At 70.0% G+C, this 54,111-nt stretch carries 59 protein-coding genes and 1 riboswitch (2 of these 60 running past the window's edge); of the genes, 29 read left to right on the plus strand and 30 right to left on the minus strand.

Annotated elements, in window-relative coordinates; genetic code table 11:
• The 3 genes from ACTMTI_RS42100 to ACTMTI_RS42110 form a co-directional block, all read left to right on the plus strand.
• A protein-coding gene (locus ACTMTI_RS42100) for a sucrase ferredoxin (protein WP_441126400.1) crosses the window boundary here: on the plus strand, positions 1–143 show its 3' portion. The gene continues 727 nt to the left of window position 1, outside the view; the window shows 143 of its 870 coding nt (coding positions 728–870); the start codon falls outside the window, past its left edge; its stop codon occupies positions 141–143.
• Between the two features lie 100 nt (positions 144–243).
• Entirely contained in the window at positions 244–555 is a 312-nt protein-coding gene (locus tag ACTMTI_RS42105; protein ID WP_379518652.1) for a WhiB family transcriptional regulator, read from the plus strand.
• 209 nt (positions 556–764) lie between these two features.
• Entirely contained in the window at positions 765–1,970 is a 1,206-nt protein-coding gene (locus tag ACTMTI_RS42110) for an esterase-like activity of phytase family protein (protein WP_441126401.1), read from the plus strand.
• Here the strand turns inward: ACTMTI_RS42110 and ACTMTI_RS42115 are convergent.
• The gene (locus ACTMTI_RS42115; protein WP_441126402.1) at positions 1,961–2,290 is read right to left on the minus strand and encodes a hypothetical protein; all 330 of its coding nucleotides are present in this window, start codon (positions 2,288–2,290) and stop codon (positions 1,961–1,963) included. The two genes, ACTMTI_RS42110 and ACTMTI_RS42115, sit on opposite strands and share 10 nt — an antisense overlap.
• 33 nt (positions 2,291–2,323) lie before the next feature.
• Between ACTMTI_RS42115 and ACTMTI_RS42120 the strand changes: the two genes are divergently transcribed.
• Positions 2,324–2,965 carry a hypothetical protein gene (locus ACTMTI_RS42120; RefSeq protein WP_441126403.1) on the plus strand — a complete coding sequence of 214 codons (642 nt, stop codon included), beginning with the start codon at positions 2,324–2,326 and terminating at the stop codon, positions 2,963–2,965.
• Between the two features lie 94 nt (positions 2,966–3,059).
• On the opposite strand, the gene ACTMTI_RS42125 is transcribed toward ACTMTI_RS42120, so the two are convergent.
• Together ACTMTI_RS42125 and ACTMTI_RS42130 are read right to left on the minus strand one after the other, a co-directional pair.
• Positions 3,060–3,293: a DUF397 domain-containing protein gene (locus tag ACTMTI_RS42125; RefSeq protein ID WP_188187307.1), complete on the minus strand. Its 234-nt coding sequence runs from the start codon at positions 3,291–3,293 to the stop codon at positions 3,060–3,062.
• Positions 3,294–3,428: 135 nt separating this feature from the next.
• Positions 3,429–4,310, minus strand: a complete 882-nt coding sequence (locus ACTMTI_RS42130) for a helix-turn-helix domain-containing protein (protein ID WP_441126404.1) — start codon at positions 4,308–4,310, stop codon at positions 3,429–3,431.
• A 129-nt stretch (positions 4,311–4,439) separates the two neighbouring features.
• On the opposite strand from ACTMTI_RS42130, the gene ACTMTI_RS42135 reads away from it, so the two are divergent.
• Positions 4,440–4,913, plus strand: a complete 474-nt coding sequence (locus ACTMTI_RS42135; protein WP_441126405.1) for an ATP-binding protein — start codon at positions 4,440–4,442, stop codon at positions 4,911–4,913.
• A gap of 49 nt (positions 4,914–4,962) precedes the next feature.
• On the opposite strand, the gene ACTMTI_RS42140 is transcribed toward ACTMTI_RS42135, so the two are convergent.
• Positions 4,963–5,589, minus strand: a complete 627-nt coding sequence (locus ACTMTI_RS42140) for a phosphoribosyltransferase (RefSeq protein ID WP_441126406.1) — start codon at positions 5,587–5,589, stop codon at positions 4,963–4,965.
• Positions 5,590–5,714: 125 nt separating this feature from the next.
• Positions 5,715–6,812: a ribosome small subunit-dependent GTPase A gene (gene rsgA, locus ACTMTI_RS42145; protein ID WP_441126407.1), complete on the minus strand. Its 1,098-nt coding sequence runs from the start codon at positions 6,810–6,812 to the stop codon at positions 5,715–5,717.
• A 232-nt stretch (positions 6,813–7,044) separates the two neighbouring features.
• Between rsgA and ACTMTI_RS42150 the strand changes: the two genes are divergently transcribed.
• The 3 genes from ACTMTI_RS42150 to ACTMTI_RS42160 all read left to right on the plus strand — a co-directional run bounded on the left by ACTMTI_RS42150 (position 7,045) and on the right by ACTMTI_RS42160 (position 9,812).
• Positions 7,045–7,641: a sigma-70 family RNA polymerase sigma factor gene (locus ACTMTI_RS42150; protein WP_441126408.1), complete on the plus strand. Its 597-nt coding sequence runs from the start codon at positions 7,045–7,047 to the stop codon at positions 7,639–7,641.
• A complete protein-coding gene (locus ACTMTI_RS42155; RefSeq protein ID WP_441126409.1) occupies positions 7,638–8,348 on the plus strand; it encodes an anti-sigma factor family protein in 711 nt (236 codons plus the stop codon). The genes ACTMTI_RS42150 and ACTMTI_RS42155 overlap by 4 nt, the downstream gene beginning before the upstream one ends.
• A gap of 159 nt (positions 8,349–8,507) precedes the next feature.
• A complete protein-coding gene (locus ACTMTI_RS42160; protein ID WP_441126410.1) occupies positions 8,508–9,812 on the plus strand; it encodes a CHRD domain-containing protein in 1,305 nt (434 codons plus the stop codon).
• A gap of 327 nt (positions 9,813–10,139) precedes the next feature.
• Here ACTMTI_RS42160 and glyA read toward each other — a convergent pair whose 3' ends face one another.
• From glyA to ACTMTI_RS42180, 4 genes are all read right to left on the minus strand, one after another.
• Positions 10,140–11,414 carry a serine hydroxymethyltransferase gene (glyA, locus tag ACTMTI_RS42165; RefSeq protein ID WP_441126476.1) on the minus strand — a complete coding sequence of 425 codons (1,275 nt, stop codon included), beginning with the start codon at positions 11,412–11,414 and terminating at the stop codon, positions 10,140–10,142.
• A gap of 1 nt (position 11,415) precedes the next feature.
• Positions 11,416–11,498, minus strand: a riboswitch (ZMP/ZTP riboswitch).
• Positions 11,499–11,542: 44 nt separating this feature from the next.
• Complete coding sequence (locus ACTMTI_RS42170) at positions 11,543–12,481, minus strand: YihY/virulence factor BrkB family protein (RefSeq protein ID WP_441126411.1); 939 nt, start codon at positions 12,479–12,481, stop codon at positions 11,543–11,545.
• 58 nt (positions 12,482–12,539) lie between these two features.
• Entirely contained in the window at positions 12,540–12,914 is a 375-nt protein-coding gene (locus tag ACTMTI_RS42175; protein ID WP_441126412.1) for a YccF domain-containing protein, read from the minus strand.
• A 42-nt stretch (positions 12,915–12,956) separates the two neighbouring features.
• Positions 12,957–13,730, minus strand: coding sequence for a TIGR03084 family metal-binding protein (locus tag ACTMTI_RS42180; protein WP_441126413.1), 774 nt, complete (start codon positions 13,728–13,730; stop codon positions 12,957–12,959).
• A gap of 242 nt (positions 13,731–13,972) precedes the next feature.
• Between ACTMTI_RS42180 and ACTMTI_RS42185 the strand changes: the two genes are divergently transcribed.
• From ACTMTI_RS42185 to ACTMTI_RS42200, 4 genes are all read left to right on the plus strand, one after another.
• Positions 13,973–14,056 carry a putative leader peptide gene (locus ACTMTI_RS42185; protein ID WP_311132608.1) on the plus strand — a complete coding sequence of 28 codons (84 nt, stop codon included), beginning with the start codon at positions 13,973–13,975 and terminating at the stop codon, positions 14,054–14,056.
• Positions 14,057–14,163: 107 nt separating this feature from the next.
• Positions 14,164–15,852 (plus strand): nitrite/sulfite reductase, encoded by a 1,689-nt coding sequence (locus ACTMTI_RS42190; RefSeq protein WP_441126414.1) that lies wholly within the window; start codon positions 14,164–14,166, stop codon positions 15,850–15,852.
• Positions 15,853–15,988: 136 nt separating this feature from the next.
• Positions 15,989–16,717: a phosphoadenylyl-sulfate reductase gene (locus ACTMTI_RS42195; RefSeq protein WP_441126415.1), complete on the plus strand. Its 729-nt coding sequence runs from the start codon at positions 15,989–15,991 to the stop codon at positions 16,715–16,717.
• A 59-nt stretch (positions 16,718–16,776) separates the two neighbouring features.
• Positions 16,777–17,475 (plus strand): sirohydrochlorin chelatase, encoded by a 699-nt coding sequence (locus ACTMTI_RS42200; RefSeq protein WP_441126477.1) that lies wholly within the window; start codon positions 16,777–16,779, stop codon positions 17,473–17,475.
• Positions 17,476–17,495: 20 nt separating this feature from the next.
• Here the strand turns inward: ACTMTI_RS42200 and ACTMTI_RS42205 are convergent, their stop codons facing one another.
• Positions 17,496–18,221 carry a DUF1707 SHOCT-like domain-containing protein gene (locus ACTMTI_RS42205; protein ID WP_441126416.1) on the minus strand — a complete coding sequence of 242 codons (726 nt, stop codon included), beginning with the start codon at positions 18,219–18,221 and terminating at the stop codon, positions 17,496–17,498.
• A gap of 196 nt (positions 18,222–18,417) precedes the next feature.
• Here ACTMTI_RS42205 and ACTMTI_RS42210 point away from each other — a divergent pair, with 196 nt between their 5' ends.
• Positions 18,418–19,755, plus strand: coding sequence for an ankyrin repeat domain-containing protein (locus ACTMTI_RS42210; protein WP_441126417.1), 1,338 nt, complete (start codon positions 18,418–18,420; stop codon positions 19,753–19,755).
• 41 nt (positions 19,756–19,796) lie between these two features.
• Here ACTMTI_RS42210 and ACTMTI_RS42215 read toward each other — a convergent pair whose 3' ends face one another.
• The 4 genes from ACTMTI_RS42215 to ACTMTI_RS42230 all read right to left on the minus strand — a co-directional run bounded on the left by ACTMTI_RS42215 (position 19,797) and on the right by ACTMTI_RS42230 (position 22,570).
• Complete coding sequence (locus ACTMTI_RS42215) at positions 19,797–20,372, minus strand: HD domain-containing protein (protein WP_441126418.1); 576 nt, start codon at positions 20,370–20,372, stop codon at positions 19,797–19,799.
• Between the two features lie 188 nt (positions 20,373–20,560).
• Positions 20,561–20,893 (minus strand): hypothetical protein, encoded by a 333-nt coding sequence (locus ACTMTI_RS42220; protein WP_441126419.1) that lies wholly within the window; start codon positions 20,891–20,893, stop codon positions 20,561–20,563.
• Between the two features lie 226 nt (positions 20,894–21,119).
• Positions 21,120–22,010, minus strand: a complete 891-nt coding sequence (locus ACTMTI_RS42225) for a maleylpyruvate isomerase family mycothiol-dependent enzyme (RefSeq protein WP_441126420.1) — start codon at positions 22,008–22,010, stop codon at positions 21,120–21,122.
• Positions 22,010–22,570, minus strand: coding sequence for a sigma-70 family RNA polymerase sigma factor (locus ACTMTI_RS42230; RefSeq protein WP_441126421.1), 561 nt, complete (start codon positions 22,568–22,570; stop codon positions 22,010–22,012). Before ACTMTI_RS42230 ends, ACTMTI_RS42225 begins: the two co-directional genes overlap by 1 nt.
• Before the next feature lie 170 nt (positions 22,571–22,740).
• On the opposite strand from ACTMTI_RS42230, the gene ACTMTI_RS42235 reads away from it, so the two are divergent.
• On the plus strand, positions 22,741–23,166 hold the full coding sequence (locus ACTMTI_RS42235) for an OsmC family protein (RefSeq protein ID WP_441126422.1): 426 nt from the start codon (positions 22,741–22,743) through the stop codon (positions 23,164–23,166).
• Positions 23,167–23,358: 192 nt separating this feature from the next.
• The gene (gene glgX / locus ACTMTI_RS42240) at positions 23,359–25,488 is read left to right on the plus strand and encodes a glycogen debranching protein GlgX (RefSeq protein ID WP_441126423.1); all 2,130 of its coding nucleotides are present in this window, start codon (positions 23,359–23,361) and stop codon (positions 25,486–25,488) included.
• Positions 25,489–25,492: 4 nt separating this feature from the next.
• Here the strand turns inward: glgX and ACTMTI_RS42245 are convergent, their stop codons facing one another.
• Together ACTMTI_RS42245 and ACTMTI_RS42250 are read right to left on the minus strand one after the other, a co-directional pair.
• Complete coding sequence (locus ACTMTI_RS42245) at positions 25,493–25,888, minus strand: hypothetical protein (RefSeq protein WP_441126424.1); 396 nt, start codon at positions 25,886–25,888, stop codon at positions 25,493–25,495.
• 321 nt (positions 25,889–26,209) lie between these two features.
• Positions 26,210–27,331: a suppressor of fused domain protein gene (locus tag ACTMTI_RS42250; RefSeq protein WP_441126425.1), complete on the minus strand. Its 1,122-nt coding sequence runs from the start codon at positions 27,329–27,331 to the stop codon at positions 26,210–26,212.
• Positions 27,332–27,468: 137 nt separating this feature from the next.
• Between ACTMTI_RS42250 and ACTMTI_RS42255 the strand changes: the two genes are divergently transcribed.
• From ACTMTI_RS42255 to ACTMTI_RS42265, 3 genes are read left to right on the plus strand one after another with little or no spacing between them, the layout of a single operon-like run.
• Positions 27,469–28,191: a pyrimidine reductase family protein gene (locus ACTMTI_RS42255; RefSeq protein WP_441126426.1), complete on the plus strand. Its 723-nt coding sequence runs from the start codon at positions 27,469–27,471 to the stop codon at positions 28,189–28,191.
• Positions 28,188–29,330 (plus strand): ATP-dependent DNA ligase, encoded by a 1,143-nt coding sequence (locus tag ACTMTI_RS42260; protein ID WP_441126427.1) that lies wholly within the window; start codon positions 28,188–28,190, stop codon positions 29,328–29,330. Before ACTMTI_RS42255 ends, ACTMTI_RS42260 begins: the two co-directional genes overlap by 4 nt.
• Before the next feature lie 26 nt (positions 29,331–29,356).
• Positions 29,357–29,698, plus strand: a complete 342-nt coding sequence (locus tag ACTMTI_RS42265) for a hypothetical protein (protein WP_441126428.1) — start codon at positions 29,357–29,359, stop codon at positions 29,696–29,698.
• Here the strand turns inward: ACTMTI_RS42265 and pgeF are convergent.
• Positions 29,695–30,402, minus strand: coding sequence for a peptidoglycan editing factor PgeF (gene pgeF / locus ACTMTI_RS42270; RefSeq protein ID WP_441126429.1), 708 nt, complete (start codon positions 30,400–30,402; stop codon positions 29,695–29,697). The two genes, ACTMTI_RS42265 and pgeF, sit on opposite strands and share 4 nt — an antisense overlap.
• Before the next feature lie 119 nt (positions 30,403–30,521).
• Between pgeF and ACTMTI_RS42275 the strand changes: the two genes are divergently transcribed.
• Positions 30,522–31,454 carry a hypothetical protein gene (locus ACTMTI_RS42275; protein ID WP_441126430.1) on the plus strand — a complete coding sequence of 311 codons (933 nt, stop codon included), beginning with the start codon at positions 30,522–30,524 and terminating at the stop codon, positions 31,452–31,454.
• A 15-nt stretch (positions 31,455–31,469) separates the two neighbouring features.
• Here the strand turns inward: ACTMTI_RS42275 and ACTMTI_RS42280 are convergent, their stop codons facing one another.
• Positions 31,470–32,543 (minus strand): class I SAM-dependent methyltransferase, encoded by a 1,074-nt coding sequence (locus tag ACTMTI_RS42280; protein ID WP_441126431.1) that lies wholly within the window; start codon positions 32,541–32,543, stop codon positions 31,470–31,472.
• Between the two features lie 64 nt (positions 32,544–32,607).
• Positions 32,608–33,192 (minus strand): N-acetyltransferase family protein, encoded by a 585-nt coding sequence (locus ACTMTI_RS42285; RefSeq protein ID WP_441126432.1) that lies wholly within the window; start codon positions 33,190–33,192, stop codon positions 32,608–32,610.
• A 61-nt stretch (positions 33,193–33,253) separates the two neighbouring features.
• Between ACTMTI_RS42285 and ACTMTI_RS42290 the strand changes: the two genes are divergently transcribed.
• The 3 genes from ACTMTI_RS42290 (at position 33,254) to ACTMTI_RS42300 (ending at position 36,175) form a co-directional block, all read left to right on the plus strand.
• Positions 33,254–34,687, plus strand: a complete 1,434-nt coding sequence (locus ACTMTI_RS42290) for an aldehyde dehydrogenase family protein (RefSeq protein ID WP_441126433.1) — start codon at positions 33,254–33,256, stop codon at positions 34,685–34,687.
• 19 nt (positions 34,688–34,706) lie between these two features.
• Positions 34,707–35,582 carry a tetratricopeptide repeat protein gene (locus ACTMTI_RS42295; protein ID WP_441126434.1) on the plus strand — a complete coding sequence of 292 codons (876 nt, stop codon included), beginning with the start codon at positions 34,707–34,709 and terminating at the stop codon, positions 35,580–35,582.
• Positions 35,583–35,665: 83 nt separating this feature from the next.
• A complete protein-coding gene (locus ACTMTI_RS42300; RefSeq protein WP_441126435.1) occupies positions 35,666–36,175 on the plus strand; it encodes a hypothetical protein in 510 nt (169 codons plus the stop codon).
• A 385-nt stretch (positions 36,176–36,560) separates the two neighbouring features.
• On the opposite strand, the gene ACTMTI_RS42305 is transcribed toward ACTMTI_RS42300, so the two are convergent.
• The 6 genes from ACTMTI_RS42305 to ACTMTI_RS42330 all read right to left on the minus strand — a co-directional run bounded on the left by ACTMTI_RS42305 (position 36,561) and on the right by ACTMTI_RS42330 (position 41,021).
• Positions 36,561–37,430 carry an alpha/beta fold hydrolase gene (locus ACTMTI_RS42305; protein WP_441126436.1) on the minus strand — a complete coding sequence of 290 codons (870 nt, stop codon included), beginning with the start codon at positions 37,428–37,430 and terminating at the stop codon, positions 36,561–36,563.
• 133 nt (positions 37,431–37,563) lie between these two features.
• Positions 37,564–38,463, minus strand: coding sequence for a transglutaminase-like domain-containing protein (locus tag ACTMTI_RS42310; RefSeq protein WP_441126437.1), 900 nt, complete (start codon positions 38,461–38,463; stop codon positions 37,564–37,566).
• Between the two features lie 305 nt (positions 38,464–38,768).
• Entirely contained in the window at positions 38,769–39,170 is a 402-nt protein-coding gene (locus ACTMTI_RS42315) for an RNHCP domain-containing protein (protein ID WP_441126438.1), read from the minus strand.
• Position 39,171: 1 nt separating this feature from the next.
• Complete coding sequence (locus ACTMTI_RS42320) at positions 39,172–39,540, minus strand: RNHCP domain-containing protein (RefSeq protein WP_441126439.1); 369 nt, start codon at positions 39,538–39,540, stop codon at positions 39,172–39,174.
• 328 nt (positions 39,541–39,868) lie between these two features.
• Positions 39,869–40,540 carry a class F sortase gene (locus ACTMTI_RS42325; RefSeq protein WP_441126440.1) on the minus strand — a complete coding sequence of 224 codons (672 nt, stop codon included), beginning with the start codon at positions 40,538–40,540 and terminating at the stop codon, positions 39,869–39,871.
• A gap of 1 nt (position 40,541) precedes the next feature.
• Entirely contained in the window at positions 40,542–41,021 is a 480-nt protein-coding gene (locus tag ACTMTI_RS42330; RefSeq protein WP_441126441.1) for a hypothetical protein, read from the minus strand.
• A gap of 365 nt (positions 41,022–41,386) precedes the next feature.
• On the opposite strand from ACTMTI_RS42330, the gene ACTMTI_RS42335 reads away from it, so the two are divergent.
• Complete coding sequence (locus ACTMTI_RS42335) at positions 41,387–42,202, plus strand: MBL fold metallo-hydrolase (protein ID WP_441126442.1); 816 nt, start codon at positions 41,387–41,389, stop codon at positions 42,200–42,202.
• 52 nt (positions 42,203–42,254) lie between these two features.
• Here the strand turns inward: ACTMTI_RS42335 and ligD are convergent, their stop codons facing one another.
• Positions 42,255–43,256, minus strand: coding sequence for a non-homologous end-joining DNA ligase (gene ligD / locus ACTMTI_RS42340; protein ID WP_441126443.1), 1,002 nt, complete (start codon positions 43,254–43,256; stop codon positions 42,255–42,257).
• Positions 43,257–43,846: 590 nt separating this feature from the next.
• On the opposite strand from ligD, the gene msrB reads away from it, so the two are divergent.
• Complete coding sequence (gene msrB / locus ACTMTI_RS42345; RefSeq protein WP_441126444.1) at positions 43,847–44,248, plus strand: peptide-methionine (R)-S-oxide reductase MsrB; 402 nt, start codon at positions 43,847–43,849, stop codon at positions 44,246–44,248.
• Between the two features lie 163 nt (positions 44,249–44,411).
• On the opposite strand, the gene ACTMTI_RS42350 is transcribed toward msrB, so the two are convergent.
• The 3 genes from ACTMTI_RS42350 to hemG all read right to left on the minus strand — a co-directional run bounded on the left by ACTMTI_RS42350 (position 44,412) and on the right by hemG (position 47,640).
• Entirely contained in the window at positions 44,412–45,248 is an 837-nt protein-coding gene (locus tag ACTMTI_RS42350) for a hypothetical protein (protein ID WP_441126445.1), read from the minus strand.
• 281 nt (positions 45,249–45,529) lie between these two features.
• Complete coding sequence (gene hemQ, locus ACTMTI_RS42355; RefSeq protein ID WP_441126446.1) at positions 45,530–46,231, minus strand: hydrogen peroxide-dependent heme synthase; 702 nt, start codon at positions 46,229–46,231, stop codon at positions 45,530–45,532.
• Between the two features lie 5 nt (positions 46,232–46,236).
• On the minus strand, positions 46,237–47,640 hold the full coding sequence (gene hemG / locus ACTMTI_RS42360) for a protoporphyrinogen oxidase (protein ID WP_441126447.1): 1,404 nt from the start codon (positions 47,638–47,640) through the stop codon (positions 46,237–46,239).
• Between the two features lie 126 nt (positions 47,641–47,766).
• Here hemG and ACTMTI_RS42365 point away from each other — a divergent pair, with 126 nt between their 5' ends.
• Complete coding sequence (locus ACTMTI_RS42365) at positions 47,767–48,738, plus strand: DUF4349 domain-containing protein (RefSeq protein WP_441126448.1); 972 nt, start codon at positions 47,767–47,769, stop codon at positions 48,736–48,738.
• Between the two features lie 22 nt (positions 48,739–48,760).
• On the opposite strand, the gene hemE is transcribed toward ACTMTI_RS42365, so the two are convergent.
• Complete coding sequence (gene hemE, locus ACTMTI_RS42370; RefSeq protein WP_441126449.1) at positions 48,761–49,789, minus strand: uroporphyrinogen decarboxylase; 1,029 nt, start codon at positions 49,787–49,789, stop codon at positions 48,761–48,763.
• A gap of 585 nt (positions 49,790–50,374) precedes the next feature.
• Here hemE and ACTMTI_RS42375 point away from each other — a divergent pair.
• The 4 genes from ACTMTI_RS42375 to ACTMTI_RS42390 all read left to right on the plus strand — a co-directional run.
• Positions 50,375–50,971 carry a DUF3000 domain-containing protein gene (locus tag ACTMTI_RS42375; protein WP_441126450.1) on the plus strand — a complete coding sequence of 199 codons (597 nt, stop codon included), beginning with the start codon at positions 50,375–50,377 and terminating at the stop codon, positions 50,969–50,971.
• 46 nt (positions 50,972–51,017) lie between these two features.
• On the plus strand, positions 51,018–52,244 hold the full coding sequence (locus tag ACTMTI_RS42380) for an HRDC domain-containing protein (RefSeq protein WP_441126451.1): 1,227 nt from the start codon (positions 51,018–51,020) through the stop codon (positions 52,242–52,244).
• A gap of 190 nt (positions 52,245–52,434) precedes the next feature.
• Positions 52,435–53,580, plus strand: a complete 1,146-nt coding sequence (locus ACTMTI_RS42385; RefSeq protein ID WP_441126452.1) for a Gfo/Idh/MocA family protein — start codon at positions 52,435–52,437, stop codon at positions 53,578–53,580.
• On the plus strand, positions 53,580–54,111 hold the 5' end (the start) of the coding sequence (locus ACTMTI_RS42390) for a dihydrodipicolinate synthase family protein (RefSeq protein WP_441126478.1). Its footprint extends 632 nt past the window's final position; the window shows 532 of its 1,164 coding nt (coding positions 1–532); its start codon is at positions 53,580–53,582; its stop codon lies beyond the right edge, outside the window. Before ACTMTI_RS42385 ends, ACTMTI_RS42390 begins: the two co-directional genes overlap by 1 nt.

Consider the following 54,111-nt stretch of genomic DNA (forward strand, 5'->3'; position numbering starts at 1 on the left):
ACGTCCGGTTCCAGGTTGTGGTTGAGCCATCGGCGTTCCAAGCGCCGTGTGGTACGGCTTGCGCCGAGACGATCACCACCTACCGGCTGGTTTCGCTGGACAGGCTCACGCCTGTGCGGTATGCCACGCCCGCCCTCGCCTGAACAGGGAACATCACGGCCCGACGTTGCGTTGGAACAGTGACGCCAAAAGCGTCCAATGCGGCTCAAACACCGAAATACCTCTCACGAAGGTGGTTTTCTCATGTCTCAGGTACGTCGGCAGCTCGCCCGCCCGCGCCCCAGCTGGGGTTGGCAGGATGATGCCGCGTGCCGGGGTGAGGACCTCGTGCTCTTCTTCGGCCCCGATGGGGAGCGGCAGCCCGAGCGTGACGTACGTGAGCGGAAGGCCAAGGCGATCTGCGCCCAGTGCCCCGTCCGCAACGAGTGCCTTGACTACGCGCTGTCCCGGCCCGAGAAGTACGGCACGTGGGGCGGTCTCAACGAGGACGAGCGCGCTTCCGAGCGTCGCCGTCGTATGCGCCGCGCGGCCAGCGCCGGCATCACCGCCGCCTGACACCCCCGGCAGCTCAGCGAACATGCATGATCAAGCAGTTGTCCCGATGAACCAGAGCCGGGCCCTCCATGCCCAGGCTCTGGCGAACCCGGTCGGGACAACTGCCTGATCAAGCTCTGATCCCCCGCACCGGTCGCTCGACATCCAGCCGTCATCGCCCGTTGCCGTATGTTCGGGATCCCGTCATGTGGTCACCCTAGGGTGCCGCCATGAAACGCATCGCCATCCTGATGTGCGCCGGCGCGACCCTGCTGTCTCTGGCAGCTCCCGCCGCCGCCGACCCCGGTCCCACCGGCTCGCAGCCCGGCTTCGGGCAGGCCACGCTCACCGGGTTCGCCTCGCTTCCCGCGCAGACCTTCGTCCCCGGTAGCGAGCCGTCGGGATCATCACTGGGCACCGCTCCCATCAACGGGGTCACCCCGCCCTTCCCCGGCCAGCCCGTGCAGGGCTTCAGCGGCATCGTCCGCCGCCACGACGGGACCTTCGACGTCCTGTCCGACAACGGCTTCGGCAACAAGGCCAACAGCGCCGACTTCCTGCTGCGCGTCCACCGGGTCAAGCCCGACTTCCGGACGAAGTCCGTACAGGTGCTCGGCGGGTTCAACCTGACCGACCCGAAGGGCCTGGTGCCGTTCCCGCTCACCCGGCAGGATCGCACCCTCACCGGCGCCGACTTCGACGTCGAGTCGATCGTGCGCACGGTGGACGGCACGTACTGGGTAGGCGACGAGTTCGGCCCCTTCCTGCTGCACTTCGACCGCAAGGGCCGGCTGATGGAGGCGCCGATCGAGCTGCCCGGCGTCCGGGCGCCCGAGAATCCCCATCTGAACGGCGCCCATCCCAACCTCGGCGGCAGCAAGGGCTTCGAAGGCATGGCCAGGTCCGTGACAGGCCGCCGCCTCTACCCGCTGCTCGAGGGCACGGTGGCCGGCGACCCGGCGGGGACGCTGCGGATGTACGAGTTCGATCTGCGCGAGCGGGCCTATACCGGGCGGCGGTGGGCGTACAAGCTGGACGCGCCCGCCCACGCCATCGGCGACGCGATCGCGGTCGACGAGAACCGCTTCCTGATCATCGAGCGGGACAACCTGCAGGGCGACGCCGCCCAGGTCAAGCGCATCTACATGGCGGACATGCGGGACCGCGACGGCGACGGCGCGCTCGACAAGACCCTGGTGGCCGACCTGCTCGACATCGCCGACCCGCGCGGCCTGGGCGGCACGCCGGGGACGTTCAGGTTCCCGTTCCAGACGATCGAGGACGTCGTCATCCTCGACGACCGCACGCTGGGCGTGCTGGACGACAACAACTTCCCCTTCTCCAACGGCCGCACCCCGGGCAAGCCGGACGACAACGAGTTCATCACCATCCGCCTCACCCGCGGCCTCCAGGCCGATCCTCGGGTCTACCCGTAGTCGGGGCGGCGGCGATGGGGCGTCCCATCGCCGCCGTATCCTGACAAGTTGATCATCGGCTCGCCGAACGGCTCCCACTCGATGACGACCGCGTCCAGGTCCGCCTGGCTTTTGGGCACCCGGCGTACCAGCGGCACGATCCCGGCGACCGGCCGCCCGGCCAGTTCGCGCCCGCGCTCGGTGACGTAGGGGGCGACCACCCGGTAGGGGTCGTGCAGGAGGTACTGCGGCGCGAGATCGTGCGGATGCGCCTTCGCCCGGGCCTCGGCGGCGATCGCGGCGTACAGCGCGAGCAGGGTGAAGATCATCCTTAATCGCATGGGCGGGGATTGCACGCGGGTAAAGTGCCTGCCATGCCGTTTCCTGAGCCCTCCCCCGTGACCGCCGACGACCTCGGCGAAGCCGTCCGGCTGGCCCTCGCCACCCTGCGGGAGGCGCCCGCGTCCGGCTGGGAGCACAAGGCCGGCTCGCTGGAGTGGACCTGCTGGGAGACCGCCGAGCATCTCGGCGACGACCTGTTCGCCTACGCCGCCCAGCTCGGGGTCCGGACGCCGCCGCTGGACGGCTACGTCCCGTTCGCTCTGGAGAGCCGCAGGCCGGGAGGCCCCGTGGAGACCATCCGCGCCCAGCCGGCGGCCGGACCCGGCGGGTTGCTGCAGGTGCTGGAGGCGTGCGGCGCGCTGCTCGTCGCGATGGTACGCACGACGCCGCCCGAGGTCCGCGCCCACCATGGCTTCGGCGCGTCCGATCCGGAGGGTTTCGCCGCGATGGGGATCGTGGAGACGCTCGTGCACACCCACGACCTGGCCGAGGGCCTCGGCCTTGCGTGGACACCGCCGGCGGACCTGTGCGCGCGGGTGCTGGCCCGGCTGTTCCCCGACGCGCCGCGGGAGACCGACCCGTGGGCGACCCTGCTGTGGGCCACCGGACGCGCCGAGCTTCCCGGCCGCCCGCGCCTGACGAGCTGGCGCTGGTACAGCGCGCCCCGGCCATAACGGGCTCCGGCGGGGTGACCGAAACACGTCGCCGGCTCGACCGAAATCCGGGTTCGCCCGGCTACCGGGTTCGCCCGGCTACCGGGGCCGCGCGTCAGACGATGAGGTCGTCGAATTCGCCATCCTTGGCCCCCAGGACGAACGCGGTGATCTCGGCCTGGGTGTAGACCAGTGCCGGCCCTTCGGGAAAGCGTGAGTTACGCATGGCGATCTCCCCCGTGGGCAGGCTCGCGACCTCCACGCAGTTGCCGTTGGGGTTGCTCCTCTTGCTCTTGCGCCAGACGACGGGAAGGCGGCCGGCGGGGGTTCCGTTCCGGAACTCGTGCATGGGGGCAGCTCCTCGCGATCTTACGAATGCACGTGCATCCGCGTTTGCGAGCTGACAATACGGCAGCACGATGATCTCCATATACCGGACGACCAAAAATCCTGGTATGGAGTCGATCACAGGAAGATCAATCATTCATCCTGAGATGAGGCGTTCCAGGAAGCGCCTGGTCTCCTTGGGCTTCTCCGCCTGGATGCTGAGCCGGTCCATGACCTGGAGGTAATGGTCGGAGTCTGCGGGTTTGTCCAGGTAGAGGGCGCTGGTGAGCTGCTCCATGTAGACCACGTCGGGCAGCTCCCGCTCGGGGAAGCGCAGGATGCTGAAGGAGCCGCCGGCCGCCGCATGGCCGCCCCGGTCGAACGGCATGATCTGCACGGTGACGTTGCGCTCGGCCGTGACGTCCAGCAGATGGGCGATCTGCTCGCGCATGATCTCCGGCCCCCCGAGCGTGCGGCGCACGACTGCCTCGTCGATCACCGACCAGAGCGTGAGCCCGCTCTCGAGCCGCTTCTGCCGGGTCGTGCGCAGGGCGACGCGCCGGTCGAGCTCCGCCTTCGTGGCCTTCTCGTGGCCCAGCGCGATGACGGCCCTGGCGTAGCCGGGGGTCTGCAGCAGGCCGGGCACGAACTGGTTCTCGTAGGACCGGATGCTGGCCGCCGCCCCCTCCAGGCCGATGTAGACCTCGAACCAGGAGGGCAGCACGTCGCCGTACTTGTGCCACCAGCCTGGGGCGTTGGCTTGCCTGGCCAGGTCGAGGAGCGGCTCGCGCTCGGCCGGGTCCGTGACGCCGTACAGGGTCAGCAGGTCGGCCACGTCACGCTGCTTGAAGCTGACCTGGCCGAGCTCCAATCTGCTGATCTTGGCGTGAGATGCGCGAATCGAGTACCCCGCGTCCTCGCGCGAGATACCCTTCTCCGTGCGGAGCCTACGCAGTTGGGTCCCCAGCAGGATCCGCAGCACGGTCGGGCTTCCCGGCGCATGACTGAGCAGCTTCCCTTCCGCGCTCTCTGCGCTCACCGCACCGCTCCTAGATCATCTGCACGTGCAAATGCCCTTAGCATCTGTAAACTACGAAAAGTCTTGCATTGGTAAGCACTCCCCGTAAAGATGGGCATTGGATCACCAGACCGCGCTTCGGGGGCCAGAATGACGACTTTCGACGCTCGGCCGCAAGCCGCCATCGGTTCCCGGCCACCAGGGTGGCTCACGTCCATCCTCGTGGACGGCCAGGCCGGTGAATGGGACGCCGTGTTCCCCTTTCACCAGCGCACGGCGCTGGAGCCCGCCTGCGTGTCCACGGCCAGGCGGTTCGTCGATCAGACACTCGCCACATGGGGCGTGGTCGCGGTGTCCTTCGAAGCCCAGCTGGTGGTCTCCGAGCTGGTGACCAACGCGATGCGGCACGGCGGCGGAGCGGCGCAGCTCCGGCTGCTGTCTCACGGGGCGGAGCTGGCCTGCGTGGTGACCGACTACAGCCGGACCATACCGGTGGCCGCCGCGCCTGACGTCTTCTCCGAGTACGGCCGGGGGCTGCGGCTGATCGACGCCATCTGCACCGCCTGGGGCTGGTTCTCACCCGGCGGCGCCCGCAAATGCGTCTGGGCCGTACTCGCCGGCTGAGCCCTCACCGCCACCCGCCACGCCATCCTCGCCGGCTGAGCGCCGGGGATCAGCTCCGGCCGAGCAGTTCCAGCACGTCGGCGTCGCTGAGCTGGTCGAACCGCTCGTACCACTGCCCCACCGCGCTGAAATCGATGGGCGTCAGCAGGACGACCACCTCGTCGGCCTCCGACCGCATGGACCTGACGGTGCCGCGCGCCCCGACCGGCACGGCCAGGGTCACCTTGGCGGGCTTGGCCGTACTGACCGCTCTGAGCGCGGCCCGCGCGGTGCCGCCGGTGGCGAGGCCGTCGTCGACGACGATCACTTCCCGGCCCTCCAGCGCGGGCAGCGGGCGGTCGCCGCGGTAGGCGTGTACCCGGCGGGCGAGCTCGCGCCGTTCCTGCTCGACCACGTCGGCGACGGACTCGGGCGTCATGCCGAGCCGGCGCATCAGCGGCAGGTCGAACACCGGCTCGCCGCCCTCGGCGATCGCGCCGACGCCCAGCTCGGGCGTCGGCGGATAGCCGATCTTCCTGGTCACCAGCACCTCGAGGCCGGCGTCGAGCCGGCGCGCGATGGGCGCGGCCACCGCCACGCCGCCCCTGGGGAGCGCGAGCACCACGGGGTCATGGGCGTCCAGCAGCCGCTCGGCGAGCCGGGCCCCGGCCTCGGCCCGGTCTGCGAAGAGCTCCATGACGAGTGCCTACCCGCTCACGCGGCCTCCTCGCCTCAGGGCGGCCCGATCGCCGGACCAGTCCGGACACCGGAGCAGCCCTGGCCGCCGGACCAGTCCGGCGGCGAGGCCGGGCGGTCCGCCCGTCAGGGGCGGTTTCTGCCGGAGCGGCGCATCTCCTTCGTGATGAGCTTCCACTTGTTCTGCTGCTCCTTGCGCAGGCGGGCGTCGGTGCGGGAGGCCATCCAGGCCGCCTCCCGCTGCAGCTTGCGCCAGCTCTCCAGACGCCGCTCGGGCAGCTCGCCGCTCTCCAGCGCGACCAGCACCGCGCAGCCCGGCTCGGTGGTGTGCCCGCAGTCGCCGAACCGGCACCGCTCGGCCAGCGTCTCGATGTCGGAGAAGACGAGGTCGACGCCTTCACCGATGTCGTAGAGGCCGATCCTGCGGATGCCCGGAGTGTCGATGACCAGCCCGCCTCCGGGCAGCGGGATCAGCTCGCGGTGCACGGTGGTGTGGCGCCCGCGGCCGTCGGCGGCGCGTACCTGCTGGGTCTCCATGACCGTCTCGCCGGCCAGGGCGTTGACCAGCGTGGACTTGCCGGCGCCCGAAGGACCGAGGATGACGGCGGTACGGGAGCCGCCGAGGTAGCCGCCGGCCAGTTCCACCCCGTCGCCGTGCAGCGACGAGACGGCGTGCACGTCGACCCCGGGCGCGGCCACCCGCACATCGGCGAGCAACTCGTCGAGGCCGTCCTCGAACAGGTCGGACTTGGTGATGAGCACGACGGGCGTGCCGCCGGACTCCCAGGCCAGCGCGACGAGGCGCTCGATGCGGCCGAGGTCGGCGAAGTCGGTGGAGTGCATGGACGGCTCGGCCACGAAGACGATGTCGACGTTGGCCGCGAGCACCTGGCCCTGGCCGTCGCCCGACAGACCGCCGATCGAGTCGCGGCTCACGCCGCCCCTGATGAACGCGGTCGTCCTGGGCAGCACCGCGTCGAGCTCGTAGCGGCCCTCAGGCAGCCACCGGAGCGCGACCCAGTCGCCCACGCAGGGCAGCGCGATCGGGTCGGCGGCGGACGCCCTGCGGACGCGGGCGGCGTATTTGACGTGGTGCTGGCCATCGGCCGCGATCACCTCGGCGGCGCCGCGGTCGACGCGGGCCACGCGGGCGGGTGCGGTGCCGGCGGGCAGCTCGGCGGAGCGGAGATCGGTCCAGCCGAGCAGGGCAAGATCGTAAGACAACGGAGTGAAACCTTTGATTCGGGAAGGAGCCGGGCTGCTCAGACGAGCATCCGGAGGTGGACTGACGGCATGCCGCGGACGACCCGCATAGTCCTCACCTCCTCGATCGGTTACGCCAGCGACTGTACGCACCTGTCCGGGGGGATGCAATCGAATTTGGTGTGGCGATCCGTTGAACCGCACCGGGGCGGCTGGCCGTACCACCTGCCGACGGACCCGAGAAAGGGGAATCATGCGAGCGAGCACGTATCCCCCGCCCTCGGCCGAGGGAGCCGCCCCGATGGGCAAGCCGCGCTTACGACACTGGATCCGGCGTGTGCGGCCGGATGACGAGGTCGTCGTGTCCGCGCTCTACCGGGAGTATCACAGGCCGCTGCTGGCCTTCGTGATCCGATTGACGGCAGGCGACCGGCAGTGGGCGGAAGACGTGGTACAGGAGACCATGATCAGGGCTTGGCGCAGTGCTGAACAACTCGACCCCGACACGGTCTCTCTGATGCCCTGGCTCGCCACGGTCGCGAGACGTATCGTGATCGATGACCGGCGGCGCCGGGACGCCCGCCCCCAGGAGTCGGGCGACGGACCGCTGGAGAGCATGTCAGTGCCGGACGAGATGGAGGGACTGCTGCACCAGGTGGTCGTGTCAGAGGCGCTGAAGGCGTTGTCGCCGGCTCACCGCGAGATCCTCAACGAGACGATCTTGCGTGACCGGTCGGTCAACGACGCCGCCGAGGCGCTCGGCATACCGGTGGGCACCGTGAAATCCCGGGTCTACTACGCCGTCCGCGCGCTGCGGATCGCGCTGCAGGAGAGGGGGGTGACGGCGTGACATCGAGAGTCGAGCACACGGACGTGGGCGCTTACGCGCTCGGCCTGCTGGAAGAAGAAGACAAGGAAGCTTTCGAGGCCCACCTCCTCTTCTGCGCCTCCTGCCGCTCCGAGCTGACCGACCTGGCCGGCGTGGCGCACGCGCTGAACGGGATCGGCCCGGTCGAGGACGTCGCCCCGCCCTCACCCGGGCCCGTGGTCGACATGCTCCAGCGCAGGAAGGCGGCCCACCGTCGAACGCGCAGGGGGACGTTCGTGATCGGGATGGCGGCGGCGGTCACGCTGGTGGCCGGCGGGCTGACCGTCGGCACGCAGCTCACCGCGGACGGCGCGCCGCAGGTCGCACAGGGGCACGACGACCACATGGGCCCGGCCGAGCAGTTCTACGCCGACGGCAAGCCCATCGACGGCAAGGGCGTCGACGGGGTCACCGGCGGGCTGGTGGTGGAGTCGAAGGGATGGGGCACGCACGCGGCGCTCAAGCTGGCCGGGGTGAAAGGGCCGCTGGAGTGCGAGCTGATCTCGGTCGGCAAGTCGGGAGAGCGGCGTGTCATGACCGGGTGGTCCGTGCCTCCAGCCGGGTACGGAGTTCCGGGATCGCCCGATCCGCTCTACATGCACGGCGGCAGCGCGACGCCGCTGAAGGACATCGACCACTTCGAGGTGGTCACGTCGGCAGGCAAGAAGTTGCTCACCATCCAGGCCTGATCCGCGCTTTCCGAGCCCTCCCGCCGCTGGTGGGAGGGCTTTTCACGCCTTCTTCGTTGTGTGGAAATTTACGGATAAATCTGGTTGAACCGTTCCGTGCTCCGGCGCGTACTGCTTGCCGTACCAACCGGAATATCAAGCCTTTTAAGAGGTTTCATCATGTCTATCCGTAAGATCCAAAACATCCGAAATTTCGTTATTTCAGGTGCGTTCCTCGCCGCTGCCGCCCTGCTGGCCGGCCCCGCACCGGCACAAGCCTCCGGTGACGACGTCTATCTCGCGGCCGGGCTGCGTGGCGCGAACGAGGTGGGTACGGCGGGCGACGCCGACGGGCGTTCGACGGTCGTGCTCAAGATCAGCGGGACCGAGGTCACGTTCGCGGCCCGATGGAGCAAGATCGGCGCGCCTGCCGCCGGTCACGTGCACGCCGGCGCCAAGGGCGTCAACGGCGAGGTGAAGCTGGAGTTCTTCGCCAAGCCGCTGCCCAGAACCGCGCACGGCGTCACCGGCACCGTCAAGGCCGACCCCGAGCTGGTCGAGTCGCTCCTCGGCGATCCCGGCGGCTTCTACGCCAACCTGCACGACGCCGCGCACCCCAAGGGCGCGGTACGCGGCCAGTTCCACCGGCTGAGCAAGCCCGTCGACCTCAACGGGGTGCTGCACGACAGCGACCAGGCCACGCTCTCCGCACGCGCCGACGCGGCGCAGGAGACCCAGGAGAACGACGGCAAGAACCGCGGCGACCCGGACGGTCAGGCGACCTGGTGGCTGCGCCCCGACGGCGCGTCGATCGCCTACACCGCCCACTGGTCCGGACTCGGCCCGGTGACCGGCGGGCACGTGCACAAGGGCGCCGACGGCAAGACCGGCCCCGTGGTCGCGGACCTGTTCGCGGGCGCCCTCCCGGAGAACGTGACCGGCGTCGCGGGGGTGACGCCGGTCCCCTCCAAGGTCGCCAAGCGGATCTCCGCGAACCCGGCCGGCTACTACACGAACCTGCACACCGCCGACTTCGACGGCGGCGCGGTACGGGGCCGGCTGTCCGCCGAGCCGTTCACCCACCCGCGCGCCCTCACGGCCGACGTGCTGCGCGGCGAGCAGATCTACTCCTGCACCCAGCAGCCCTCGGGCGGCTACGCCTTCACCCAGCTCGGCGTGACGGCCAAGCTGCGGCGCGGCATCGACCACTCGTTCGTGACCCCTGGCTCCGGCCCGCCCCAGTGGATCGCCCCTGACGGCAGCGCGGTACGCGGCGCGGTCGTCACCAGGACCCCCAACGGCGAGGGCAACATCCCCGAGCTGATGCTGGACGCCACCCAGGCAGGCGCGGACCATGGCCTGCTGGCCCACACCACCCAGATCCTGCGCCTCAACACCAAGGGCGGCGTGGCTCCCGCGGGAACCTGCGCCCCCGGCACAGAGGCCAAGGTCCCGTACGGAACCGACTACATCTTCCTCGGCTGAGGCCGCAGACCGGGCGACGATTCGGTCCCGTCGCCCGGCAGGCCATCCCAGGGCCGGCCCGGCACCCAGTCCCCCGGGCAGCCGACCGGCCCCCGCGACGGGGAACTCCGGCACCCCAGTCGCGACAAGCGCCCCGCCGCACACGGAGCCGTGCGGCGGGGCGCTCTGTCAAGAGGAACCACGGCTCCGGGTGACCACGGACCGGGTGAAGAGAACGCCGTTGCGGCGGCCGGCCCCGTGCGGGTCAGAGGGCGTCACCCTGGAGGCCCTCAGCCCCGCACGGCGGATGGCGCCTCCTTGGCACCGCCGTAAAAAATGGAAAAGCTTTTAAAGACCAGGCGCGGGGAACTGCGCCGTGAGCTCGCTGACCTCGTGGTGGACGCGCGCGATGACGTCCTCGGCATCCCCCTTGGCGAGCGCGGTGACGACCTCGTCCATCCAGGCGCCGATCTGCCGCATCTCGGCCTCCCCCATCCCGCGGGAGGTCACGGACGGCGTGCCGATGCGGATGCCCGACGGGTCGAACGGCTTACGGGTGTCGAACGGCACCGTGTTGTAGTTGGTCTCCAGCCCCGCGCGGTCGAGCGCCTGGGCGGCCGGCTTGCCGCCGATGCCCTTGGGCGTGAGGTCCAGCAGGATCAGGTGGTTGTCGGTGCCGCCGGACACCAGGTCGAACCCGCGCGAGGCCAGCTCGTCGGCCAGGGCCTTGGCGTTGGCGACGACCTGGTGGGCGTAGGCCTTGAACTCCTCGGTGGAGGCCTCTCGGAGCGCGACGGCGATGGCGGCGGTGGTGTGGTTGTGCGGGCCGCCCTGCAGGCCGGGGAAGACGGCCTTGTTGAGCGCCGCGGCGTGCTCGTCGCTGGTGGCCATGAGCATGGCCCCGCGCGGGCCGCGCAGCGTCTTGTGGGTGGTCGTGGAGATCACGTCGGCGTGGCCGACCGGGGACGGGTGCGCGCCGCCCGCGACCAGGCCGGCGATGTGGGCGATGTCGGCGGCCAGCACGGCGCCGACCTCGCGGGCGATCGAGGCGAAGCCCTCGAAGTCGATGGTGCGCGGGATCGCGGTGCCGCCGCAGAAGATCAGCTTCGGCCGGTGCTCCAGCGCGAGCTTCCTGACCTCGTCCAGGTCGATGCGGCCGGTGTCCTTGCGTACGCCGTAGCGGACCGGGTTGAACCACTTGCCGGTGGCCGAGACCGACCAGCCGTGGGTGAGGTGGCCGCCGAACGGCAGGCCCATGCCCATCACGGTGTCGCCGGGCTGCAGGAACGCCATGTAGACGGCGAGGTTGGCGGGCGAGCCGGAGTAGGGCTGGACGTTGGCGTGGTTGACGCCGAACAGGGACTTGGCGCGCTCGACGGCCACGGTCTCGATCTGGTCGATGACCTGCTGGCCCTCGTAGTAGCGCTTGCCCGCGTAGCCTTCGGAGTATTTGTTCGTCAGCACGGTGCCGGTGGCCTCCAGCACGGCCTTGGACACGTAGTTCTCCGACGCGATGAGCTTGACCGTGTCGGCCTGGCGACGCTCTTCCGCCTTGATGAGATCGGCGATCTGCGGGTCGACGCTAGCGAGAGAACTCATGACTCTCCTGTCATCATTGACGATCTGCGAAGACCCAGGCGCACGGCCTCCGCTCCTTTCGCTCCCCGGTGGTCGGTCCCACCCAATGCGCCAGTCGCGTCTGCTCTAGACGATAGCGGATGCGGCAGGACCCAGCTCTCGGTCCGAGCAGGTCACGCGGGGGCGGTGCGGCTCACGCCCGGCCAGAGCCGATCGACCTCGGCGTTGAGGATGGCCCCGATCAGCACCGCCAGCGCCGTGATGTAGAGCCAGAGCAGCAACGCGATGGGCGCCGCCAGCGAGCCGTAGACGGAGACGGGCGAGAACCACGCGGCCAGCACGGCCCGCAGCACCGCGGCGCAGACGATCCACAGGAACAACGCCAGGATCGCCCCGGGCAGCTCGCGGTACCACTTGGTCCTGACCGGCACGCTGACGTGGTAGAGCACGGTCAGGAACAGCACCGAGCCGACGATCACGACCGGCCAGTAGAGGATGTCGACGAGAACGCCGTATTCACCGGGCAGCGTGTCCTTGAGCAGCGTCGGCCCGATGATCAGGATCGGCATGACGATGATCCCGATGACCAGGCCCACGATGTAGAGGCCGAACGACATGAGCCTGGTGCGGATGATGCCGCGCTCCTCGCCCAGGCCGTAGGCGACGGAGATGAGGTCCACGTACACATAGAGCGCCCGGGAGCCGGACCAGAGCGACAGCAGGAAGCCCAGCGAGATGATCGACACCTTGCCGGCGTCGTCGCTGAGGACGTCGACGAGGAGCGGGTTGATCACCTTGTTCACCGCGTCCTCGGTGAACAGCAGCCCGGCCTGCTCGATCACCCACGTCTTCACCTGCGTGACCACGGTGGGTCCCAGCCAGGTGCCGAGCTTGCCGAGCACGCCGATGAGGCCCAGCACGAACGGCGGCAGCGACAGCAGCGCGAAGAACGCCGCCTCGCCCGCCAGACCGGTCACCCGGTAGGTGACGCCGGCGTTCGTGGCCGCGCGGACGATCGCCCACGACTTCGTGTCGAGCACCCAGCTCAACCTCGCCCGGGCGTTGGAGGCGAGACCCCTCTTCGGCCGGGACGGCGCATCGGTGGACGTCATGGCACCCAACGGTATTCGCAGTGACTCTTCGGCACAGCTTACGTCCGTTTGAACTGCCCTAGGCGTTGTCCACGATGCGCGCACCCAGAGGAAGAAGGGAAACGGGGATCATCTTGATGTTCGCGACGCCCATCGGGATGCCGATGACGGAGATGAACAGCGGGATCGAGGTGACGACATGGCCGATGGCCAGCCAGATGCCCGCGACCAAGCACCAGATGATGTTGCCGGCCAGAGAGAACACCCCGGCGTCCGGATCGCGGACCACGGTCCTGCCGAACGGCCACAGCGCGTACGCGGCGATCCTGAAAGAGGCGATGCCGAACGGGATCGTGATGATCAGAATGCAGCAGATGACCCCGGCCAGCGCATATCCCAAGGCCAGCCAGATCCCCGCGAAGACCAGCCAAATGACGTTCAGAATCGTTCTCATGCTTACAGCATGTCACCGCGCGTGCCGGATGCGTCCCTGAATTTACCCTGATCTCGGCTCTCGTCCCTTTCCTGGGGGTCCGGCGAACGCCTGGGCGATCTCCATCCAGGACCGCACGGGCTCCCCGGTCAACTCCAGCGCGGTGTCGGAGAGGTGGCCGCGCTGGGTGACGACCAGGCAGAAGTCGAGCATCGGACCACGTACGGCACTGGCCGCGTCGTCAGGCCCCGCCGTCCAGAGGCTCCCGTCGGGCATGGTCAGCTCCACACGCACCGGCTCGGCCGGCTCGGGCAGGCCGCGCACGGCGAAGCTGTAGGAACGGGCGCGGAACCCGATCGTCGCCACGTGCCGCAGCCGGGCCGTCGGCTCCCTGACGACGCCGAGCGCGTCGGCCACGTCCTGGCCGTGGGCCCAGGTCTCCATCAGCCGCGCGGTGACGAAGGAGGCGGCCGACATCGCCGGCCCGAACCACGGCACCCGGTCACGCGCGGCCAGCCCGGCGAACGCCGCCAGGCTGCGGGCGCGGGCCCCGCGGAACCAGGCGCGCAACTCGGCGGGCGGCATCCCCCGAGCCTCGATTGCGAGATCATCGACCGACCGGAAGCCCGCGAGCGAGGCGTGGAAGCCGTCCGGGTCGGTGGCGGCGCGCGCGGCCGCGTCGTCGAACCAGGCCAGATGGCTCACCTGATCCCGGATCGCCCATCCTTCCGCGGGCGTGGCCAGTTCGAAGTCCTCGTCGCGCAGAGGCCGGAGCAGCGTCTCGAAGGACGCGGTCTCGGCCCGGAGATCGTCGAGCAGCTCCGCCATGAGATCCACACGCGCCAGCCTAACCCGAACAACGTTCTAGGAGAATAATGCAGAGGTGATCTGCGAGAGCTGCAAGCACAAACGTCACGAGGACTGCCGCGGCGGATCCTGGTGCGACTGCCAGCACAAGACCGCGGAGCAGCCCAAGGATTCGAAGCTCGGCTGGCCGCGCCAGGGCTGATCAGGATCGGACAGTCCCACACTCTGGACCCTGTCTTGGACATCTCGGACGGCCAGGGTATCTTCAGAGCATGCCAGCGGACCCCATGCTCGTCGGTCGACGCCACGTCGACCTTCAGCGTGTCCGCAGTGCCATCTGTTGCGACGCCCGCTAACACCATCTTTTCTGCCGCTGAGCGCGTCGCAATCCTCCTCTCCACCCTGCCCCTCGATGATGAGGCCAGAGGAATCATGCGCGCGTTCATGATCCGAAGGACGCGCAATGAGCACCCCTGCCAGCCGCACTCCTGCCAGCCGGCACCACAAGCGCCCGCGCGGCGAAGGCCAGTGGGCTCTCGGTTACCGGGAGCCGCTCAACAAGAACGAAGAGAACAAGAAGAACGACGACGGCCTCAACGTCCGCCAGCGCATCATCGACATCTATTCCAAGCGCGGCTTCGACTCGATCGACCCGGCCGACCTACGTGGCCGCATGCGCTGGTACGGCCTCTACACCCAGCGCAAGCCCGGCATCGACGGCGGCAAGACGGCGATCCTGGAGCCGGAGGAGCTGGACGACCGCTACTTCATGCTGCGCGTGCGCATCGACGGCGGCCAGCTCGACCTGGCCCAGCTGCGCGCGATCGCGGACATCTCCAACGAGTACGGCCGCGGCACCGCCGACCTGACCGACCGCCAGAACGTCCAGCTCCACTGGATCGAGATCGAGTCGGTGCCGGACATCTGGGAGCGTCTGGAGGCCGTGGGCCTGTCGACCACCGAGGCGTGCGGTGACACCCCGCGCGTGATCCTGGGCTGCCCGCTCGCCGGGATCGACTCCGACGAGGTGCTGGACGCCACCGAGCAGATCAAGGCGATCAACGAGCAGTTCATCGGCAACCCCGAATACTCCAACCTGCCGCGCAAGTTCAAGTCGGCGCTGAGCGGCTGCCCGGCGCACTGCACGGTGCACGAGATCAACGACGTGGCGTTCGTCGGCGTGGTCAACGAGCACGGCGAGGTGGGCTACGACCTGTGGGTGGGCGGCGGCCTGTCCACGAACCCGATGCTCGGCAAGCGGATCGGCGTGTTCGTCAAGCCGGAGCAGGCGGCCGACGTGTACGGCGGCGTGATCGGGATCTTCCGCGACTACGGCTACCGGCGGCTGCGCCACCGCGCGCGGATCAAGTTCCTGGTCAACGACTGGGGCGCCGAGAAATTCCGTGAAGTTCTCGAACAGGAATACCTCAAGGCGCCTCTGCCCGACGGGCCCGCCCCTGAGCTGCCGCGCGGCAGCCGCCGCGACCACGTCGGCGTCTTCCCGCAGAAGGACGGCAACTTCTACGTCGGCTTCGCGCCCAAGGTGGGCCGGCTCGACGGCGACAAGCTGCACCTGATCGCCGACATCGCCGAGCGCCACGGCTCCGCCAGGGTGCGTACCACGGTCGAGCAGAAGATGGTCATCCTCGACATCGCCCCGGAGCGGGTCGACTCGATCGTCGCCGAGCTGGAGGCCAACGACCTGCAGGTCAAGCCGTCCACGTTCCGGCGCCAGACGATGGCGTGCACCGGCATCGAATACTGCAAGCTGGCCATCGTCGAGACCAAGGCCAGCGCCGCCCACCTCATCGACGAGCTGGAGCGCCGGCTGCCGGACTTCAACGAGCCGCTGACCATCAACGTCAACGGCTGCCCCAACTCCTGCGCCCGCATCCAGGTGGCCGACATCGGCCTCAAGGGCCAGCTGGTCGTGGACGACAACGGCGACCAGGTCGAGGGCTTCCAGGTCCACCTGGGCGGCTCGCTGGGCGTCAACCCCGGCTTCGGCAGGAAAGTACGCGGCCTGAAGACCACCGCCAAGGCGCTGCCCGACTACGTGGAACGCGTCGTGAAGAACTATGACGCCCAGAAGAAGGAAGGCGAGTCGTTCGCCGACTGGGTGCAGCGAGCGGACGAGGCGGACCTGAAATGACCACGCGAGCGGTTCCCTTCCACTGCCCCTACTGCGGTGACGAGGACCTCGAACCCTATGAAGGGGACGGCGGCTGGTACTGCCGCGCCTGCGCTCGTGCCTTCAAGCTGAAATTTCTTGGAATCGGAGTGAAGATATGACGCTGGTCGATATCGAGGTCGGTCTAAGAGAGCAACGTGGCGCACTCGACCTGCAGGACATCGTCGAGTCCGCCGCGACCTTCCTGGAGGGAGCCCCGGCCCGCGAGATCATCCGCTGGGCGGCGGCGACGTTCGGGGACCGGCTCTGCCTGACGTCCTCAATGAGCGACGCCCTTCTCATCGACCTGGTCAGCAGGGTCAAGCCCGGCGTGGACGTGTTGTTCATCGACACCGGCTACCACTTCGCCGAGACGATCGGCACGCGGGACGCGGTGCGGCAGGTCTACGACGTCAACGTGATCGACATCAAGCCGTCGCGCACGGTCGCCGAGCAGGATCGCGACCTGGGCCCGCGACTGTTCGGCCGCAACCCGGACCTGTGCTGCTTCCTGCGCAAGGTGGAGCCGCTGAACCGGGCGCTGGAGCCGTACCTGGCGTGGATCTCCGGCATCCGCCGCGACGAGTCGTCCAGCCGGACGAGCACCAGGGTCGTCGAGTGGGACGCCAAGCGGCAGATGGTCAAGGTCAACCCGATCGCGGCCTGGACGCAGGAGGACGTCGACAACTACATCGCCGACAACGGGGTGCTGATCAACCCGTTGCACTATGACAACTACCCCTCGATCGGCTGCGCGCCGTGCACGCGGCAGGTCGCGGAGGGAGAGGATCCGCGCAGCGGGCGCTGGGCGGGCCTGGGGAAGGTCGAATGCGGCATTCACCTGTGATCCCCGGGAGGGGACCCGTCCCGTTGGCAGGCGGGACGACCCCCGGTCGCGTGCCACTGGTGGCGGTGGCGCACGGATCTCGCGATCCGCGTGCCGCCGCCACCGTGGCCGCGCTGCTCCGGCAGGTGCCTTGCGACGTCCGCGTCGCCTACCTGGACCACTGCGCCCCCACGCTCTCCCAGGCGCTCAGCGGCCTGGAGGAGGCCGTCGTGCTGCCGCTGCTGCTCACCGAGGCCTACCACAGCCGGGTGGACCTGCCGGCGGCGCTGAACGAGGTACGGGCGCGCGAGCCGCGCCTGCGCGTGCACTACGGCGCCACCCTGGGGCCGCACCCGCTGCTGCGGGCCGCGCTGGAGCGGCGGCTGGCCGAGGCGGGCGTGCGGCCAGGCGACCCGGACACGGCGGTGGTGCTGGTGTCCGCGGGGTCGAGCGACGCCAGGGCCAACGCGGTGATCTCGGGGATGGCGCGGGAGTGGCGGCGCACCGGCTGGTGGTCGGTGACGGCGGCCTACGCCTCCGCCGCCGGCCCTTCGCCCGAGCAGGCGGTCGCGGAGCTGGTACGGGCGGGCGCGCCGAGGGTGGTCGTCGCCCCGTACCTGCTGGCTCCCGGTTACTTCGCCGACAAGGTCCGCCGCGGCGCGCTGAAGGCGGGCGCCGCCGTCGTGTCCGACGTGCTCGGAGCGGCGCCGGAGCTGGTGGACGTGCTCTTGGAACGCTACGAGGCGGCGCAGCGGCGACCGGTCCCGCTCGCGGTCTGAGACGGGACCGGCTCAGGTCCTCAATAGCCGCGCCTGTAGTCCCTGCGCTCGTCGCGCAACTGCCTGCGCAGCTCCCGGCCCTCCGAGCGGAGCTGCCTGCCCAGCTCCCGCCAGTCCTCGCCGTGCAGCTGCCGCCAGTGCTCGCGCCAGGCCGCGAACCCGCGCTTCAGCGGCTGCGCCCGCGAGTCGCCGATCACCTTGACGTCGCCCATCACGGCGTAGGCGTGCACCCGGACCACCGGCACGTTCATGCCGGGGGCCGCCTCCAGCACGTCCACCTTCTTGTCGCCCATGATGGCCACCCCGTCGAGGTCCACGTTGACCCCGTCCGGCACGATGATCTTCACGTTGCCCATCACGGAGACGGCCGTGATGTCGACCATGTCCGTGCGCACCTCGGCCTCGCGCAGGTCGAGCAGCACGTCCCCCATCACGGCGACCGCGCCGAGCTCCTGGTCGATCTGCCAGCTCCCGCGCCGCTTGGAGTCACCCATGATGCCCACGAACCAGCGCCGCTTCCGGCCCTCGCGGGCGGGGACGGGGGCGGCCGGCGCGGTCATGGCCCCTGCGGGCAGGTCCTGGGTGAGCATGGCCAGCTCGGCGTGCGTGGTGGCGGTGTAGGCGGCCTCCGTGCGGTCGGTCAGCTCGGCGAGCGTGAGCCTGCCCTCCACCGAGGCGACACGGAGCTGCTCGACGACGGCCTCGCGCTCGGCGTCCGACGCGCGGACGCCCCCGGGATCAGTCATAGTCGCAACATATCGCGTCTTGGCGTGATTTGAATCTCCTCCTCTGGGAGGAAACATGTCATGCCTCTGAGAGGAAAAATGTCATACCTCGAACCATGCAGGCCGTTGAACCGTTCCGGGGGCGGGGCGCGTACCAATTGATGACATGGCCCTAGCTTGGCCCGGGGCGCGGCCGGACCAAGCTAGGGTCCCTGTCATGCATGAGGAACAGCTCTACCGCGCGGCGTTGAACGGCGAGACCGAGACGGTGGGCAAGCTGCTCGCCAGTGGCGCCGACCCGAACAGGCCGAGCGAGGGCGAGGAGGAAGGGCTGCCGCTGTGCGCGGCCGCCGCCTGGGACCGCCACGAGGTCGCCAAAACGCTGCTGGCGGCCGGTGCCGACGTCAACGGGCGGGAGTCCGGCGGCTGGACGGCGCTGCTCTGGGCGGCCGCCAACGGCCACGCCCCCACCGCCAGGTTGCTGATCGAGGCCGGCGCCGACGTGGACGCGGCCAACGACGCCGGCGACACCCCGCTCACGCTGGCGGCCAGGCGTGGCGCGCTCGGCGCGGTGCGGGAACTGCTGAGCGCGGGTGCCGACCACGAGAAGTTCGACGGCGACGGCGACACGCCGCTCGACATCGCCGCCTCCTGGGTGGGCGTACACCTGGAGAGCGCCCTGCTCGACCAGAGCGAGCAGGAGGGCTGGGAGTACGTCGTGACCCGCCAGTACGCCAAGGACGGCACCGAGCTGGTCACGGTGACCGGGCGGGCGCCCGACGGCTCGCAGACCGAGCAGGTCCAGGCCCAGCGCGGCCACGCCGCCGTCGCGACGCTGCTGGAGGAGGCGGGGGGCGTCTACACGCCGGTGGACGAGCTCGTGGCGCGGGCCGTGGCCCACCGCGACATCGACGAGGACGCCGAGACCTGGTGGATCATCGCCGACACGCTGGGCAAGCGGGCCGACGACGAGACGTTCGAGGCGCTGGTCGCGCTGTGCGTGAGCGAGGACGCCAGGGAGCGGGAGTTCGGCGTGGACGCGATCGCCCAGTTCGGGTTCGCCGAAGGCGAGAAGCCGTACGTGGAGCGCACGCTCCCGCTGCTGCTCAAGATGGTCACCACGGAGAGCAACCCGCAGGTGCTGCGCTCGGTGCTGGCCGCGCTCGGCCACCAGGGCGACCCGCGGGCGCTGCCGGCCGTCCTGGACATCATCGGCCGGCCGGGCCACAAGCGCACGTCGACGGACCCGATCGCGCTGGCCGACGTGCTGCCGCCGGACCACGAGGAGGGCCTGTCGCTGCTGATCGAGATGTCCCGGGACGAGGACGCCGAGGTGCGCGACTGGGCCACCGCGGGGCTCGCGGGCCTGACTGCAGACACGCCGCGGATCAGGGAGGCCCTCGCGGACCGGCTCGGCGACTCGGACCTGACCACCGTGGCCGAGGCCACCCGCGGGCTCGCCGTGCGCGGTGACGCCAGGGCCGAGCAAGGGGCCGCGCGGGTGCTGGCGGAGAGTGACGACGAGTACGCCAGGGGCCTGGTCACCCAGGAGTAGCCGAGGGGCGCGCTCTGCCGGGGTGTGCCCCTTCCAGGGCCTCAGTCGCCGTTGAGCACCTGGGTGACCCAGTCCAGGGTTCCCGTGCGCAGCGCCTCCTCCGCCAGGCGCTTGCCCGTCGTGGTCGTGATGGCGGCGAGCGAGCTGTCGATCCAGCCCTGGATGTTGCGGTGCCCCTGCTCGCGGTACTCCACGGCCTGGATGAGGCATTCGAGCTTGTCGGCGTCCCGCGCGCAGACGGCCTCGATGCTGGCCTTCTCCTCGTATTCGGCCACCGCGTTGCGGACCATGCTCGCCACCGGCTCGGGGACGCCCCGCACCTGGTCGGCGGTGACCTGCTCGTTGGGCGCCGCCTGGAGGTAGCGCTTGCCGATGTAGGGGATGTCGGTGATGCGCGTTTCCTGCGTGTCGTGGAACAGGGCCATGAACGCGGCCCGCTCCGGATTTCCGCCTTCGAGTTTGGCGATCACCCCGGCGATGATCGCTGCGCGGAAGGAGTGCTCGGCGACGCTCTCCGGGTCGCGCACGCCCGCGACGAGCCACCCCGTGCGCTTGTAGCGCTTGAGCAGCCCGAACTCGTACAGCAGCCCCGCCAGTCCCGTCTCATCGCCCGTCACGAGGACCCCCCTCTCGTCATGCAGGGCCTAAGAGCTTAAACGACGGTTCCGGATTCCGCTGAGGATGCCCCCCGGCGCGGGGCCTGCGGACGCGCCGGCGCAGAGCAGAAAACCCTGGCGAATAACGCATATTTCGACAAATACCGCGGCCGGTTCGACGGCCGCGGTATTTGTCATCGGCGGAACGGCTAGGAGTGGTCTCCGTGGTGGCGCCAGGGCGCCCCCACCGTTCCGTCGTGATGCCTGTAGCGCCAGTCGGGGTACCTGTGGCTCCAGCCGTGGGGGTGATGCCACCGGCGGTGCGCCCACCAGCTGTGCCCGCAGGTGTATATCGACGTGCAGTGCAGCGGCGGCGTCTCGTGCGAGGCGTACGAGACGCCGGTCGTGGTGGTGGAACTCGCGCCGGCCACGCCCTGACCGGCGGGAAGGAGCACGGCCCCGGCGGCGGCGGCCAGGACGAATGTGGCGACACGCCCGAGGCTGAGCGTGCGCGCTCGCCGACTTTCGGTATTGAGGTGCATTCGATTTTCCATTCATGGATAGATCGACCGCTGATCCGGCGCCGCGCCCGGAATCTGGCCGGGCGCCGGACAGGAGCAGACGTACCCATGCGAAGAATCACACTTAACTCCCCACACCTCAACAACACACCAAATCACAGGGGTCACATTGAGGGGATCGTCAAACAACGATTTTCTTCTTGTTGGCGCCGATGGCGGGAACGGGCTCATCGTGCCGGGGCGGGCGTCAGGGGCCGGACAGTGCGGGGGCCGTGGTCAGGACGTCCCTGGCCAGGGCGAGGTCGCCGGCCACCTCGGCGGGAAAGTCCACCGGGTCTTCCCTGCCGCCCAGCAGGAAGCAGAACTTCACCACGTCCGCGGTGATGTGGGCGTCGGGCTCGCCGGGCTCGCGCTCCTCCACGCCCAGCGGCATCAGCCAATCGCCGCCGCCCGGGCCGGTCAGCGTCAGGCGCAGCGTGCGGCCGGCGCCGTTCAGTCCCGAGAAGAGCATGGTCCAGGGCAGCAGGCGGGCGCACAGGTCCGCGGTCGGCCGGAGGTGCTCCGGGATCGGGTCCGGCAGGCGGACCCGGGCCGTCCTGGCGGCGTCGTCGGCGTGGATCCAGGTCTCCAGGCCCCTGGCGAGGATGTGGTCGCTCACCGGGATCTCTACGCCGTCCAGGGTGGCGGGCATCGCGGGCGGCAGGCCGGCCAGGTGGCGGCAGAGGGCGTCGGCCTGGGCGCGCCAGTCCCGTCTCGTCTGCTCGGGGCTGCGGCCCCGCTCGTACGCCTGGACGTCGCTCGTACGGCCCAGCGAGTCGGTCGCGCCGAGGGGCGGCCCGAGGACGGGGGCGCCCACGGAGGCGGCGAGCAGGCCGTCCTTGGCGGCCAGATGAGCGACGAGCTCCTGGAGCGTCCAGCCCTCGACGATGACGCGCGCCCAGTCGTCGTCGACGGCCGAGGCCAGCAGCGCGTCCATGGCGGCCACGCGGGCCGCGTACGGCTCCGCCCAGGAGGCGGTGGGAGCCGCGGGCCTGCGCCGCGCCCGTGCCCCGGCCAGGAGCTGGGGCCGCAACGATCGAGCCGGCACCGCCGGGTCCTCCATCATCGCGTCCAGATAGAGACGCTCGACGGGGTTCATCACACCTCTTCTTCCGCCAGCGCGTCCGCCAGCCGCCTCAGGGCCAGCCGGATGCGCGATTTGGCCGTGCCCTCGGGCACGCCGAGTTCCTCGCCGACCTGCCGATATGTTCTGCCCCCGAAGTAGGCTAACTCGATCGCCTGCCGGAGGCCGTCGGGCAGCGAGGTGACCGCCTGCCGCACGCGTTCGGCCTCGTCGGCGGCCAGCACCGTGTCCTCCAGCCTGGTGGGTTCGCGCTCGAACAACCGCGGCCCCAGCGCCGAGACCCGCCGCCGCTCCTCGGCACGCACGTGGTCGACCGCCCGGCGGTGCGCGATCGTCGCGAGCCAGGCGCGTAACGTGCCGCGCTCCGGGTCGTAGGCCAGCGGCCGCTCCCAGAAGACGAGGAACACCTCCTGAGTGATGTCCTCCGCGATCACCCGGTCCCTGGTCACCCGCAGGGAGAGCCCGAAGATCAGCGAGGAGAGCCGGTCGTAGACCTCCCCCAGCGCGGACTCGTCGCCGCCGGCCACCCGCTGGTGCAGCAGGCGGTCGTCGTACGGTGCCTCCACTGGCACCACGCTCCCGTTCCATCCGGACCAAGGCGGCGGGTGCGCCGCGAAACTGAGCATGTCATTATTCGCCGGAAATGTTGAGCTGGATGACCGACACGCCGCCCTTTCCCGGCGCTCCACGGGGGCGCGATATCGGCGATAGGGTCGTAAATCCGCAACGGAGGGAGCACACGGCCATGGCCACCACACGCACCGCCACCACCCAGTGGAAGGGCGCCCTGCTCGACGGCTCGGGCACCGTCTCGCTCGACACCTCGGGCGTCGGCACGTTCGAAGTCTCCTGGCCCTCCAGGGCCGAGGCGGCGAACGGCAAGACCTCACCGGAAGAGCTGATCGCGGCCGCTCACTCGTCCTGCTTCTCGATGGCGCTCTCGCACGGGCTGGCCGGCGCCGGCACGCCGCCGGAGTCGCTGCAGACCACCGCCGACGTGACGTTCCAGCCGGGTGAGGGCATCACGGGCATCGCGCTCACGGTGACGGGGCACGTCCCCGGCATCACGGCCGAGCAGTTCCAGCAGGCCGCCGAAACCGCCAAGGCGAACTGCCCCGTCAGCAAGGCGCTGGCGGGCACCACGATCACTCTCAAGGCCGAACTCCTCTGACCAGGAGCGCCAGGTGATGGCGCGGCCAGGCAGGCGGCGCCCCGATCTGCCATGATGGGGCGCCATGAACAGCGGCAAGGCGGACCACGGCGGACGATCGTCGCCCTCATCGCGCCATGAGGGTGCCTCGACGGTCAGGGCATCGGCTCCTTGAGAGACCAAGAGCGCCCTCGCATGCGACAATTGGGCCACATGCGTGAAGTCTGGCCGGGCGAGCCCTATCCACTCGGCGGCACCTGGGACGGCGTGGGCACCAGCTTTTCGGTGTTCTCCGAGGTCGCCGAGCGGGTCGAGCTGTGCCTTTTTCACGATGACGGCACCGAGGAGCGGGTCGAACTACCCGAGGTGGATGGCTTCGTCTGGCATGGCTACCTGCCGGGCATCCAGCCGGGGCAGCGCTACGGCTACCGCGTGCACGGACCTTACGACCCGGGGCGCGGGCACCGGTGCAACCCGGCCAAGCTGCTGCTGGACCCCTATGCCAAGGCCATCGACGGCGAGCTGACCTGGAACCAGGCGCTGTTCCCCTACTACTTCACCGATCCTTCCAGGCGCAACACCGAGGACAGCGCGCCCTACATGCCGAAGAACGTCGTCGTCAACCCGTTCTTCGAGTGGGGCAACGACCGGCCGCCGCGCATCCCGTACCACGAGACCGTGATCTACGAGGCCCACGTGCGCGGGCTCACCATGCGGCATCCCGACGTTCCGCCCGACCTTCGGGGCACATATGCCGCCGTGGGGCATCCGGCGATCATCGACCACCTGCTGTCGCTCGGGGTGACGGCGGTCGAGCTGATGCCGGTGCACCATTACGTGCCCGAGCACTTCCTGGTGGCGCGCGGGCTGACGAACTACTGGGGCTACAACACCATGGCCTACCTCGCGCCGCACGGGAGCTACTCCAGCGCGGGGACGCGGGGGCAGCAGGTGCTGGAGTTCAAGGCCATGGTGCGGGCGCTGCACGAGGCCGGCATCGAGGTCATCCTCGACGTGGTCTACAACCACACGGCCGAGGGCGACCACATGGGGCCCACGCTGGGGTTCAGGGGGATCGACAACACGGCCTACTACCGGCTGCACGACGGCGACCGGCGCTACTACCTCGACTACACCGGGTGCGGCAACTCCCTCAACGTGCGCTCGCCGCACGCGCTGCAGCTGATCATGGACTCGCTGCGCTACTGGGTGCTGGAGATGCACGTCGACGGGTTCCGCTTCGACCTGGCCTCGGCGCTGGCGCGGGAGCTGCACGACGTGGACCGGCTGAGCGCGTTCTTCGACCTGATCCAGCAGGATCCGGTGATCTCGCAGGTCAAGCTGATCGCCGAGCCGTGGGACGTCGGTCCCGGCGGCTACCAGGTCGGAAATTTCCCGCCTTTGTGGACAGAGTGGAACGGGAAATATCGGGACATAGTGCGAGATTTCTGGAGAGGTACGCATTCCGCCCTCCCCGAGTTCGCCTCCCGCCTGACCGGCTCCGCCGACCTCTACGAGTCCTCGGGCCGCCGCCCCGTCGCCTCGATCAACTTCGTGACCTGCCACGACGGGTTCACGCTCACCGACCTGGTCTCCTACGACCACAAGCACAACGAGGACAACGGCGAGGACAACCGCGACGGCACCAACGACAACCGCTCCTGGAACTGCGGCGCCGAGGGTCCGGTCGAGGACCCCGGGATCGTCCGGCTCCGCCGCCGCCAGCGCCGCAACCTCCTGGCCACGCTGTTCCTGTCGCAGGGTGTGCCGATGCTGTCCCACGGCGACGAGATCGGCCGCACCCAGCGCGGCAACAACAACGCCTACTGCCAGGACAACGAGCTGGCCTGGGTGGACTGGTCGATGCTGCACACGGAGTCGGACCTGCTGGAGTTCGTGCGCGCGCTGTCGAAGCTGCGCAGCGAGCACCCGGTCTTCCAGCGCCGCCGCTTCTTCCACGGCCGCCACCCCGACAACGGCGACCGGGACCTGGTCTGGCTCACGCCGGGCGGGCGGGAGATGACGGCGGGCGACTGGCACATCGGCTACGCCAAGTCGCTCACGGTCTATCTCAACGGCGAGGCGATCACCGAGCCCGGGCCCAGGGGCGAGCGGATCGTGGACGACTCCTTCCTGCTGCTGATCAACGCCCACCACGAGAACATGCGGTTCACGCTGCCCGGTGAGGAATTCGGCACCGAGTGGCTGCCTGTGCTCGACACCGACCACGACACGGTCGAGGACGCCTTCGCCGACGAGGTGTGGCACGCGGGCGACGTGGTCGCCGTCACGGCGCGCTCCCTGCAGGTGCTCCGCCGGCCCCGCAAGCCCAAGTCCCCCTAGGGTCTCAGAAGACCCGCGCGGCGCTGGCCGTGAGGAGCACCAGGGCGAACGTCGTCACCCCGGCCACCCCGTGCAGCGCCACCGCCAGCATCGGGAACCCCTGGCCGCCCTTCTCGTGCCGGCCCGCGCCCAGCCACCGCGTGAACATCGCGAACCCCAGCAGCGTCGCGGCCGCCAGCCCACCGAACGCCAGCCACGCCAGCGCCCTGCTCCCGGTGACCAGCCCGGCCACCCAGCACACCAGCGCGGAGACCGCCAGCGTCGGATGGGAGAAGATCAGCGCCACGGGGAACCGGGTGACCTTGGCCCGGCGCAGTCCGCCGCCCGACAGCCAGAGGTAGAGCAGGTACACCCCGGCCAGCACGGCGATCGTCCACGTCACAGCGGTGACCAGACCCACGGGGCCTCCCTGTCAGTGCCGTCCCTGTCGTCACGTTAAGCAGAGAGCAACCTGTATGTCCTTTGATAGGCAAAAGTTCTATCCATCCCAAAAGCCCTAAGGAATGGCACCACCCCACCATTCGCGCCCACCCGGCGGCGCACCCCACCGGACGCACGTTCGCACCGCGTAACCGACGGCACCACAAATGGCCCAGGGCGAACGGGCTGGGGACGGTGGCAGCGGGGTCCCGAAACGCCCTGCACTTCTGAACACGCGCGGAAGGCCAGGCAGCGGGGAGGTCATCGCGGCGGCGCCGGGTCGGCCCGGCTGCTGGCGTCCTCAGCGCATGACGTCGGTCATCGGGATCCCGTGCTCGCCGGTGAGACGGGCCAGGACCGCGTCATTGCTGGTGGCCTTGGCCTCGGCCATTTCGTCGCGGGTGATCCCGACGACCGTGATGAACTCCACCCGGCCATTGGGAGTGTCGATTGCGCCGAGCTGCGGGTCGGTGACGAAGGCCAGGGCGTTGAGCCGGCTGCCCTCCGGGCCGAGCCGGCCGGCGACGCCCATCCGGTGCCCGTCGGCGAAGGGATAACCCTCGCCGTAGACGTACTCACCCAGGTTGCGCAGCGTCTGGAGGGCCCAGCCGGGCGGCATCTCGTCGTCGTCCTCGCGGGGAACTCGCATCGTCAGCTCGAAGCCGAGGCCGCTGGTGCCCGTGTCGAGGTCGAGGACGCCGTCCAGGTCGCTGAAGCCGTGGGTGACCAGCAGCCAGCAGCCGTTCGCGCGGTGGGCGCTCAGCTCTTGAACGCCCTTGCCGATCGGGGTCTCGGTCGCCCAGCGCAGCGGCTGCCCATCGGGCAGGCGGGCTTCCAGAGCCGCGATGATCGCCATGCGGCTGCCCTCGCGGATTTCCGGGACATCTGCCTGGAGGAGCGCCTCGAACACCCCGCCCCACAAGGTGTCGGGAGCGAGAGCCCGCTCGTCTCGAGACTTCAGCTCGGCGATGAGCTTCTCGGTGTACGGACGCGCCTCCTCAGCAGAGGCCCCGGCCATCTCCATCCGGCGCAGCTCGATCCGGTAAAGGAACTCCACGAACGCGTCGAGCGTCGTGTTGATCGTCTCGATGTCGCCGTTGGGCACGCCGTCCTCGATGCCGAGGGTGAAGACGTTGCCGCTCTCCAGCTCCACGGCATAGCGGATCTGGTCGTCGGTGCACGCCTTGCCGAGGATCAGGAACCGCGCCGGCCTGTCCGGTGTCTCAGCGTCGAACCTCGTCAGGGCCTCGCACGGGCCATCCACCTTCATGGTGAAGAAGATGCCGGCGCTGATCGGGATCCCGACCGAGCACAGCACGTCGACGTCGTCGGGACGGACACCGTGGGACTCGACATCGTCCCGGTCGAGCGTGATGACGCCGTCCGCGCCGAAGACCTGGACGAGTTCGGAATGCGTAGCCACGGGAGGCCTTTCAGAAGGGGAGCCTGGGGACCTTCGAGATCATAATGATCTCGCCACCTATCGATCACAGCCTCAACCGGCGGAGCTGCGGTGGACGGGGCGGGGAGGTTGTCGGTGGCGTGTGCCAAGGTAGAGGAGTGCGGCGCATCTATCCCGACATACAGGACAACCCAGACATCGTGCAGGCGTATGCCTACCCCGAGGGCCGCCCGTGGCTGCGGCTCAACATGGTCGCGAGCGCCGACGGCGCCGCCTGGCTGAAAGGCCGCTCCGGCGGCCTGTCGAGCAGCGGCGACAAGCGGATCTTCCAGATCCTGCGCGGCCTGGCCGACGTGGTCATGGCGGGCGCCTCGACCGTGCGCAAGGAGGGCTACGGCCCGATCAAGCCCCGCGAGTCCTGGGCCGAGATCCGCGAGGGCCGCCCGGAGGTCCCGCCCATCGCCGTGGTCAGCCGCAGCCTGGGCTTCGACCTCGACCACGAGCTGTTCACCGACGCCGCCGGCCGGACGATCGTGATCACCTGCGCGGCCTCGCCCCAGGAGCGGCGCAAGGAGCTGGCCAAGCACGCCGACCTGATCGTGGCCGGCGAGGAGGCCGTCGACATGCGGGTGGCGGTGGCCGAGCTGCACGCGCGCGGGCTGACCAGGATCCTGTGCGAGGGCGGCCCCCGCGTCAACGCCCAGCTCTCGGCGCTCGATCTGGTCGACGAGCTGTGCCTGTCGGTCAGCCCCATGCTGGTCGGAGGCGGCGCGGCGCGCATACTGAACGGCGAGCCCAGCCAGGTCACACTGGACCTCAGCCAGGTGCTGGAAGAGGAGGGGGTCCTCTTCTGCAAATACACGAGGGAGCCGAGCGCATGAGCGAGCCGACCGTCGAAGACCAGGTCCCGGAGCCGGTGCCCAACCTGCCGGTGCGCCCGCCCGTGCCGCCCATGCTGGCCAAGCCGGTCAAGGCCATGCCGAAGCAGGACGGCACGCTGTTCTACGAGCCGAAGTGGGACGGCTTTCGCTGCATCGTGTTCCGCGACGGCGAGGAGGTCTACCTGGGCAGCCGCAACGAGCGGCCGTTCACGCGCTACTTCCCCGAGCTCATCGAGGCGGCCAGGGCCGAGCTGCCGGACAAGTGCGTGGTGGACGGGGAGATCGTGCTGCCCAGAGGGTCGCAACTCGATTTCGAGGCGTTGCAGCAGCGCATCCATCCGGCCGCGTCGCGGGTGAAGCTGCTGTCGGAGCAGACGCCGGCCCAGTTCGTCGCGTTCGACCTGCTCGCGCTCGGGGACGAATCGCTGATGGAGGAGCCGTTCGCGGAGCGGCGGGCGCGGCTGGAGGGCATCTTCCCGGAGAAGGCCGGCTCCATCAGGCTGACCCCGGTCACGACCAGCGACGAGCAGGCGGCCGAGTGGTTCGAGACGTTCGAGGGGGCGGGGCTCGACGGCATCATCGTCAAGCCGGGCGACCAGCCATACATCCCGGACAAGCGCACCATGTTCAAGGTCAAGCACGAGCGGACGGCCGACGTGGTGGTCTGCGGCTACCGTGAGCACAAGACGGGCCCGATCGTGGGGTCGCTGCTGCTCGGCCTCTACGGCGACGACGGCAGGCTGCACCATGTGGGGGTGGCGGCCTCGTTCCCGATGAAGCGCAGGGCCGAGCTGGTGGAGGAGCTGCAGCCGTTCATCGCCGAGCTGAGCGAGCACCCCTGGGGCCACTGGGCCGAGCAGGCGGCGGCCACCATCGGCCAGCCGGCCGCCGGGCCCGCGACGGGCGGGCAGCGGGTGCCGGGCGCGGTGTCGCGGTGGAACGCCAAGAAGGACCTGTCGTTCATCCCGCTCAAGCCGGAGCGGGTGATCGAGGTGGCCTACGACCAGATGGAAGGCGACCGGTTCCGGCACACCGCGCACTTCCGCCGCTGGCGGCCTGATCGCACGCCTGAGTCGTGCACGTATGAGCAGCTGGAGCGTCCGATCAGTTACAACCTTGACGATATCCTTGCCCGCTAGCCGAATATCCCGTTATATCTCGACATATGAGTACAGGGGATGAGTTAAAAGCTGCCGTGTCCGCCCGCCGCGACCTCGGCCCCGAATTCGAGGACGCCATTGTGGAGTCGTTCCTCGACAAGATGGGCCAGGAGGTCGATCGGCGGGTGGACGAGCGCCTGGCCCAGGCAGCACCGAAGGCGGCCGCCCGCGGGGGAACGGCCGACGGGCAGCGGCTCGCCCTGGCGATCGTCTCGCTCTGCCTCGGCACCGTGGCCACCCTGGCCTTCATCTTCATGGGAGAGGACCGCGCGAGCTTCCTGGTGCCGGTCTGGATCGCGATCATCATCGTGAACGTGGTGTTCAACAGCAACCGGGGGAAAGGCTAGGCCAGCCAGATGAGCCCGGCGAACCGGCCGCCGGGCTGCTCGCGGCGGTGGGAGTAGAGCTCGTCCGACTCGATCGTGCAGCGCGCGTCATGGCGTACGGCCGCCAGCCCCGCCGCCCTGAGCTGGGCCTCGATCCCGGCCCGCAGGTCGAGTGCGGGCGTGTCCCATGACGTCGTCGACCAGGTCTCGGGAACGCGGGCGGCCACCCGCTCGCGGAGCTCGGCGGGCACCTCGTAGCAGTGGCCGCACGCGCCGGGACCGATCAGCGCGACCATCCGCCCCGGCTCCGCGCCCTTGGCCGCCATGGCCTCCACCAGGGCTGCGGCGATGCCCGCCGCGGTGCCCGGACGGCCGGAGTGCGCGGCGCCGGCCATGCGCGCCACCGGGTCGGCCACCAGCACCGCGGGGCAGTCGGCACCTAGCGAGGCCAGCGCCAGCCCCGGCTCGCTGGTGAAGACGCCGTCGAGCGGCGGCGGGTCGTCGCCGAACGGCTCGCTCACATAGGCCACGTCGGCGCCGTGGACCTGGCGCATGTACACCACGGCCCGCACCCCCAGCTCGGCCGCCAGGCCCGTGCGGTTGGCCCGCACGGCCTCGGGATCGTCGCCGACCAGGCCGCCGAGGTTGCGCGAGGCGTAGGGCGGGGCGCTGACGCCGCCGTGCCGATCCGTGATGGCGACGTGCACTCCAGGGGCCAGCTGCATGCCTCGATCTTAGGGCCCGGGACGGGGACGAGGCGGCGGGGTGGTATCCACGTAGGTGAACCGGGCACAGCCGCGGGGGCGCCGCCGCACCCGCGATCCAGGACGAGGAGACACCCCCGATGACCAGCCTTGACGACCTGCACGCCCTCATGGCCCGCCTCGGTCACCCCGTGGTGCGGGCCGCCTCGCCTGTCAGGAGCGGTTTCGCGGACGGGGCGCCGTACCGGTTCGAGATCCCCAGCGTCGAGGGCCCCGCCGTGCTGGAGGCGGTGGTCGCGGAGGCCGACCGGCTCGGCGTGCCGGTGGCCAGGACCTCGCAGGGCAGCGGCGTGATGATGCTGACGGACGCGGAGATCTCCGACATGGCGCGGATCGGGGCAGAGCGGGGCATCGAGATCAATTTGTTCCTCGGGCCGCGGGCCGCCTGGGACATCGGCGGGCAGGCCAAGCTGACGCAGGCCGTCGGTGCGGCCGCGCGGGGCAACGCGATGGTCGCGGCGTGCGTGGCCGACGCGCTGCGGGCCTGCTCGCTGGGCATCCGCAGCCTGCTCGTGGGCGATCTCGGCACGCTGGAGGTGCTGCGGGCGCTGAAGGAGGACGGCACGCTGCCGGCGAACCTGGTGCTGAAGACGTCCGTGCTGATGCCGCTGACGAACGGCCCCACCGCCGCGATCTACGAGCGACTGGGCGCGACCACGGTCAACGTCGGCACCGACCTGACCGTGCCGCACCTGGCCGAGATCAGGGCCGCGACCCGGCTGCCGATCGACCTCTATCTGGAGGTGCCGGACGACCAGGGCGGGTTCGTACGGTTCTACGAGGCGGTGGAGATCGTCCGCGCCACCGCGCCCGTCTACCTGAAGATGGGGCTGCGCAACGCGCCCAACATCTACCCGTCGGGCTCGCATCTCGGCGTGGTGCCGCGCGAGCTGGGACGCGAGCGGGTCCGGCGGGCCGCGCTGGTGCAGCGGCTGATCGAGCAGCTCGACCCCGAGCTGGCCAAGCTGCCCGCGCACGCGCGCCCGTCCGACCTCGGAGTCCCCGAGGTCTAGGCGTACGGACGAGGTCTACGCATGGAGGCGGTGGACCCTCAGCGGGCCGCCGCCCCAGCGGCCGATCGCCTCCTCGTCGGCGAAGGCCAGGACGCGCATCATGTTGCCGCCGTCGCTGAGGTCCACGTTGCGGCGCAGCCGCGCGGCCAGGTCGGGCGGCAGGAGGGTGGTGCCGGCCTCGACGGTGTCGCCGTAGTGGGGGGCGAAGGCGACGCCGGCGAAGCCCGTACGGCCGAGCAGCGTGCGCACGGTCTCCGAGGAGTAGAACATCAGATGGTTCTTGGTGAAGCCGCTCCAGGTCGGCCCGTAAGCCTTGAGCAGCAGCGAGCGGGCGTTGACGGTCAGGATGAGCAGCACCCCGCCGGGCGCCAGCAGGCCGCGGAACTTCCTGAAGTCCTCCAGCGGCCTCGGCAGGTGCGCGAGCACGGACCAGAGCGTGATCACGTCGAAACCGCCGGAGGCGATCTCCGGCACGTCCTCGGGCGCCCCGAAGTAGGTCTTCGCCGTACTCAGCCGCTCGTTGGCTGCGGTGACGGACTCCGGCGAGAGGTCGACCCCGAACGCGTCGAACCCGCGCTGCTCGGCCAGTTCCAGGAACAGCCCGACGCCGGAGCCGAAGTCGAGCAGCCGCCGCTTCTTGCCCTCGTCGAACACCGGCGAGAACGCCTTCATGGTCAGCGCGTAGCGGCGTTGCCGGTTGGCGGCGTACTTGCCGGTCAGGAAGCTGCTGTAGCCGGTGGCGTACAGGTCGCCGAGGCGTTCCGGCCGGATGTTCGGGTTGCGGTAGAGGAAGCCACAGGACGGGCAGCGGACCACGTAGTAGCGCCATCCGTTGCCGTTCGGCTCGAACAGCGGCTGCTGGCGGGACTCGCCGCACATCATGCAGGCGAGGAACTCCTCGATCTCGCCGAGCGGCCTGAGCCCCTGGTAGTCCTTCAGCGACATGACCGGCGCGCGCCTGGTCAGCAGCCGCCACTGCGCCTCGCGGATCAGCCGCTCGCCGGAGCGTACGTAAACCCGCTGGCCCCAGGGAACGCGGTCGTAACGGGAGCCGTACGCGAGCCGGCCCAATAGTCGTCGAAAAGTCATAGCCACCACCCTGCGAAGCGTCTTGCCCTTCGCTCTGTGTGACTATTCGCTCCCTTTTCGCGCTTTACAAGATCTTTGGCGACCAGCCGGGACCGCCCGGCGCCGAGCCGTGCAGGACGACGCCGGGCGCCCTGCCGAGTTCCAGGAACATGTTCACGTCGTCGAAGCGCAGCGGGCCGACCTCGATCACGTTCGGCAGGCGGCCCCATTCGCGGAAGCCGAACGATTCGTACAGCTCGATCGCGCCGTGGTTGTTGCCGCGCACGCGGAGCGTCAGCGTCTCGATTCCGGCGTCGCGGGCGTCGTCGATGAGCGCGGTGACGACGCGCCGGCCGAGGCCGAGCCCTCTGGCGTCCGGGTGGGCCATGATCTTGCCGAGCTCGGCCGAGTGGGTGAAGACCGGCGCCGGGTCGCGCCGCCACAGGCCCATGCCCTGCACGGTGCCGTCGACAAGGACGAGGACCAGGTGGGCGTCGCCGTCGCGGACCGCTTTGAGCGTCTCCTCCAGCCAGGCGCCGGTCTCCTCGCGCCCGGGCGGGTCGACCCAGCCGACGGCTCCGCCCAGCTCCACGACGCCGTGGAGGACGCGGTGCACGGCGGACAGCAGGGTTTCGTCGGCGGTATCCGGCCAGATCAGGTCGATGTTCACGACCCGCCATCATGCCGCACGGGTCTGGCTCGTGGTATCAAGCAAGCATATGCTTGGTCGCATGCCTGACTATCGCAATCTCATCGGCGGTGAGCTGGTCGCCGCCGCCCGGACGATGGACTCGGTCGACCCGGCCACGGGCGAGGTGTGGACGCAGGTCCCGGCCGGCGGTCCCGCCGAGGCCGAGGCGGCGGTGGCGGCGGCCCGCCGGGCGTTCCCCGCCTGGTCGGCGCTGCCCGCCCTGACCAGAGCGCACTATCTGCGCAAGGTTTCGGAGGTCTTCGGCCGGCACGCCGAGGAGCTGGCCAGGCTGGAGACCCGCGACAACGGCAGGATCCTGCGGGACACGCTGAAGAGGGACCTGCCGGGGATGGCGTTCCTGTGGCAGCTGGCCGCCGGCCAGTGCCTGGAGGCGGTGAAAGGTGACACCGTCCTCCTGGGACCCGACGCGATGGGGCTGACGCGGCGGGAGCCGTACGGCGTGGTGGTGTGCATCATCCCCTGGAACTCGCCGATCTCGACGTTCTCCGCGAAGGCCGCGTACGCGCTGGCGGCCGGCAACACGGTCATCGTCAAGCCGGCCGAGCAGGCGAGCGCGTCGGTGCTGCGGCTCGGCGAATTGCTGGCCGAGGTGTTCCCGCCCGGGGTGCTCAACATCGTCAGCGGCATGGGAGAGGCGGTCGGCGACGCCCTCGTACGGCACCGCGACGTCAGCAAGATCACCCTCACCGGCTCGACCGTCACCGGCCAGGCGATCACCAGGGCATCGGCGGACGCGCTGAAGCCGATGATCTTCGAGCTGGGCGGCAAGTCCCCCAACATCGTCTTCCCCGACGCCGACCTGGACGCGGCCGCGCAGGGCGTCACCGTGAACTCCGTCTACACCGGCAATGCCGGGCAGGTGTGCGTGGCAGGCTCGCGCATCCTCATCCACCGCTCGATCTGGGACGACATGCTCGGCCGGATCGGGGACATCTGCGCGGGCCTGGTGCTGGACGACCCGCAGGACCTGCGGACCACGATGGGGCCGATCGTGTCCGCCGCGCAGTTCGAGCGCGTGACGTCGTACCTGGAGCTGGCCGAGAAGGAGGGCGCCAGGCTGGTCTTCGGCGGCCGCACCGGCGCCGACGTGGTTCCCCGCCTGCCGGGTGGCTACTGGGTCGAGCCGACCCTCTACACCACGGACGACAACTCGCTGCGCGTGTGCCAGGAGGAGATCTTCGGGCCGGTGGCGGTGGCGCTGCCGTTCCAGACGGAGGAGGAGGCCCTGGAGATCGCCAACGACTCCCCGTACGGGCTGGCGGCCGGCGTCTGGACCCGCGACCTGGGCCGCGCCCACCGCTTCGTGCGCGATCTGCAGACGGGCACGGTGTGGGTGAACACCTTCCGCCAGATGCCGCCGGGGCTGCCGTTCGGCGGCGTCAAGGACAGCGGGTACGGCCACGACTCGGTGCAGGAGTTCACCCGCGAAAAGGCGGCCATTATCCAGATCTAGTTGGATAGATTTACCCCTCATGAGCGAGGGGATCAAGGACCGTGCCGAGCTGTCCGAGGCAGCGGCCCAGTCGCGGGCGTCGGTGCTGCGCAGCCGTGCGGAATCGTACATCGCGCTGGCGCGGCACGACGACGCGATCGCGGATCTGACGGAGTCGATCGAGCTGGCGCCGGACAACGCCCGTGCCTGGCGGCTGCGCGGCGAGAGTCACCGCGTCGTCGAACGGTACGAGGCGGCGCTGGAGGATTTCGACGAGGCGCTGAAGCTGGAGCCCGACAGCGCGTACGCCCTCGGCTCGCGCGGCCAGACCTACGCCGCGATGGGCCGCCTGGAAGAGGCCATGGCCGACTTCGAGCACGCCCTCACCCTCTCCCCCGACTCGCTGTGGATCCTGGAGGCGAAGGCGGACGCCCTGGTGGACCTGGACCGGCTGGACGAAGCCCTGGAAGAGCACGCGAAGATCATCGCCTTGAACGAGGAACTGCCGTATTCGTGGGTGGCGCGGGGTGATCTGTACCAGCGGATGCACCTGTACACCGAAGCGATAGACGACTACACGAAAGCCTTGGACGTCGACCCCGACCATGTGCGAGCGCTGAGCAGGCGGGGCGAGGCGCTGCGCATGACGGACCGGTACGAGGAGGCGCTGGCCGACCTGAACCGGGCGCTGGACCTGGATCCGGACAACGACCGCGCGCTGGGCAGCAGGGGCGCGGTGCTGAGCGAGCTGGGCGACAATGAGGCGGCGCTGACCGATTTGGACCGGGCGATCGAGCTGGACCCCGAATACATCTGGGCTTATCGGGTGCGGGGCGAGATCTTCCAGGAACTGGAACGTCACGAGGAAGCGGTCGCCGACTTCACCCAGGCCCTGCACCTGGAATTCGGCGACTGAGCCGGGAGATTTCTAGGGGCGTTCGCATGGGAGCCACTCCAGGGCCGCCCCATCCACCGCGATCAGGCTCTATACAAGGCCTCGTGCTCGACGCCATCCCGCAACAGGAGATGGCCGACAAGGAGGAGTTGCGCAAGTTCCGCACGGGGCTGACGACCTTCGCCAAGCAGGTCGTCCTGGTGGCGGATGCCGTGGACTGCGCGTACGAGAACGACCACCTGGCGGTCTCGGTCTACCAGGATCCCGAGTACGACTGGTCGCTGGGCGTCGTGGCCGTGGTGCGAGGCGACGTGGAGGCATTGGCGGAGGATGCGATCTGCCTGCTGGCCGAGCAGGTGCCCTTCCTTCCAGGCTTTGGCGTGCGGGCGGAGGATCCGCCGACACCCACGTTCTGCGCCGACACCGCGCTCCGGGAGACCCAGGGCTACCAGTTCAGGGTCGTATGGCTGGCCAGCTCCGACAGGATGTGCCGCAGCCTCTCGGGCAGCATCGAGGATGCCTGGTCCGGTACCGGCAAGTCGGGCAGCGTGATCACCGGAGCGCCGCCTTGGCGTCGTTCCAAGGCCGGGCCGACGTCCGGGCGAGCCCCCTGACGCGACCCAGCACGGCACCGGCGGAGGCACCAGCGCTACACGTCTGAGCTGTGGATTGTTCCTGTTTCATCGTCGTCTGCCGGGTAGATGATGCGGGCTCACAGGAGGGGAGACTGACATGTGTCTGAGCTGTGGCTGCGGAGAGCCGGAGAACGATCACGGTAATCCGGCCAACATCACCACACAGGATCTACAGAGCGCCGCTCAAGCGGCGGACATCAGCCCGCAGGAGGCCGCCGAGAACATCCAGGCCGGACTCGCCACCCGGTAAGGCGCCGCCCGCTCCTCTTGACACCGCACGTCGGTCGGATCGGCGAGCCGCCACGGGCTGCGGCATTCCGCGCCTCCACTTCAACGCCCCAGACCGCCTATCCCCGTGCGGTTCTCACCGATCCACCTGGTCCTCCACGGCGTTCGCGCGGAGCCACTCCAACGCTTCCGCAGCCGCATGGAGGACCGAGATGTGCCCGTCCTCCGGGTACAGCCGCAGCTCCGCCCGAAGGCAGTGGCGGGCCAGCCACACGCCGTGTGAGCTGGGGATGACGCGGTCCCGTTCGCCGTGTACGAGCAGCACCGGCGCGATCACCTGGGCGGGGTCGCAGCCCCAGGGGGCGACGTAGGCGAGGTCGTCGTCGATCAGCCCGCCGGGGCCGTTCTCGAGGGCGGGGCTGACGACGCTGTCGAACCAGCCCCACTCGCCCTGGAACGCCGCATGATCCTCCGGGGCGAACATCTCCGGGTCGTACTCGGCCGCCGCCTCGTGGTGTTGCTTTGCCGCGCGGCCCGCCACGGCGGCCCGCAGGGACGTCTCGCCAGAACGCGACATGCCCGCGAACCAGTCGAGCCCCTCCGCGCCGTACGGGGCGATGCCCGACACGCTCGCGGCGGCCCGCACCCGGTCCGGGAACAGGGCGGCGCAGGCCAGCGCGTACGAGCCGCCGCCGGAATGCCCCATGACGGCGAACCTGCCGATGCCCAGCGCGTCGGCGATCCGCGGGACGTCGGCGGCGGTCGTGGCCAGGTCCCGGCCGGGGACAGGGGTCGAACCACCGTAGCCGGGGCGGTCGTACGACACCCAGCGGATGCCCAGCCGATCGGAGATCGGGAACAGAGGCTCCGGGGGCATGCCGATGTTGGGCGTGCCGTGGTGCCAGATGACCGCCAGACGGTCGGCGGCATCGTCCGTATCCGTGTCATAGACGTGCAGCGTGCGACCGCCGGCCAATTCCAGATCGAAGTCTTTCACTGTCGTCACGCGGGGAGCCTAACCACCCCGAAGGGAGTTCGTCAGGAACCGGTAGCCCGGGCTGGGCCCTACCTGAAGCCGGCCTGGAAGGCGAACCACCGCAGACGGCAACTCGCCTTCATGACCTTCGCGGGCTCGGCTGTCACCGGAGTGCGACCTCGCTCGGCCCGTTGAACGGCGCCAACGACAGCACCGTCTTCGGCGTCCGCAGCCCCTCGTTCTCGGCGAACATCTTCCGCGCCGCGTCGAAGGGAACGTCGTCGCCTGCCACCAGTGAGGCCTGGTCGTACAGCTCGCAGACCGCGTCCGTCATGTCCCTGTCGCCACCCGCTCCCCAGACGTCCCACAGCAGCGTCTCCACCTTGTTCAGGGCCGCCAGGTCGATCCGGATGTCGTGCGCCACGTACCACTCCCCGAACATCGGGCCCTCCTCCGGGAGGTGGAGTCCGAAGGTCTTGGGATCCGCCTCGCCCGCTCGGATGGCCTGCCACGCCTTGCCCGCGACCAGAAAGCGGTCGCGCGGCACGTCCATCGGGTCGAAGTCCACACTGGACATGTCGATGACCGTCGGGTCGGCCAGCAGCCAGCCCCGCTGGTCGTCCCAATACTCGGTCACCATGTGGTCGGCGTAGAACCCGTCCGGACCGCCGTACGCGGCGAAGCCGGACCGTAGGCGCGCGGGTATGCCCGCGTGGCGCAGGAACGAGCACAGCAGCAGGGCGAAGTCGCGGCAGACGCCGACAAAGCGGTCACCGACCTCGCGCCGCCGCGTCAGCGGGGCATCGCTCCGCTGGATGATGATCCGCAGGATGTCGTCGATGTAGCGCGTCTCGGCATCGTTGTGCAGGCGGTTCTGCGGGAAGGCAAAGCGGAACTCCGCGCCTTCCCCACGGTTGACCATGAGATTACGGGCCGTACGGGCGAGTTGCGACGGATCATCCGGCAGGTCGGTATAAAGCGGGGCGAGGTCATTGGGGTCGGAGAAAGCACTCTGCGCGACATAGAAGGCGGCCGCATCCGGTGCGAGGCAAGCAAATGACATGACGGGAACTCCAAAGGGGATCGGCCACGTGCTCGATTGCTGGGCCGGTGATCCCTTACCGTGTCAAAATCTCCCCAAAATTGTCCAGGCGCCCACCTCCGGGCCACAAAAGTCAGCCCCGGCGAGCGATCGGGCCGGCGAGCATCTGATCCGAATACCGCGATCCACCGGATCCCGGTGAGCTTGTCCGGATTGGTGATCGAGTAGATGCCGGCGATCCAGCCACCCCATCCCCCGCCGTACGGCATGTGGATCTCCGGCTCCTCGCCAGGGCCGCGCAGGACGGCCGCCGGCGAGGAGCCGGGCTAGAGAGCGAGCAGGGCGTTGACGGGCAGGCGGCGGTCGGACAGCGGGCGGATGGCGATGCGGAGCAGCGCCAGCGCGTTGTCGTCGCCCGCGATGCGGTTGGCGCTGAGCCCGCCGCACGACTGGCAGTGGTGGATGATCAGCCACTCCCCGTCCGGCCGGACGGTGACGCTCAGCGCCGCCATCCGGCCCCGGCAGCCCGCCCGCCGGTCCCCCGGGATCCGGTGGTCGACATGCAGGCTGGTCAGGCAGTGCGGGCAGTGGTTGCGGTGCGCGGTGCCCGGTGCGGACATCGGCACGTCGAGCCGGCACCCGACGCAGCGGAACGCGTCGCCGGATGCCGTATGGTGTGCGTTCTTGCGCCGTTGCGGCCTTTCCCGGCCGGGGTTCCTTCTGGGCATGTCACAGGTCGCCGAACGCCTCGAGCGGGAACGGCGGCTGCGCGAGCGGGCGTACGGCCATGCGCATGAGGATGAGCTGGTTGTCGTCCCCGCAGATGGGGTTGGACGTCAGCTCACCGCATCGGGTGCAGCGATGGATGATCATCCAGTCGCCGGTGCGGAGGACCGCGATCGAGATCGGGATCATCCGCGATCGACACTCCGACGGGCCGCCTTCCACGCGGTCGAGCACATGCTGCGAGTGCAGGCAGCTCGGACAGTGGTTGCGGCGGGTGCCGTCCGGGGCGATCGCCGTGACGGTCAGGCCGCAGCGCACGCACGGGAAGGTTTCGGTGTTGACGATGGAACGAGGATTGCCGTTGGTGGACAACCTGGGTACTCCTTGCCGAAATGGGTCAATGAAGACAGCAAGGGAGCGCCTGGCGTGCCACGCGGGCAGACGGTCCGGCGTGACCGTTCATGGTCACATGGGAGGAGTCAGAGGCAGGATTCGCCCGCGGCACGAAAAGGCGCTCTCAGCGCGGTGCCAGACATTGACGCACTCCCCTCCGGAGCAGCACGGGCTGCTCAGAATGCTCCACCGTTTCGGACATGTGCGAGGGTAGCGGCGCGAACCGGCGTACGGCGAATGGTTTTCCGGCGGCCTTTCCCAGACTTCTCGCCGGCCGCGCGCTCGGCCTGCCGTGGGGGACTCGTGATCAGCTCTTGGGATAGTACGGGGCCGCGAGGTGCGCGTACACGATGGCGTTCTCCTGGTAGCTGCGCGACTTCCGATCGAACGCCCCGCCGCAGGTCACCAGCCTGAGCCCCGGATAACCGAGCTTGCCGTAGACCTTCTTGGCGGGGAAGCCGCGCTTGGGCGTGTGCTCGACCTCGTCGACGACGAACACGGCGACCGAGCGGTCGGCGCGCAGCACCTGCACCTGGTCGCCGCGCTTGACGTCCTTGAGGCGGGCGAAGACGGCGGGGCCGCTCCTCGTGTCGAGATGCCCGGTGATCACGGCGGCGCCGCGCTGGCCGGGGACGGGGCCGTAGCGGTACCAGCCGGCGAGGTTCGGGGAGTCGAGCGGCGGGTTCTGGATGGCGCCCGCGGCGTCCAGGCCCAGCTCCATGAGGGGGGCGGACACGCCGATGGACGGGATGTAGACGGCGGTGGGCCGCACGGCCTTCATGGGCTCGGCCACCCCGGCGCGCGGCACGCCGGGGACCGGGGCGGTGCCGTCGCCCGGCTCCGTTCCCGCGGCCGCCACCGGCGCCTGCTCGCCGCCGCCGACGATGCCGCTCACCCCGAGCCCGATCAGCAGCGCCCCGGCCAGCGTCACGACGCCGGCCAGGGTCAGCAGCAGCCGTTGTCCCGGCGCGCGGGCCACCCTAGGCGACATCCCTGCGGCGCCGCACCGCGAGCCCGGCCAGCCCGGCGCCGGTCAGCACCGCGACCCCGCCGAGCGCGTACGGCCACGCCGCGCCCTCCGTCGTCAGCCCGCCCCCGCCGGTCTCCGGATGCCCCCTCGGCACCTTGTGCTCGTGCTCGGCCGCCGGCCGCCACGGATCCCCGGAAGCCTCTGGGTACGGAGGCACGGAGTCCTTCGGCGGCGTCCAGGACTCCTCGGGCGCGGGACTGTCCGGCGGGGATTCCTGAGGCGGTTCGCCGCACAGGAGGGGCAGCGGGACGAGGCAGGTGGGCAGCTCCTCCGGCAGTCCCGGCAGCTTGGGCAGGTCCTCTGGCACTCCCGGCAGCTTGGGCAGGTCAGGGCCGGAGTGGGCGGAGGCGGTGCCGATGCCCGCCGCCAGGATCGCACCTCCGATCATGAAGGCCGTCACCGCGGCCGCGAGATGTCGCGCTCTTGCCATGGAAGGCTCCCGATTCAGTCGGTTGTCGCCCCCGATGCACCAGATGAGCCTTGCGAATTATTGGACCGAGCGTCAAGTAATGTGACCGAAGTGAAACAGTCGAATACGGAGGGTTTGATCGCGGGCAATTGTGGCAGGTGTAGGGGTTTGAGGGGGACAAAAGCCATGAGTAATCCACAACAGCCTGAACTTCGCAGATCGGGTAAAGCTCTCACCGATTCGAAGTCGGCCGACGACGTACGCGAGGCGAAAAGCAAGACAACACGTTCCGCTCACCCGCACGGGACCGACAAGGGTGCCAGAGGCGGCGGCAAGGGCGGCGGCGTGCCTCCGGGCCAGCGGCCACCGCACCCGGGGTGAGTCACGTGAGAGGGAGCCTGCAGTTCATCGGCAACGCCACGGCCCTGATCCGGTACAACGGCTTCACCCTGCTGACGGATCCCAACTTCCTGCACCGGGGCCAGCGCGCGTACCTGGGATACGGCATGAGCTCACGCCGCCTCGCCGACCCGGCCGTGGCGATCGAGGACCTGCCGGCGCTGGACGCGGTGGTGCTGTCCCACATGCATGGCGACCACTGGGACCGGGTCGCCCGCAGGGGCCTGGACAGGGACACGCCGATCATCACCACCACCATGGCGGCCAGAAAGCTGCGCCGCCGCGGTTTCCGCAGGAGCGTGGGCCTGGAGGAGTGGGAGCAGTACGAGCTGCGCGGCCGCGGCGGCAGCATCATGATCACCGCGCTGCCCGCCAAACACGCGCCGGGCCTGGTCGAGGCGCTGCTGCCGCCCGTGATCGGCACGATGCTGGAGTTCTGCAACCCGTACGAGAGGGTGGAGCTGCGCCTGCACATCAGCGGCGACACCCTGCTCGACCGCCGCCTGGACGCGATCCCGCGCCGCTTCCCGGAAATCGACCTGGCCCTCGTCCACCTGGGCGGCACCAAGCTGCTCGGGTCCTTGCTGGTCACCATGGACGGCGAGCAGGGCGCCTCATGGGTGGACCTGATCCATCCGCGTACGGTTGTCCCGGTGCACTACGACGACTACACCGTGTTCAGCTCGTCCCTGAACGACTTCCGGCACCATATCGCGCAGGCGGGGCTGGCGGACCGGGTCGTCTATCTGGAGCGGGGTGAGACCCGGGAGCTCGCCCCGCACCACCTCGTCCGCCACCACTGATCACCGGCCGCGCATCGGCCCCTGGCGGACGTCGAGCGGCAGGCCGGGCCCGCTAGTCGGTGCTCCTGGCCCGGCTCGGCTGGACCCGCATCGGCTCCCCCGGCATCTTCGGATAGTTCGGCGGGTACGGCATGTCGCCCCGCTCGTCCTTGGCGTACCACTCCAGCAGGGCCTCGATCGAATAGGCCCGATCATCGATGGCCGCGTGCACGTCACCCACCTGGGCGAAGCGCGCCGGAACGGTGCGGATGTCGAAGTCGCGCGGGTCGGCGTCCTCCAGCTCGTCCCAGGTCAGCGGCGTCGAGACGGGCGCGTGCGGCTGGGCCCTGACCGAGTAGGCGCTGGCCACCGTGCGGTCCCGGGCGTTCTGGTTGAAGTCGATGAAAACCCGCTCCCCGCGCTCCTCCTTCCACCAGGCCGTCGTCACCAGGCTCGGCTCGCGCTCCTCGACGGCCCTGGCCAGAGCGATGCCCGCGTGGCGTACCTGGATGAAGTCCCAGCGCGGCTCGATCCGCACGGCGATGTGCACGCCGCGGTTGCCGGACGTCTTCACGAACCCGGTCATCCCCAGCTCGCCCAGCACCTCCCTGGTGAGGAACGCGGCCCTGCGCGCGGCCCCAAACTCGAGGCCGGGCTGCGGGTCCAGGTCGATGCGCAGCTCGTCGGGGTGCTCGACGTCGGCGGCCCGCACCTGCCAGGGGTGGAAGTCGATGGTGCCGAGGTTGGCGCAGTAGGCGATGGCCGCGACCTCGGTGACGCGGAGGGACTGCGCCGTACGGCCGCTGGGGAAGGTGACGGTGACCGACTCGAGCCAGTCGGGGTGCCGGGGCGGCATCCGCTTCTGGTAGATCGCCTCGGTCTGCACGCCGTCGGGGTGGCGCTTGATGTTGGTCGGCCGGTCCTTGAGCGCCCGGAGCGCGCCCTCGCCGACGCTCACGTAGTATTCGACCAGCTCGCGCTTGGTGGCGCCGATCTCCGGGAAGTACACCTTGTCGGGGTTGGTGACCTTGACGGTCCGCTTCCCCACCTCGAGCTCTATGAACGGCGATGCCATGGCATCGAACCTACCCCTTCCGCACGACGGCGTCGGGCGACCACGCCCGCCTCACGGCGTGAGGCCATGAACCGGCGAGGGAGTGCCGGCGCCTGGAGGAGCGGCGGGAGCAGAGCGACCAGAGCGGGGGAAGGCGACGGCGTCTGGCGACCGAGCCCGCCTCCACGGAGTGGAGGCCATGAACACAGTGGGAGTGCCGGCGCCTGGAGGAGCGGCGGGAGCAGAGCGACCAGAGCGGGGGAAGGCGACGGCGTCTGGCGACCGAGCCCGCCTCCACGGAGTGGAGGCCAATGAACACAGAGGCGGGCCCGCCCCGGAGCCGCCTCGGTGGCGGGACCGAGGGCTCGACGGGGCGGGCCGGCGATCGTCCGCCGCCGTTCCGGGCGCTGGCGCGCCACCCGGCCGGCCGTCACGATCCCCCGCGGCGCCAGCACGGGCGTGGGCTGTGCCGCTCGGCGGGATCTGCGGACGATCTCACCCCTTGGCAGGAGGCGATGACACCCCCATGCCTACAAAGACGCGAATTCGCCCCAGAAAGGATGCTTCACCCTGTGGAGATCTCTTTTTGCTGGATCTCGTACTCTAGACGCATGAACAAGGTGCAAAAGAGCGAGGCCGAGTGGCGGGCCCAGCTTGCTCCCGAGGAGTTCCACGTCCTCAGGGAAGCGGGGACCGAGCGCCCGTTCACGGGAGAGTACGTCGAGACCAAGACCGAGGGCGTCTACTCCTGCCGCGCCTGCGGGGCCGAGCTGTTCCGGTCGGACACCAAGTTCGAGTCGCACTGCGGGTGGCCGAGCTTCTTCGCACCGGCCGACTCCGACGCGGTGACGCTGATCGAGGATCGAAGTCACGGAATGGCGCGTACGGAGGTGCGTTGCGCCCGATGCGACTCGCATCTGGGGCACGTGTTCCACGGCGAGGGCTACCCGACCCCCACCGACGATCGCTACTGCATCAACTCGATCTCCCTGCGGCTCGAACCCAAGGCGTGATCGGGTAACGACAGCGCGTACCGATCGCTTACTCGGGGTAAGAGCACCCGCGTGGCACTCGTCCATCTCCGGCACCGGTGGGTGACGATCGAGACCATCGGTCGCGTCGTGACGCAGCGGTGCGAGGTGTGCGCGAAGACGCGCGTACGGGTGCGCTAGCCCGTCAGTCCGGCGCTGGATGAGTGACGCGGCAGCTCCTGTCGGAGGGGCCGAGGATGTTGGCGAGCACCGGGTTCCCGTTCTCCCCGAACCTGGCCTGCACGAATACCACCGGACGGGCCACTCCGGCGGCTCTGAGGTATTCGAGGCCGCGCTTGCACAGCGCGATGGCCTCGGCGGAATTGTGCGCCGTTTCCGGCAAATCCGTATAAATGCGCAGATAGCCGCCGACTGTGCGAATGTCTTTGAGGCGTTTGAGCGCTTTGTCGTCCTGGCCCCAGTGCGTACGGAAATACTCCGCCGCCCGTTGGTCGGTGTGCGAGGACGGCCCGTCACCCTTGTAACCGTCGGTGTCGTCCATCCCCGGCACGGCTAACACCGCCTCCTCCGGCGGGGCGCTCCCGTCCACCAGGTCCGATTCGGCCGGGGCAGGGGTCGTGGTCTCCTTGGGCATGTCCTCCTCGGGCACGTCCTTGGGGGCCTCGCGCGCCCGGACCTCCGCGCTCGCGCCCGGACTGGCCTCCGCGCTCGCTCCGGCACCGGCCTCCGAGCCGGCCTCAGCTCTCCCGGGAAGCGCCGAGGCGCGGCCGTCCGGCTCGGCGCGCGCCGGCGACCCCGCCGCGCCCGGCCCGTGCACGGACTCCGAGGCCGTCGGCGCCCCGCCGAACGTCCCGTTCGCACCCAGCAGCCCGGCGGCCCCACCGGCCAGCGCCAGCACACCCACCACCCACCGGCCGGCCCACAGGCGCCGTCCCGTACGCCGCCGCCTCCGCCCGCGCCGCGACCGCCCCGCCACACGCCCGCCGGACACCTCCGGACCGGACACCTCCCGACCGGACACCTCCCGACCGGACCCGTGCCGGCCCGGCACATGGCGACCGGCCGTCCGCCGTCGACGTCCCCGTCTTCCCGACTCGTCCATCACCCCGCCCTCCCTGCCGCCTTGGAACGTGCCACCGCGCGTCACGCCCAACGAACAAGGGATTTCCCTGATTGTGACAAAGGGGATAGATCACTTCAGTCAGATCGCCGACTTCAGCTTGGACGTATCCACCGCACCACAGCAGGCGCGCCCGCGACCAGAGCCGGGACGCGCCAGGACAGGGCTCAGAGAGGGATGAATCAGGGCAGGGCGGCGATGAGCTCGCGCACCGGCTTGCGGGCGCCGGTGTAGAACGGGATCTCGATGCGGGTGTGGCGGCGGGCCTGGGCGCCCCGCAGCGTACGCATCAGGTCGACGATCCGGTGCAGCTCATCGGCCTCGAACGCGAGCATCCACTCGTAGTCGTTGAGCGAGAAGCAGGCGACGGTGTTGGCCCGCACGTCGGGATAGTCGCGCGCCATCCGGCCGTGCTCGGCCAGCATCGCCCGCCGCTCGGAGTCCTCCAGCAGATACCACTCGTACGAGCGCACGAACGGGTAGACGCTGACGTACGCCCGCGGCTCCTCCTCGGCGAGGAAGGCCGGAATGTGCGACTTGTTGAACTCGGCCGGCCGGTGCAACGCCATCGCCGACCACACGGGCCTGCTGTGCCGCCCCAGCGCCGTGCGGCGGAACCTGGCGTAGACGTCCTGCAGGTCCTCGGGCGTCGGCGCGTGCCACCAGAACATGAAGTCGGCGTCCGCCCGCAACCCGGCCACGTCGTAGACCCCCCGGGTCACGACGTCCTTGCCGGCGGCCTGCTCCAGCAGCTCCTCGACCTCCCCCGCCAGGCCGTCCCGCTCGGCGGGACACGGCTCGGTCACCTGGAAGACCGACCACATGGTGTAACGGATCACCTGGTTGAGATCGCGGGCCTTGGGCCGCGGAGCTGCCTCTGTCATGTTCCCTATTCTCCCCGTTGAGCCAGGTGGTCCAGAATCCGGGCGGCCGCCGTACGGGCCGTGCTGACGCAGGCGGGGATGCCGATGCCGTCGTACGCCGCGCCGCACACGGCCAGCCCGGGCTGCACGGCGACCGCGGCGCGCACCCGGGCCACCCGGTCGAGGTGGCCGACGTTGTATTGCGGCAGCGACCCGCCCCAGCGCGTGACCCGGGTGTCGACCGGCAGCCCGCGCACGCCCATCACATCGCTCATCTCGGCCATGGCCAGCGACACCAGCTCGGCGTCATCGCGGTGGAGCAGATGCTCCTCGCCGATCCTGCCGATCGAGCAGCGCAGGATCAGCAGGTCCCGGGCCAGGTGGGGCCACTTCACCGAGCTGAAGGTGACCGCCTTGACCGGGCGTCCTTCAACGGGCGGCACCAGGTAGCCGCTGTTGACGGGCGGGTCGGGGAAGGCGGCGAGCGAGTAGGCGAGCGTGACGATGGCCATGCTGGCGTATTCGATCCTGGCCAGCTCGGCCGCCGCCTTGGGCGCCTCGGCCTTGAGCAGCCTGCTGGAGGCCGGACCCGGCGTGGCGACGATGACGGCGTCGGCCTCGATGACCTCGGGCTTGGGCACCGGCCCAGCCACGAGCTGCCAGCCGCGCTCGGTCCTGCGCAGCTCGCGTACGGTGACGCCGGTCCTGACGTCGGCGCCCGACGCCTTGGCGACCGCCTCGGGCAGGCCACCGACGCCGCTCTTCAGCGACGTGAACACCGGCCCGGCGTCCTTGGGCGCCTCCTCGATGAGCTGCCTGGCCGCGCTCAGCAGCGAGCGCTCGGAGCGGGCGACGGCCGCCACGCGCGGCATCGTCGCCTCCAGCGACAGCATGTCGGAACGGCCCGCGTAAACGCCGCCGAGCAGCGGCTCGACCAGCCGTTCCACGACCTCGCCGCCCATCCTGGCGCGGATGTACGCGGCCACGGACACGTCGGTGCGCACCAGCGTCGCCGGCAGGATCTGGTCCAGCGGCACGCGCAGCAGCCCGCCGGGTGACATGATGCCCGATCTGGCCAGCTCGGTCAGATCGGCGGGCACGCCCATGACCTGCCCCTTCGGCATCGCGTGCAGCGCGCCGCGGCTGTAGATGGCCGAATGCGTGGTGCCGGGGAACACCAGGTCGTCACCGAGGCCGACCGCCCTGGCCAGCTCCGTGCCCTCGGGACGCCTGGCCAGCATGGCCTCCGCGCCCGCGTCGACGCTCACCCCGGCGACCTCCGAGGCGTGCAACTTGCCCCCGATGCGCGAGCCCGCCTCCAGCACGGTCACCTTGACCTGCTCGCCCGCTCCCTGGCGGATGTACCAAGCGGCGGCGAGACCGGAGATCCCCCCACCGACGACGACCACGTGCGCCCGATTCCCTTCCACGTCTCCTGACGCTACCGCCTCATGGGCGTGGCCAGCCGTTCGGGGCGCGAGGGAGTGCGTCGAGACAGTGACCGTACCGTGATTGCGGCCGTCAAACCGGGGTGATCCGCGGGCCGTCTATAGGGCATGAGGAGAACCCGGTACGGCATCGCGCTCTCAGCCGCCTGCGCGGCTCTGCTGCTGGCGGGCTGCGGCGGCGGCGGTGGGTCCGTCCAGTCCGCTTCGGCACCGGCCGACGCCCCCGCGCTGGCGTCCAGTTACCCGGAGGCGGCCGCCGCGCGGCCGACCGCCATGAAGAACCAGCCGCAGAGCCAGGCGTCGAGCGACAAGGACGGCATCGTCTCGAACGTCAAGGTGATCCAGCAGGAGCGGCAGGTCATCTACACCGGCAGCATGACGGTGCGGGCCAAGGAGGTCGCCACCGCCGTCGAACTGGCCAAGCAGATCGTGACCGGGGCCGGCGGCTACCTGTCCAAGGAACAGCGGAGCTCGGCGAGCAAAGCCCGGGACACGGCCACGCTGGAGTTCAAGATCCCGCCGGACAAGTACGCCGGGGTGCTGGGCCGGCTCGGCAAGGAGCTGGGCACGCAGATCTCCATAAGTCAGAACACTCAGGACGTCACGCTGCAGGTGGCCGACGTCAACAGCCGGCTGAAGTCGGCGCAGCAGTCGCTCGACTCGCTGCGCACGCTGCTGAAGAGGGCCGACACGATCGGGCAGGTGCTGGACGTGGAGCGGGAGATCTCCACTCGCGAGGCGGACCTTGAGTCGCTGCAGGCGCAGCAGAAGGAGCTGGCCGCCCAGACCTCCATGGCCACGCTGACGCTCCGGCTGCTCGGGCCCGTGGCCGTCGTGGAGGAGAAGGAGGAGGAGCCCGCCGGGTTCCTCGGCGGGCTCAAGACGGGGTGGGGGGCGCTGGTCTCGTTCGTGAAGGTGCTGCTCACGGTGCTCGGTACGACGGTGCCGTGGCTGATCGTCGTGCTGCCCCCGGTGGCCCTTCTGGTCTATCTGGTACGGCGTTCCCGCGCCCGGCGCCCCACGATCCCGGCGCCGCCCGCGGGACCGCGCCCCGGCGACCCGGACCCGGAAGCGGCCTGACCTCGCCGCGCCGCGCCCGGCGTCAGCCGTCGAGGGAGGTCTCGTGCACGAGGTCGGTCAGGCGCTTGAGCTGGTCGGGATCGGTCGAGGGCAGCACGCCGTGCCCCAGGTTGAACACGTGCCCCTCGGCCGCCCGGCCGCGCCGCAGCACCTCGCGGGCCTTGCGCTCGACGACCTCCCACGGCGCCAGCAGGATGGCCGGGTCGAGGTTGCCCTGCAGCGCCTTGCCAGGGGCGACCCGGCGGGCCGCCTCGTCCAGCGGCACCCGCCAGTCCACGCCGACCACGTCGGCCCCGGCCTCGCCCAGCACGCCGAGCAGCTCGCCCGTGCCCACCCCGAAGTGGATGCGCGGCACGCCCTCGACGCCCGCGAAGATCCGCCGGGTGTGCGGCAGGATGAACTCGCGGTAGTCGTCCGGGGCCACCGCCCCCACCCAGGAGTCGAAGAGCTGCACGGCCGAGGCGCCCGCGGCGATCTGGATGCGCAGATGCTCCAGGACGATGTCGGAGAGCCGTTCCATCAGCGCGTGCCACAGCTCCGGGGCGCCGTACATCATGGCCTTGGTCCGGTCGTGGTTCTTGGACGGGCCGCCCTCGATCAGGTAGGAGCCGAGCGTGAACGGCGCTCCAGCGAACCCGATCAGCGGTGTGCCGCCCAGCTCGCCGGTCAGCGCCCGGATGGCCTCGGTGACGTAAGGAACGTCGTCGGGCTCCAGCGGGCGCAGCGCGTCGACGCCCTTGGCGTCGCGGATCGGCTCGGCGACGACGGGGCCGACGCCCGGCTTGATGTCGAGGTCGACGCCGATGGCCTTGAGCGGCACCACGATGTCGCTGAAGAAGATGGCCGCGTCCACGCCGTAGCGGCGGACCGGCTGCATGGTGATCTCGACGATCAGGTCGGGCGTGGCGCACGCGGTGAGCATCGGCACGCCCTCGCGCACCTTGAGGTATTCCGGCAGCGACCGCCCTGCCTGGCGCATGTACCAAACCGGGGTGTGCGGGACGGGCTGGCGGCGGCAGGCACGCAGGAACGCTGAGTCGGCGAGGTTCACCCCACAAGAGTGCCATGTCCGGGTGGCGGTCCCCGCATCGGTGCGAGGTGTCGGAAAAATATGCATTGGATACCCCAAATCATGATCAGATAGCAAGATGAAGGTTTACCGGTCTGCTCGGCATCGGCCGCACACACGGGTCGAACACACCCCAAGCCGGACCAGAGAGCCGGTCCTGAATTGGTTAAAACTTCACCAACCCACCGCGCGGCATCGATTCATCGACCACTTTCGGGACACGCCGAGCGCGTTGCGGGGAATTGTCAGCGGCTCATGCCAACGTCGAAGCCAAGACCCGAAGAAAGGCCCGTTGCAATGACCGCGTTGTGGAGTTCCCCAGAGCGCCGCAGTGAGCGCTGCGCCTCCTGCGCAGGTGAACGGCTGCACCAGCAGCCGCCGTGCGACGACGGGCACGAGCCGGGCGAATGCCCGCACTGGGCCTGCGTCGAGTGCGGCCACGCGATCATGCTCGGCTCCGCCGAATCCATCCGACCGGCACGCCAGCTCGTTACGGCTGCGGCTTGATCCCGAAGGATGAGCACCCCCGTGGTCCCCTTCCGTCCGACTTCGACCTACGCTTCCGATATGACACTCGGTGACCAGCCACCGCCTCCCGCGGCGTTCACGCGCGCGGCGGAGAGCCTGCGACTGCCCGAGGTCAGACCGGAGATCGAGCTGGAGGATCTGCCCGCGCCGCAGCGGCTGGCCCCCTACTCGGCCGCCATCGGCGCGTCGGTCTACCGCGACGACGACGAGCTCGCGGTGGGCCGGCTGATCCTGCTCTACGACCCCGACGGCCAGCGCGGCTGGGAGGGCCCGTTCAGGCTGGTGGCGTACGTCAGGGCCGACATGGAGCCGGAGATCACCTCCGATCCGCTGCTCGGGCCCGTCGTGTGGAGCTGGCTGACCGAGGCGCTGGAGGCGCACCAAGCCGACTACTCCGCCGCTGGCGGTACGGTGACAAGAGCCGTGTCAGAGGGGTTCGGCAACAAGGCCGAAGACCCGGTCACGACCGAGCTCGAGCTGCGCGCGTCCTGGTCACCCGCTCAGGAGGATCTCTCCGGCCATGTCGCCGCCTGGTGCGACCTGATGTGCCTGGCGGCGGGGATCCCGCCGCTCCCGCCGGACGTGTCCGCCTTGCCCCGCCGACGTGATGATCCGGAGAGTGACCGAACGAAGTGAGGGCCCAAGTCCACGACAACGCCAGCGTCATGAGATCGGTGAGCTCATGACAGAAGAACGAACCATCGAGCCGCTGCTCGAGCCACGCGAGGGCATCCCGCCGGTGATCGCGGACGCGGACGGTCTCGCCATGGTCGTGGAGAGGTTCGCCGCCGGCAGCGGCCCGGTGGCGGTCGACGCCGAGCGCGCCTCGGGCTACCGGTACGGCAATCGCGCCTACCTGGTGCAGCTGCGCCGCGCCGGGGCCGGGACCGCGTTGATCGACCCGATCGGCTGCCCTGACCTGTCCGCGCTCGACGCCGCCGTGGCCGACGCGGAGATCGTGCTGCACGCCGCCTCGCAGGACCTGCCGTGCCTGCTGGAGGTCGGGTTCCGGCCTCGTGAGATGTTCGACACCGAGCTGGCGGGGCGGCTGCTCGGCTACGAGCGGGTGGGGCTCGGCACGATGGTCGAGACCGTGCTCGGGCTGCGGCTGGAGAAGGGCCACTCGGCCGCCGACTGGTCCACCAGGCCGCTGCCGGAAGACTGGTTGCGCTACGCCGCGCTCGACGTGGAGGTGCTGGTCGAGCTGCGTGACGTGCTCCACAGGGAGCTGACCGAGAGCGGGAAGCTGGAGTGGGCGCGCGAGGAGTTCGCCGCCGTGCTCAACATCCCGCCGCCGGTGCCCAGGTCGGATCCGTGGCGGCGGACGTCGGGCATCCACAAGATACGCAACGTGCGGGCGCTGGCGATCGTGCGCGAGCTGTGGACCATGCGCGACCGGATCGCCCGCGACGCCGACCTCGCGCCCGGCCGGGTGCTACCCGACGCGGCGATCATCACGGCCGCGCTCGAAGGGCCGCGTACGAAGAAGGCACTGACCGAAATATCAGCCTTCACCGGACGCAGCGCGCGCCGCCACATGGCCGACTGGCTCGCCGCCGTCGCCCGTGCCCGCACCCTGCCGGAAAGCCAGCTGCCGCAGCCCAGCACGTCCGGCGACGGGCCGCCGCCGCCCAACCGCTGGGCCGACCGCGATCCGGCCGCCGCCAAGCGCCTGGCCGCGGCGCGCGCCGTGGTGGCCGCGCTGGCCGAGGAGCATCACATGCCCACGGAGAACCTGCTGCAGCCGGACGCCGTACGCCGGTTGACGTGGGAGCCGCCCGAGCCGATCACCGACGAGAGCGTGACCGCCCGGCTGCGCGCGCTCGGGGCCCGTGAGTGGCAGCTCGCGCTCACCGCCCACCGCATCGCCAAGGCACTGGCCCGGCTGGAGGTCCGGGGCGAACCCTAGATCCGCCGTGCCCGCCACCCTGCCCGCCGCTCTCCCCGCAGCCGCCGCGGGCGGCGTGCCGGGCCCGGTCGGAGCCCAAGGTGGGGGCCCCATTCGGGGTGGCTGACGAGGGCGCTACTTGACGCGTTCGGTGGGACGGCCGTACCGTTCGGGAAAGCGCTTTCCCCACGTTTGTCCTGAAGGGATCCTCATGAGCGTGCGCACCATAGGCGTCGTGATGAACGGCGTCACCGGGCGGATGGGCTACCGCCAGCACCTGGTCCGTTCCGTCCTGGCCATCAACGAGCAGGGCGGTGTGACCCTCTCGGACGGCAGCCGGGTCAAGCTCAAGCCGGTACTGGTCGGTCGGAATTCCGAAAAACTTGCAGACATTGCGGCAAAGCATGGAATTTCGGATTTCACCACGGACCTCGACTCCGCCCTCGCCGACGACGACAACCTGATCTACTTCGACGCCCAGGTCACCAGCGCCAGGGTCAAGGCCGTGCTGAAGGCCATCGAGGCGGGCAAGCACATCTACGCCGAGAAGCCGACGGCCGAGTCCACGCAGGAGGCGATCGCGCTGGCCGAGGCGGCCACGGCCAAGGGCGTCAAGAACGGCGTCGTGCAGGACAAGCTCTTCCTCCCCGGCCTGCTCAAGCTGAAGCGGCTGATCGACGGCGGCTTCTTCGGCCGGATCCTGTCGGTGCGCGGCGAGTTCGGCTACTGGGTGTTCGAGGGCGACTGGCAGGAGGCCCAGCGCCCCTCGTGGAACTACCGGGCCGAGGACGGCGGCGGCATCGTGCTCGACATGTTCCCCCACTGGCACTACGTGATGGAGAACCTGTTCGGCCGCGTCGAGTCCGTCTACGCCCGCGCCGTGACGCACGTCCCCGCACGTGTGGACGAGCAGGGCAACACCTACCAGGCCACCGCCGACGACGCCGCGTACGGCATCTTCGAGCTCGAAGGCGGCATCGTCGCCCAGATCAACTCCTCCTGGACGGTCCGCGTGAACCGCGACGAGCTGGTCGAGTTCCAGGTGGACGGCACGCACGGCAGCGCCGTCGCGGGATTGCGCAACTGCCGCGTACAGCACCGCTCCGCCACCCCCAAGCCCGTCTGGAACCCGGACCTGCCGGTCACGGCCCGCTTCCGCGACGGCTGGCAGGAGGTCCCGGACAACGCCGAGTTCGACAACGGGTTCAAGATCCAGTGGGAGGGGTTCATCAGGCACGTGGTGGAGGACGCGCCCTTCCCGTACGACTTCGCGGCCGGCGCCCGTGGCGTGCAGCTCGCCGAGCTGGGCCTGCGTTCGAACGCCGAGGGCCGCCGGATCGAGGTGCCGCAGCTGTGATGATCGACCTGCCCGGCAGCGGGCCGTACACGCTGCGCGAGCCGACGGTCTGGCCGGTGTCGGCGACGCCGGCGACGAGCCGCATCGTGTACGCGGCCGCGCACGTGGTGGCCGACCCGCTCGGTGACAACACGCCCGGCTCCCCCGCCGCGGTGGACTGGGACGCCACCCTCCGCTTCCGCCGCCACCTGTGGTCGCACGGCCTGCGGATCGCGGATGCCATGGACACCGCGCAGCGCAACATGGGCCTGGACTGGGCCGCGACCAAGGAGCTGATCCAGCGCAGCGCCGCCGAGGCTCGCTCGCTCGGCGACCCGGCGACGCTGGTGGCCTGCGGGGCGGGCACCGACCACGCGCCCGACGCCGCCGACCTCAACACGATCACCGCCGCGTACGCCGAGCAGATCGAGACCGTCCAATCGGCCGGCGCCGGTGTGATCGTCATGGCCTCCCGCCAGCTCGCCCGGGTGGCGACCGGGCCGCAGGACTACCACCAGGTCTACGGCAAGCTGTTCGGCCTGGCCGACCGGC

The organism is Nonomuraea sp. H19 (assembly GCF_052068215.1).
Taxonomy (GTDB): domain Bacteria; phylum Actinomycetota; class Actinomycetes; order Streptosporangiales; family Streptosporangiaceae; genus Nonomuraea.

Bases quoted from the DNA above. Each gene is read 5' to 3' on its own strand.
- ACTMTI_RS42105 (WP_379518652.1), top strand. From the start codon at position 244: ATGTCTCAGGTACGTCGGCAGCTCGCCCGCCCGCGCCCCAGCTGGGGT.
- ACTMTI_RS42110 (WP_441126401.1), top strand. From the start codon at position 765: ATGAAACGCATCGCCATCCTGATGTGCGCCGGCGCGACCCTGCTGTCT.
- ACTMTI_RS42115 (WP_441126402.1), bottom strand. From the start codon at position 2,290: ATGCGATTAAGGATGATCTTCACCCTGCTCGCGCTGTACGCCGCGATC.
- ACTMTI_RS42120 (WP_441126403.1), top strand. From the start codon at position 2,324: ATGCCGTTTCCTGAGCCCTCCCCCGTGACCGCCGACGACCTCGGCGAA.
- ACTMTI_RS42125 (WP_188187307.1), bottom strand. From the start codon at position 3,293: ATGCACGAGTTCCGGAACGGAACCCCCGCCGGCCGCCTTCCCGTCGTC.
- ACTMTI_RS42135 (WP_441126405.1), top strand. From the start codon at position 4,440: ATGACGACTTTCGACGCTCGGCCGCAAGCCGCCATCGGTTCCCGGCCA.
- ACTMTI_RS42140 (WP_441126406.1), bottom strand. From the start codon at position 5,589: ATGGAGCTCTTCGCAGACCGGGCCGAGGCCGGGGCCCGGCTCGCCGAG.
- ACTMTI_RS42150 (WP_441126408.1), top strand. From the start codon at position 7,045: ATGCGAGCGAGCACGTATCCCCCGCCCTCGGCCGAGGGAGCCGCCCCG.
- ACTMTI_RS42160 (WP_441126410.1), top strand. From the start codon at position 8,508: ATGTCTATCCGTAAGATCCAAAACATCCGAAATTTCGTTATTTCAGGT.
- ACTMTI_RS42170 (WP_441126411.1), bottom strand. From the start codon at position 12,481: ATGACGTCCACCGATGCGCCGTCCCGGCCGAAGAGGGGTCTCGCCTCC.
- ACTMTI_RS42175 (WP_441126412.1), bottom strand. From the start codon at position 12,914: ATGAGAACGATTCTGAACGTCATTTGGCTGGTCTTCGCGGGGATCTGG.
- ACTMTI_RS42185 (WP_311132608.1), top strand. From the start codon at position 13,973: ATGCCAGCGGACCCCATGCTCGTCGGTCGACGCCACGTCGACCTTCAG.
- ACTMTI_RS42190 (WP_441126414.1), top strand. From the start codon at position 14,164: ATGAGCACCCCTGCCAGCCGCACTCCTGCCAGCCGGCACCACAAGCGC.
- ACTMTI_RS42195 (WP_441126415.1), top strand. From the start codon at position 15,989: ATGACGCTGGTCGATATCGAGGTCGGTCTAAGAGAGCAACGTGGCGCA.
- ACTMTI_RS42205 (WP_441126416.1), bottom strand. From the start codon at position 18,221: ATGACTGATCCCGGGGGCGTCCGCGCGTCGGACGCCGAGCGCGAGGCC.
- ACTMTI_RS42210 (WP_441126417.1), top strand. From the start codon at position 18,418: ATGCATGAGGAACAGCTCTACCGCGCGGCGTTGAACGGCGAGACCGAG.
- ACTMTI_RS42220 (WP_441126419.1), bottom strand. From the start codon at position 20,893: ATGCACCTCAATACCGAAAGTCGGCGAGCGCGCACGCTCAGCCTCGGG.
- ACTMTI_RS42225 (WP_441126420.1), bottom strand. From the start codon at position 22,010: ATGAACCCCGTCGAGCGTCTCTATCTGGACGCGATGATGGAGGACCCG.
- ACTMTI_RS42235 (WP_441126422.1), top strand. From the start codon at position 22,741: ATGGCCACCACACGCACCGCCACCACCCAGTGGAAGGGCGCCCTGCTC.
- glgX (WP_441126423.1), top strand. From the start codon at position 23,359: ATGCGTGAAGTCTGGCCGGGCGAGCCCTATCCACTCGGCGGCACCTGG.
- ACTMTI_RS42260 (WP_441126427.1), top strand. From the start codon at position 28,188: ATGAGCGAGCCGACCGTCGAAGACCAGGTCCCGGAGCCGGTGCCCAAC.
- ACTMTI_RS42265 (WP_441126428.1), top strand. From the start codon at position 29,357: ATGAGTACAGGGGATGAGTTAAAAGCTGCCGTGTCCGCCCGCCGCGAC.
- pgeF (WP_441126429.1), bottom strand. From the start codon at position 30,402: ATGCAGCTGGCCCCTGGAGTGCACGTCGCCATCACGGATCGGCACGGC.
- ACTMTI_RS42275 (WP_441126430.1), top strand. From the start codon at position 30,522: ATGACCAGCCTTGACGACCTGCACGCCCTCATGGCCCGCCTCGGTCAC.
- ACTMTI_RS42280 (WP_441126431.1), bottom strand. From the start codon at position 32,543: ATGACTTTTCGACGACTATTGGGCCGGCTCGCGTACGGCTCCCGTTAC.
- ACTMTI_RS42290 (WP_441126433.1), top strand. From the start codon at position 33,254: ATGCCTGACTATCGCAATCTCATCGGCGGTGAGCTGGTCGCCGCCGCC.
- ACTMTI_RS42295 (WP_441126434.1), top strand. From the start codon at position 34,707: ATGAGCGAGGGGATCAAGGACCGTGCCGAGCTGTCCGAGGCAGCGGCC.
- ACTMTI_RS42310 (WP_441126437.1), bottom strand. From the start codon at position 38,463: ATGTCATTTGCTTGCCTCGCACCGGATGCGGCCGCCTTCTATGTCGCG.
- ACTMTI_RS42315 (WP_441126438.1), bottom strand. From the start codon at position 39,170: ATGCCCAGAAGGAACCCCGGCCGGGAAAGGCCGCAACGGCGCAAGAAC.
- ACTMTI_RS42330 (WP_441126441.1), bottom strand. From the start codon at position 41,021: ATGGCAAGAGCGCGACATCTCGCGGCCGCGGTGACGGCCTTCATGATC.
- ligD (WP_441126443.1), bottom strand. From the start codon at position 43,256: ATGGCATCGCCGTTCATAGAGCTCGAGGTGGGGAAGCGGACCGTCAAG.
- msrB (WP_441126444.1), top strand. From the start codon at position 43,847: ATGAACAAGGTGCAAAAGAGCGAGGCCGAGTGGCGGGCCCAGCTTGCT.
- hemQ (WP_441126446.1), bottom strand. From the start codon at position 46,231: ATGACAGAGGCAGCTCCGCGGCCCAAGGCCCGCGATCTCAACCAGGTG.
- ACTMTI_RS42365 (WP_441126448.1), top strand. From the start codon at position 47,767: ATGAGGAGAACCCGGTACGGCATCGCGCTCTCAGCCGCCTGCGCGGCT.
- ACTMTI_RS42375 (WP_441126450.1), top strand. From the start codon at position 50,375: ATGACACTCGGTGACCAGCCACCGCCTCCCGCGGCGTTCACGCGCGCG.
- ACTMTI_RS42380 (WP_441126451.1), top strand. From the start codon at position 51,018: ATGACAGAAGAACGAACCATCGAGCCGCTGCTCGAGCCACGCGAGGGC.
- ACTMTI_RS42385 (WP_441126452.1), top strand. From the start codon at position 52,435: ATGAGCGTGCGCACCATAGGCGTCGTGATGAACGGCGTCACCGGGCGG.